This window comes from Nonomuraea sp. NPDC050153 (assembly GCF_044460125.1).
Classification (GTDB): domain Bacteria; phylum Actinomycetota; class Actinomycetes; order Streptosporangiales; family Streptosporangiaceae; genus Nonomuraea.
This window is the reverse complement of sequence record NZ_JBITJQ010000029.1, coordinates 1-57,671: the sequence shown is the minus strand read 5'-3', so window position 1 is coordinate 57,671 and position 57,671 is coordinate 1. Positions and strand designations below refer to the sequence as shown.

Genomic DNA, 57,671 nt, shown 5'->3' with positions numbered 1-57,671 from the left:
AAGGGGCAGGACATCGCATATAGGCAGACGGTTCTGCCTTCGTCGAACCGGGCTCGGGTCGCGGTCGAGGCCGGCATCGCGCTCGGCTGGCACGAGTTCGTCGGCGAATGCGGCGAAGTGGTCGGTCTCGAACACTTCGGTGCCTCCGCCCCGTACAAGACTTTGTACGAGTTGTTCGGGCTGACGGCCGAACGCGTCGCGGCGGCGGCACATGCGAGCCTGGCCAAGCTTGGTCAGGAAAAGGGCGAGACGACGGGAAACTGAAGAAAAGATGAGCGAGATCCTCAAGAAGCTGTCCGGCCAGGGCGTTGCCATCTGGCTCGACGACATCAGCCGTGAGCGCCTGCGCACCGGCAACCTGGAGCAGCTGATCCGCGAGAAGAACGTCGTCGGGGTGACCTCCAACCCGACGATCTTCGCCAACGCGCTCAGCAAGGGCGACGCGTACGCCGCCCAGCTCCACGACCTCGCCGTACGCGGCGTGGACGTGGGCGAGGCCGTGCGCGCCATCACCACGTACGACATCCGCTGGGCCGCCGACGTGCTGCGTCCCGTCTTCGACGCCTCGGACGGCGTGGACGGCCGCGTGTCGCTCGAGGTGGACCCGCGCCTGGCCCGCGAGACCGAGAAGACGGTCGCCGAGGCCCGTGCGCTGTGGTGGATGGTCGACAGGCCCAACCTGTTCATCAAGATCCCGGCCACGGTCGAGGGGCTGCCCGCGATCACGCAGGCGATCTCGGAGGGCATCAGCGTCAACGTCACGCTGATCTTCTCCCTGGAGCGTTACCGCGCGGTCATGGACGCCTGGCTCGCCGGCCTCGAGGCGGCGCAGGCCAAGGGCCTCAACCTGGCCTCGATCGAGTCGGTGGCCTCGTTCTTCGTCAGCCGCGTCGACACCGAGATCGACAAGCGGCTCGACAAGCTGGGCAAGCCGGAGCTGAAGGGCAAGGCGGGCATCGCCAACGCGCGCCTGGCCTACGCGGCGTACGAGGAAGTGATGAACTCCGAGCGCTGGCAGCGCCTGCGCGCGGCGGGCGCCCGTCCGCAGCGGCCGCTGTGGGCCTCGACCGGCGTCAAGAACCCCGAGTACTCCGACACCATGTACGTCGACCAGCTCGTCGCCCCCGGCACCGTCAACACGATGCCGGAGAAGACGCTCGACGCCACGGCCGACCACGCCAACGTCACCGGCGACACGGTGCGCCCCTTCTACGAGCAGGCCTGGAACACCATGGCCGCGCTCAAGGAGGCCGGCATCGACTACGACGACGTGGTGAAGGTGCTGGAGGACGAGGGCGTCGAGAAGTTCGAGGCGTCCTGGAACGAGCTGCTCGAGAGCGTCACCAAGAACCTGGTTCCGTGATGGAGGTGTCCTACCGCGAGGAGGGGGTGGCCTCGGCCGCTTCCTCCGTCGCGGGGCGCCTCGTCGCCGACGGCGTGCCCGCGCGGCTCGCCGCCGGCGACCCCACGCTGTGGGGTGAGGACGCCGAGGCGGAGGCGGCGGTCAGGCTCGGCTGGCTGACCCTGCCCCGCTACTCTCCCGAGCTGCTGCCCGTGCTGGGCGGGCTCGTGGAGCGGGCCCGCGCCGCGGGCCTGACGAACGTGGTGCTGGCCGGGATGGGCGGCTCGTCGCTGGCGGCGGAGGTCATCTGCGCCACCGCCGACGTGCCGCTCACCGTGCTGGACACGACCGACCCGGGGCAGGTGCGGCGCGCGCTGACCGAGCAGCTCGACGCCACGGTGGTGGTCGTGTCCGGCAAGAGCGGCTCGACCGTGGAGACCGACTCCCTGCTGCGGATCTACGAGCGGCTGTTCGCGGACGCCGGCCTGGCGCCCGCCGGCCGCGTCGTGGTCGTCACCGACCCGGGCTCGCCGCTGGAGAAGCGGGCGGTGGCGGCCGGTTACGACCTCGTGCTCGCCCAGCCGGACGTCGGCGGCCGCTTCTCGGCGCTGTCGGCGTTCGGGCTGGTGCCCAGCGCGCTGGCGGGCGCCGACGTGGCGCGGCTGCTGGACGAGGCCGCGGAGGTGCTGCCGCTGCTGTCACGCGACACCGGCAACCCCGGGCTCGACCTGGGGGCCGCGCTCGGCGGCGCGGCGCTGGCCGGGCGCGACAAGCTGCTGCTGGAGGACCAGCTCTCGGCCATCACCGGGCTGCCCGACTGGATCGAGCAGCTCGTGGCCGAGTCCACCGGCAAGGCGGGCAGGGGGATCCTGCCCGTCGTGGGGGCCGACCCGCACAGGAGCGGCGACGAGCTGGTCGTCGCCATCGAGAGCGACGTCGGGGACGTGCGCGTGGACGGGCCGCTGGGCGCGCAGTTCCTGGTCTGGGAGTACGCCACCGCCGTCGCGGGGCTGCTCCTGGAGATCAACCCGTTCGACCAGCCGAACGTGGCCGAGTCGAAGGAGAACACCGCGGCGCTGCTGGCCCTGCCGGACCTGCCGGCCGGGGCGCCCGCGTTCGTGGACGGGCCCGTCGAGGTGTACGGCGCGGTCAGGGCCAAGGACCTGCCCGGGGTGTTCGCCGAACTGCTGCACGTGATCCCGGCGGGCGGCTATCTGTCGATCACGGCCTTTCTGGACCGGATGGCGGCGTTCGACGCCCCGGTGCCCGACGGGGCCGACTTCGAGCAGATGACCGACGCCTGGATGATGGCCGATCCGGCGACGCTGCGGGCGCTGCTCGCGCTGCGTACCGACCGGCCGGTGACGTTCGGGTGGGGGCCGCGCTTCCTGCACTCGACGGGGCAATACCACAAGGGCGGGCCGCAGAACGGGGTGTTCCTGCAGATCACCGGGGCGGTGGCCGAGGACGTGCCGGTCCCCGGCCGGCCGTACACGCTGGGGCGGCTCCAGCTGGCCCAGGCGCTCGGCGACCTGGGGGCGCTGGAGACCCGCGGACGGCCCGCCGTACGCCTGCATTTGACCGATCGCGCGGCGGGTGTCGCGCGTTTGCTCGCAGCAGCACAGGAGGCTTGAGATGACTGACCCGGCAGCACCCGTGGAGGAGGCCGCCGCTGTCGACAACCCGATGGCGGCCACTGTGGCCACCACAGCCGCGGGCACCGCCACCACCGAGGAGGTGGCCGCCGCCAACCCGCTGCGCGATCCGCGCGACAAGCGGCTGCCGCGGGTTGCGGGACCGTGCGTGATGGTGTTGTTCGGCGTGACGGGTGACCTGGCCAAGCGCAAGCTGTTGCCGGCGATCTACGACCTGGGCAACCGGGGGCTGCTGCCGCCCGGCTTCTCGCTGGTCGGCTTCGCCCGGCGCGATTGGAAGGACCAGGATTTCGCCCAGCTGACGCACGAAGCCGTCAAGGCGCACGCCAGGACGCCCTTCCGCGAGGAGGTCTGGAAGCAGATCCGCGAGGGCATCCATTTCGTGCCAGGTGAGTTCTCCGACGACGGGGCGTTCGACGCGCTGGCCATGGCGCTGGCGGAGATCGACGAGACCCGGGGCACGGGCGGAAACTACGCGTTCTACCTGTCGGTGCCGCCGAAGTTCTTCCCCGTGGTGGTGGAGCAGCTCAAGCGCACCGGGCTGGCCGACGCCCCCGAGGGGTCGTGGCGCCGCGTGGTCATCGAGAAGCCGTTCGGGCACGACCTCAAGTCGGCCCACGAGCTGAACGAGATCACCAACTCGGCCTTCCCGGAGAGCTCGATCTTCCGGATCGACCACTACCTGGGCAAGGAGACCGTCCAGAACATCATGGCGCTGCGGTTCGCCAACAACCTCTACGAGCCCATCTGGAACCGCGGCTTCGTCGACCACGTGCAGATCACGATGGCCGAGGACATCGGCATCGGCGGGCGGGCCGGCTACTACGACGGCATCGGCGCGGCCCGCGACGTGATCCAGAACCACCTGCTCCAGCTCCTCGCGCTGGTCGCCATGGAGGACCCGACCTCGTTCGACGCCTCGGCGCTGCGGCGGGAGAAGGAGAAGGTGCTCAAGGCCGTGCGGCTGCCGGCCAACCTGGCGCTGAACACGGCGCGCGGCCAGTACTCCGCCGGCTGGCAGGGCGGCGAGAAGGTGGTCGGCTACCTGCAGGAGGACGGCATCTCGCCCGAGTCCACGACCGAGACGTACGCGGCCGTCAAGCTGGAGATCGCCAACCGGCGGTGGGCGGGCGTGCCGTTCTACCTGCGCACCGGCAAGCGGCTGGGCCGCCGGGTGACGGAGGTGGCCGTGGTGTTCCAGCGGGCGCCGCACCTGCCGTTCAGCAAGGACGACACCGAGATCCTGGGCCAGAACGCGCTGGTGGTGCGGGTCCAGCCGGACGAGGGCATCACCGTGCGGTTCGGCTCGAAGGTGCCGGGGACCGCCATGGAGGTGCGCGACGTCTCCATGGACTTCGCCTACGGCGAGTCGTTCCTGGAGTCGTCGCCGGAGGCGTACGAGCGGCTGCTGCTCGACGTGATGATCGGCGACCCGCCGCTCTTCCCGCACCAGCGGGAGGTCGAGCTGTCGTGGAAGATCCTCGACCCGATCGAGGAGTTCTGGGCCACGCAGGGCCAGCCCGAGCCTTACGAGTCCGGCTCGTGGGGCCCGCCGTCGGCCGACGCGATGATGGCCCGCGACGGCCGCGTCTGGAGGAGACTCTAGTGATCGAGCGTAGCGAGAGAACAATCGGACACGGCACGACAGTCGTCGCGAGTCCGACGAAGGAGGGCTCGTGACGACCTTCATGCTGTCGGACACGACGGCGGGGAAGATCTCGGCGCAGTTCACGCATCTGCGCCACCAGATGGGCGCGCCCGCCATCGGCATGGTGCTGACGCTCGTGGTGGTCTGCGAGGAGCGCCACCAGTACGACGCGCTGCGCGCGGCCACCGACGCCGCCCGCGAGCACCCGTCGCGCATCATCGTCGTGATCAACCGCGAGCCCGACGAGCCGATCAGGCTGGACGCCGAGCTGCGCATCGGCGAGTCCACGCCGGGCGAGGTCGTGGTCCTGCGCCTGTACGGCGAGCTGACCCAGCACGCCGACTCCGTGGTCAGCCCGCTGCTGCTGCCCGACACCCCGGTCGTGGTGTGGTGGCCGGGCGCGGCGCCCGACGCCCCGTCCAAGGACGCGGTCGGCGCCCTCGCGCAGCGCCGGATCACCGACGCCAGGGGCTTCGACGACGGCGGCGTCAAGTCGCTGGTGACCAGGGCCAAGGGGTACGCCCGCGGCGACACCGACCTGGCCTGGGCCCGGCTGACGCCGTGGCGCAGCCTGCTGGCGGCCGCGTTCGACCAGCCGGTGGGCAGGGTCCGCAAGGGCGTGGTGGAGGCCTCCCCCGGCAACCCGAGCGCGCCGCTGCTGGCCGCCTGGCTGTCGGAGCGGCTCGGAGCCCCGATCAAGGTCGCCGACTCCGCCGGCCCCGGGCTGACGGCCGTGCGCCTGCAGCTCAACGAGGGCGAGCTGACCGTGGCGAGGCACGACGCCCGCCTGGCCACGCTCTCGCGGCCGGGTCAGCCCGACAGGAACGTGGCCCTGGCCCGGCGCCAGACCGCGGAGCTGATGGCGGAGGAGCTGCGCAGGCTCGACCCCGACGAGACCTACGAGGCCGCGGTCAAGCGGTTCGCACGCACGTACAAGGGATGACTTGGACCGCAGTGGCTGAGAAACTGGTATCTGTGAGCGTTCCCAGCGTGGTCGTCCACCGCGACGCCGACGTCCTGGCCAAGGCCGTGGCGGCGCGGATCATCACCCGGTTGGTCGACGTGCAGTCGGCCAAGGGGTCGGCCTCGATCGTGCTCACGGGCGGCACGGTCGGCATCGCCACGCTGGCGGCGATCGCCGCGACCCCCGCCCGCGACGCCGTCGACTGGCGCCGGCTGGACATCTGGTGGGGTGACGAGCGCTTCCTGCCCACCGGCGACAAGGAGCGCAACGAGACCGGCGCCCGGCAGGCGCTGCTCGACCACGTCGACGTCAGCCCGGAGCGGGTCCACGTCATGCTCGGCCCCGACGCGGGGCTGACGGCCGAGGAGTCGGCCGAGTCCTACGCGGCCGAGCTGCGCAGGGCGGCCAGGCCGGAGGATCACGGCCCCGTGCCCGGCTTCGACGTGATGCTGCTCGGCATGGGCCCGGACTCGCACGTGGCGTCGCTGTTCCCGGGCATGCCCGCGCTGTACGACACGCGCCCGGTGGTGGCCGTCCACGGCGCGCCGAAACCGCCGCCGACCCGCATCTCGCTGACGCTGCCCGCCATCCAGTCCTCGCGCGAGGTCTGGGTGGTGGCGGCCGGTGAGGAGAAGTCCGGGGCCGTGCGGCTGGCGCTGTCGGAGTCGGGGCACGTCCAGGTGCCCGCCTCGGGCGCCAGAGGGCGGGCGCGGACGCTGTTCCTGCTGGACCGGGCGGCGGCCGGCAAGATCCCGCCGGAGCTGGGGCGCATCTCGTCCCCCTGATTCCAGGGCACCCTGATTCCGAGACACGGGGCGGGGACCGCGTGGTCCCCGCCCTGTGGCGTTCCTACCGGGCGAGCTCGTCGATCTCCTCGATCAGCGCCCGCTTGCGCTCCTCGCTCAGGTACGACGCCCGGACGCCGTTCCTGGCCAGCTGGGCCAGCTCCGCCTTGCCGAAGCCGAAGGCCCGTGCGGCGGCCCGGTACTCCTCGGCCAGCGTCGTGGCGAACATGGGCGGGTCGTCGCTGTTCAGCGTCACGTACAGGCCCTCCTCCAGCATCCTCGGCAGCGGGTGCCCGGCGAGGTCGGCGACCTGGCCGGTGCAGACGTTCGAGGTCGGGCAGACGTCCAGCGGGAGCTGGGTGTCGCGCAGGTAGGCGACCAGGCGCGGGTCGGCGAGGCAGTTGATGCCGTGGCCGATGCGTTCGGCGCCGTAGCCCTCGATGACCTCCCATATCGTCTCGGGGCCGGACATCTCGCCGCCGTGCGGGACGCTGTGCAGGCCGGCCGCGCGGGCGGCCGAGAACGCGGATCTGTACGCGTCACGATATTTCGGACGCTCCTGCTCGATGCCGCCGATCCCGAAACCTACCAGCGCGGCGGGAGGTTCCTGGAGCGCGTGCTCCACCGTCACCTTGGCGGCCTCCTCGCCGTACTCGCCGGGGATGTCGAAGATGTAGGCCATCTCCACCCCGTGATCCGCCAGCGAACGGGCCGCGGCCAGGTCAAGGGCCTCCGTCACCTCGCGCATGGGCATGCCGACCAGGTGGTGGGCGTACGGGGTCACCTGGAGTTCCACGTAGCGGGCGCCCTGCGGGGCCAGGTCGCGCGCCAGGCCGAGGACGAGGGTCGCCACGTCCTCCGGCTCCCTGACGAGCGCGTTGACGGCCCGGTACACCTGGGCGAAGTGCGGGAAGTCGCGGAAGGTGTAGAAGCGGCGCAACTCCTCCTCGCTGGTGGGGACCGTGCTGCCGGGGTGGCGGCGGGCGAGTTCGAGCACGGTGGGGACCGAGGCCGAGCCGATCAGGTGCACGTGGAGCTCGACCTTGGGGAGCGCGTCGATGAAGCCGTCGATGGTCATGGCGACGACCATACGAGCCATATTTCCCGAAAAAATAGCCTTCATCGGGAAATCTCACACAAGAATGTCAGGTTTGAGGGCCGGGATAGGGTGGGGTTCGTGACCAACGCCGAAGCGTACGATCGCGGCTTCGCCCAGCTGAGCTCCCACACCGTCGGCCCCCTCCTCGACCGGGCGTGCGCGCCCCGCCTGCTTGACGTCGGCTGCGGCACCGGCGTGGTCACCTCGGCGGCGCTCGCGTTGGGCGCCCAGGTCACGGCCGTGGACGCCGATCCCGGCATGTTGCGGCTGACCGCCCGCCGCCACCCGTACGCGACGATCCGCCGAGCCGCGCTTCCCGATCTGCCTTTCGATGACGAGGAATTTGACGCCATAGCCGGAAATTTCGTCATCAATCATGTGCCTGACACGGCCGGGGCGCTCAAGGAGCTCCACCGCGTGCTGCGCCCGGGCGGCACCATCGCCCTGACCTGGTGGAAATCCGATGAGATGACCGCCACGAACGTCTTCGCCGACGCCATCGCCGACGCCGGGGTCCCCTACGAGCCTCCGGCCCGGCCGTTCACCGGCAACGACACGCCGCGGCGCTTCACCGAGCTGCTGGAGGCGGCGGGCTTCGAGGCGGCGGCCGTCGAGCCGGTGCGCTGGCGCCATCGGGTCGACCCCGCCGTCTGGTGGGACGACATCGTGCAGGCGGGCGGGCCCCGCTTCGCGATGATCGCGAAGCAGCCGCGGGAGACCGTCGAGCGGATCAGGGCCTGCTACACCCGGCTGGCGGCCCCGTACGAGCGGGAGGGCTTCCCCGTGTGCGCCTACCTGGCGCACGCCGCCAGGTCAGCCCTTTGACCAGGCGGTCACCAGCGGCACCAGCACCCCGTCGACCGACTCGGCCACGAACTCCGGCCCGAACGGCGGCCCTGCGAAGATCATCCGATGCCAGACCAGCGCCTCGGCGAGCGTGAAGAGCCGCCCTGCGTCGACGGGCCCGGCCAGCTCCCCGCGCTCGGCGGCCCGCTCCAGCAGGGCCCGCACGTCGTCGAGGTCCTTCGTCGGCATGTGCGCGCGCAGCGTGCGCGCCAGCTCCTGGTTGGACACCAGCGTCGAGGACAGGCCGATGACGAGCGTGTGCTTGCGCTCCACCGTCTGGCACAGCCCGCGGAAGATGGAGACCAGGTCGCCGCGGAGCGACCCGGTGTCCTCGCCCGCGGGCGCGTCCATGTCGAATCGCCGGCAGATGACGTCGACCACCAGCTCGGGCTTGCCCGCCCAGCGCCGGTAGATGGTGGCCTTGCTCGCCCTGGCCCGCTTGGCGATCTGGTCGACCGACATCCGGTCGTAGCCGACCTCCGACAGCAGCTCCATCGTGGCGTCGAGAATGGCCCTGTCACGGTCAGGGTCGAGTGGAGCCACGCACACGTCCTTCAGCTGTAGGCGATTTCATCGAATCGTACGCCCGTCAGCTCCATGGACACGTCCCAGAGCCGTATGGCGTCGGCTTCCGACCGGGCCCTCTCCGACGGCGTGAGGCGCTTGAGCTTGGGGCCGATGAACTCGCCGCCGCGGACGTCTGGCGAGGTCGCGGCGTAGAGCGAGGGCACCGCCCCGGCCGCCGCCGACTTGAAGAACACGCCCATGAGGGGCTGTAGCGGCCCGAGCTTGACGATGTTCGTGGCCGTGGTGCCAGGGTGGGTGGCGACGCTGATGAGGCCCGCACCGGCCCTCTCAGCGCGTCGCTGGAGCTCCAGGGTGAAGAGCAGGTTGGCGAGCTTGGAGCGCCCGTACGCGCCGAAGCGGCTGTATCCGCGCTCCAGCCCGAGATTGTCGAAGTCGATCCTGCCCATGGCGTGCGCGTCGCTCGCGACGTTCACCACGCGGGCGGCGGGGGCGGCCAGCAGGAGCGGCAGCAGCAGGCCCGTGAGCGCGAAATGGCCCAGGTGGTTGGTGCCGAACTGCATCTCGAAGCCGTCCTTGGTCTCCTGCCGGGGGATCAGGCCGATGCCCGCGTTGTTGACCAGCAGGTCGAGCTGGTCGACGCCCTCGGCGAAGCGCCTGACCGAGGCCAGGTCCGCGAGATCGAGCCGGCCGTACTCGACCTGGCCGCCGGGCACCGCCCGCAGGATGTCCTCGACGGTCGCCCTGCCCTTCTCGGGCGAGCGCGCGGCGACGACGACGCGGGCGCCGTGCCTGGCCAGCTCCAGGGCGGTGGGCCGGCCGATGCCGCTGTTGGCGCCGGTCACGATGGCGGTCCTGCCGGTCAGGTCAGGGATGGAGTCGGGGGTCCAGGCGCTCATCGCCACTCCTCAGGTCGGCTCACGGTGGGTTCAGGTGTGCAAAGCGCTAGTGTACGGAACCGTTTCGTACACCACCTTAGCCCAGTCTCCGGCGCGCGTGGCGCTCCTCGCGCCGGGCGACCTCCAGCCGCTGCTCGCTCTCGGTGAGCCTCTTGCGGGCCTTGGCCAGCCTCCGCTCCAGCTCCGCCACCCGCCCGGCGCGCTCGTCGCGCTCCCGCACGGCGGATTCCAGCGCCGCCTGCCACTCCTCGTGCGCGGCCTCGGCCTCCTGGCGTTCCTCGGCCCTCCTGGCCTCCGCCTCCGCGCGCTTCCTCGCCTCGTCCTCGGGGGGCGCCCGCCTGACGGGCCGCCCGCGCGGGACGGGGGCGGGGGCGAAGCCGCTGTAGCTGAGCGGCTTGACCAGGCGGCCGCCGCGCACCTGCCCGGCGGCGTCGGCGTCCACGATGGCGGACTCCAGCGTCTGGTCCACCTCGGCCGCCGCCGCGGGCGACAGGCCGCCGGCCTGCCTGACGAGCCTGCCCACCCTGCCCATGACGCCGGCCCGGCGCCTGGTCAGCTCGGCCAGCGCGTCGGCGTCCTGCTCCTGCCAGGCCGCGCGCAGCCGCTCGCCCACGTCGAGCAGCTCGGCCAGCTCGTCGGGGTGCTCGCGGGCCACCCGGTTCACGGCCCAGGCGGACACCGTGGGCTTGCGGAGTCCGGTTATCTCGCGGGCGAGCCCCGCCTCGCCCGCGTCCTTGGCCGCGCGGGCCTCGGCCGTGCGCGCGGCGGTGAACTCGGACGGCGGCAGCGCATAAAGCCGGCCGGCGACCTCGTCAAGATCCACACAGGACAAATACCCCACATCCGCTGGTTTGTAGCGCATAGTGGAGGCAGTGGCAGTCGAACGGAGGCCCCCGTGTTCGAACGCTTCACCGACCGCGCGCGACGGGTCGTCGTCCTCGCCCAGGAGGAGGCGCGGATGATGAGCCACAACTACATCGGCACGGAACACATCCTGCTCGGGCTGATCCACGAGGGCGAGGGGCTGGCTTCGCTGGTGCTCGACGGCTGCGGCGTGGAGCTCGACCACGTACGCGCCTTCGTCGAGCGCGAGGTGGGCCACGGCGGCAAGTCGCCCAGCGGGCACATCCCCTTCACGCCGCGCGCCAAGAAGGTCCTGGAGCTGTCGCTGCGCGAGGCCCTGCAGCTGCGCCACAACTACATCGGCACCGAGCACATCCTGCTCGGGCTGATCAGGGAGGGCGAGGGGCTGGCCGCCCAGGCGCTCGTGGACGCTGGCGCGGACCTGGCGGACGTACGGCAGCGCCTGCTCGACCGCGTGGGCCGCGCCTCCAAGGAGCGGCCTGCCGAGATGTACTTCGCCGGCGGCTCAGTGCTGGGCGAGCGGCTCACCCGCATCGAGGAGAGCCTGGAGCGCATCGAACGCCACCTGGGCATCCGGCCGCAGGCCGACAAGCAGGCCGACCAGCAGGCCGGCAAGCCGCAGGAAGAGGAGCCGCCGAGCGAGGAGGGCCTAGGCTGAGACCATCGTGCCGACCGGCAGCCTGCCCTCCATGACCCCGGGGTCCTCGGTGTAGCCGAGCGTGGCGCCCAGGGAGATCAGCAGCCTGCGCATCCTGGCGTTGTCGGACAGCAGGGTGGCCTTGACCTCGGCGTAGCCCAGGTCGCGGGCGCTGCGCACGAGCATCTTCGCCATCGCCGCGCCCAGACCGAGCCCCTGCCAGCGGTCCTCGACCAGGAAGGCCATCTCCGCGATGCCCGGGTCAGGGGTGAACATGAGGTTGGCCATCGCCACGACCTGCCCGTCGTGCCCGGCCACCAGCGAATGCCCCTTGCTCCTGTCACACAACCGGTCGAACGTGCGCGCCGGCAGCGCGGGCATCGAGGTGAAGTAGCGGAACCTGCGCGACTCGGGCGAGCACCTGTCGTGCAGGTCGCGCACGGCCTCGCGGTAGATCGAGGTGAGCGGCCGGACCGTGACCTCCACGCCGTCGGACAGCTTGATCGCGCGCTCGGCGGCGCTCGCCTCCTCGGCGGGCTGGGCGAGCCTGGCGAAGGAGGCCGCCCTGGCCGCCTCGGTCAGCGTGAACGGCAGCTCCGAGCGGCGCAGCCGCACCGCCCGCCTGGGGGCCACGGGGACGACGAGCTGGGTCGGGTCGGGAAGATCACTCACCGCTTCACCATAGATCCACCTGGCGTCGTCGGCGCGCAGCAGCTCGGCCAGGAGCTCGGGCAGCCGCCACGGCATCGAACGCAGCCTGGAGGCCAGCAGCAGCGCCCTGGTGGGCTCGTCGGTCAGCTCATGGGCGGTGGCGGGGACCACCTGGACGCGGCGGCCGCCGGCCGCCTCCAGCGCCTCGCGCACCGTCTCGGGGCCTGCGGGGATGTCGGCGACGAACTCGTCGACCGTGCCGTCCGCGTCGGACTGCACGCTGAGGCCGAGGATGTTGCCGCCCCTGTCCGCCAGGGCCGCGGCCAGTGAGGCCAGCCGGCCGGGTCGCTCGTCCACCGTGGTACGGATGCGCAAGAATCCCATGGCTTTGAGGATGCCTGGCAGCTGTTACGCAACCGCTAACGATGTGTTTCATCGCGTACTTCATCACGAGATGAGGCGATTTTTCACCATATGGGGGGTACCCACCCCCGCTTGTCGCAGGTCACCGGGCCGGGCGGGAAGATGTACGGCGGGCTCGGTGCGCGCGAGCCGGATCCACCACAGAAAGGAAGCCCATGAACATCCTCTTCCGAGGAGGCCGCGTCTTCACCCCGGGCGGCGTGCGAGGCGAGGCCGTGCTGGTGCGCGACGGCGTGATCGCGGCGGTGGGGCCGGAGGGCGAGCTCGCCCGCCGGGCGCCGTCCCACGAGACGGTGGATCTGGATGGCGGCCTGCTGGTGCCAGGCTTCACGGACGCGCACATGCACCCGGTCCAGGCGGGCCTCGAACGCGCAAAGTGCGACTTGTCAGAAGATTTCGGCCTTGACGCGTACATAGCCCTGATAGCCGACTATGCGGCGAAAAATCCGTCTAAAGAGTGGATCGATGGCGGCGGGTGGGACATGTCGGCGTTCCCCGGCGGCCTCCCCCACCGCGACCAGCTCGACTTCCTCGACCGCCCCGCGTACCTCATCCAGCGCGACCACCACGCCGCCTGGGTCAACACGCGGGCCCTCCGGCTGGCCGGCATCACGAAGGACACGCCGGACCCCGCCGACGGCCGCATTGAGCGCGACGCCGCGGGCGAGCCCACCGGGGTGCTGCACGAGGGCGCGATGGACCTCGTCGGCCTGCTCACCCCGCGCCCGACCGCCCAGGACCTGGACGACGCGCTGGAGGACGCGCAGAAGCACCTGTTCTCGCTGGGCATCACCGGCTGGCAGGACGCCATCGTGGGCTCCTACGCCGGCTCCCAGGACCAACTGCCCACCTACCTGGCCGCGGCCCGCTCAGGCAGGCTCAGGGCGCGCGTGGTGGGCGCCCTGTGGTGGGACAGGACGCGCGGCCTCGACCAGATCGAGGAGCTGGTCGAACGCCGTGCCTCCGCCGAGGGCCTCGACCGCTTCACGGCCACCTCGATCAAGATCATGCAGGACGGCATCACGGAGAACTTCACGGCCGCCACCCTGGAGCCGTACTGCCTGTGCGGGGGCACGGGACTGTCGTACGTGGACCCGTACAAACTCAAGGAGTACGTCGCCGAGCTGGACCGGCTCGGCTTCCAGGTGCACTTCCACGCCATCGGCGAGCGGGCCGTGCGCGAGGCCCTGGACAGCTTCGAGGGCACGGACCCCGGCAACCGCCACCACATCGCCCACCTGCAGATCATCGAGCCGTCGGACGTGCCGCGCTTCGCCGCCCTCGGCGTCACGGCCAACCTGCAGCCGCTGTGGGCCACGCACCACGCCCAGATGGACGAGCTGACGCTGCCGTACCTCGGGGAGCCGCGCTCGTCGTGGCAGTATCCGTTCGCGGACCTGCTGGCGCACGGTACCCGCTTCTGCGCGGGCAGCGACTGGCCGGTCTCGAACGCCGACCCGCTGCAGGGCATGCACGTCGCGGTGAACCGCACGGAGCCCGGCGGCTCGGTCCACGCCGGCTACCCGACCGCGCAGACCCCGTTCCTGCCCGGCCAGCGCATCGACCTGGCCACCGCCATGACCGCCTACACGGCGGGCTCGGCCTGGATCAACCGCTCCCCCGCCGGGGCCGTCGAGCCGGGCCGCCCGGCCGACCTGGTGGTCCTGGACCGCGACCCGTTCGAGCTCCCGCCGGGCGAGATCTGGACGGCGCGGGCGCGCCTGACGTTCGTGGACGGCGACCCCGTTCACGGAAGCTGAGTCCACGGAAGCTGAGTCCACGAGCTCCGCCGAGCGGTCGCGGAAACGGCGAAAGGGCCTCGGCGACCCGAGACCCTTTCGCCGAACCCAGCCACTACCAGGGGGACTTGTTGTTCCTCAGGCGCTCCAGTGCCTCCTCGAGGATCGCCTTGCCGTCCTTGTCGCTCCTGCGCTCCTTCACATAGGCAAGATGCGTCTTGTACGGCTCGTTCTTCGGTGGGGCAGGCGGGGCCGACTCGTCCTGTCCGGCAGGGAGGCCGCAACGGGGGCAGTCCCAATGCTCCGGGACCGCCGCGTCACTGGCGAAACTGGGGCGCGTCTCGTGCATGTTGGCGCACCAGAACGAGACCCGCACTCTCGGAGCTGCCTCGCCGCGCTCGGCCTCCCCCATAGGGCCGGCGCCGACTCGGCTGCCACGGATCGCGTTGCCACTACCCACGGATGAACTCCTCGCTCGATCGCCCCGCGCGCAGGCACGGGGGGAGAATCACTGTCACGCGTTAACTTGTTTGCTCAGGGCTTCATGAGAAGGCCGAGAGCGATGATGCAGACGAACCAGATCGTGCCGGTGATGATCGTCAGCCGATCGAGGTTGCGCTCCACCACCGAGGAACCACCGAAGTTCGACGAGAAACCGCCGCCGAACATGTCAGACAGGCCGCCACCCTTGCCCTTGTGGAGCAGCACGAGCAGGATCATGAGACCGCTCGCCAGGATGAGTGCGATAGAGATTCCGAGTTCCACGGTATGCCTGTTCCTTCAATGCTTTGTTACGCGTGACGATTCAGACTTGCCTTCTGAGGGTACGGCCTGTTGTCAAGTCGCACCCCCAGAACGGCTCAGTTAGCCTGGCATTTCGGAGAAACGGCAGATCTTCGCGAACTCCCCGGCGTCGATGCTGGCACCGCCCACGAGCGCGCCGTCGACATCGGGTTGAGCCATGATCCCCGCGATATTGCCTGACTTGACCGAGCCTCCGTAAAGGATACGGATCCCAGAGGCCACTTCGGTGTCGTAGAGCTCCGCAAGTCTGACTCGCAGCGCGCCACAGACCTCCTGGGCGTCCTCCGGGGTGGCCACCTCGCCGGTGCCGATCGCCCACACCGGCTCGTAGGCCACCACTATCGATTTTGCCTGCTCGGCGGTGATTTTGCGCAGCGCGCCGTCGAGTTGTCCAAGACTGTGCGCGATGTGGCCACCCTCTTGACGCACCGACAGGCCCTCCCCGACGCACAGGATCGGGGTGAGCGAGTGCCGGTAGGCGGCCTGCACCTTGGCGTTGACCAGGTCGTCGTCCTCGCGGTGGTACTGCCGCCGCTCCGAGTGGCCGATGGCCACGTAGGTGCAGCCGAGCTTGGCCAGCATGGCGCCCGAGATCTCGCCGGTGTAGGCGCCGGCTTCGTGCTGCGACACGTCCTGGGCGCCGTACACGATCCTGAGCTTGTCGCCGTCGACCAGCGTCTGCACGCTGCGCAGGTCGGTGAACGGCGGCAGGACGGCGACCTCGGCCTTGTCGAAGTCCTTGTCGTTGAGTGCGAAGGCCAGCTTCTGGACCAGTGCGATGGCCTCGAGGTGGTTGAGGTTCATCTTCCAGTTGCCGGCGATGAGCGGCTTGCGCGTGCTCATGAGTGCTCAGTCCTCCAGGGCCGCGAGTCCGGGGAGGGTCTTGCCCTCAAGATATTCGAGGCTGGCCCCGCCACCGGTGGAGATGTGGGAGAAACCGTCCTCGGGGAGTTCCAGCTTCCGTACGGCCGCCGCCGAGTCGCCGCCGCCCACCACGGTGAGGGCGCCCTCGTCGCCGGTACGGGTGACCAGCGCCTCGGCCACCGCCCTGGTGCCGCCGGAGAACGCGTCGAACTCGAACACGCCCATGGGCCCGTTCCAGAAGACGGTCCTGGCGTCGGCCAGCTTCGAGGCGAACAGCTCGCGCGTCCTGGGCCCGATGTCGAGCCCCTCCCGGTCGGCCGGGATCGCGGTGGCCTCGACCACGTCGTGCTCCGCGTCCGGCCCGAACGTGACCGCCGCCAGCACGTCGACGGGCAGCACGAGCTCGACGCCGCGCTCGGCGGCCGTGACGAGGAAGCCGCGCACCTGGTCGAGCTGGTCCTCCTGGAGCAGCGACTTGCCGACCTCGTAGCCCTGGGCCTTGAGGAACGTGTACGCCATGCCGCCGCCGATCAGCAGCCGGTCGACCTTGGCCAGCAGGTTGGCGATGACGCCGAGCTTGTCGGAGACCTTGGCGCCGCCCAGCACCACCACATAGGGCCGCTCGGGGCTCTCGGTCAGCTTCTTCAGCACCTCGACCTCGGCCACGACCAGCCCGCCCGCCGCGTGCGGCAGCAGCTTGGGCACGTCGTAGACGCTGGCGTGCTTGCGGTGCACCGCGCCGAACCCGTCGCCCACGTAGAGCTCGGCCAGCCCCGCCAGCTTCTCGGCGAACGCGGCCCGCTCGGCGTCGTCCTTGGACTCCTCGCCCGGCTCGTAGCGCAGGTTCTCCAGCAGCGCGACCTCGCCGCCCTGGAGCGTTTCAACCGTGCCATGGGCGCTGTCGCCGACCACGTCGGTCGCGAACGCCACCTCCTGGCCCAGCAGCTCGCCCAGCCGCCTCGCCACCGGCCTGAGCGAGTATTTCGGGTCGGCCTTGCCCTTGGGCCTGCCCAGGTGGGCGCAGACGACGACCTTGGCGCCCCGTTCCACCAGCGTCCTGATCGTCGGCACCGACGCCCGGATGCGGCCGTCGTCGGTGATCGTCTCCCCGTCGAGGGGGACGTTGAGGTCGGCGCGCACGAGCACGCGCCGCCCCTTCACGTCGAGATCCTCGAGCGTGCGCATGCTCATGCTCCCTATTCGTGGCCTCCACTCCGTGGAGGCGGGCTCGGTCGCCTTCGTGCCGCCACTCCCGTGGAGGCGGCTCGGCCGCCTTCGTGCCGCCGCGCGTTCACGGCCGCCACTCCGTGGAGATGGCTCGGCCGCCTTCCTGCCGCCGCGCGGTCACGGCCCCGTTCCATCGGAGGCACGCGCGGTCACTCCGGGTCGTCGCCTCCCTGGCGGGGCCGGGCGAACGGCGCTCCCCCAGGGGTGCGGCGGCTCAGTGACTCGGCGGCTCAGAGGTCGCGGCCGACCAGCTCGATCAGGTCGGCGAGGCGGTTGGAGTAGCCCCACTCGTTGTCGTACCAGCCGACGACCTTGACCTGGTTGCCGATGACCTTGGTCAGACCGGCGTCGAAGATGCAGGAAGCCGGGTCGGTGACGATGTCGGAGGAGACGATCTCGTCCTCGGTGTAGCTGAGGATGCCCTTGAGCGGGCCCTCGGCGGCGGCCTTGACCGCGGCGTTGACCTCATCGACGGTGACCTCGCGGCTGACGTCGACGGTGAGGTCGGTGGCCGAGCCGGTGGGGATCGGCACGCGCATGGCGAAGCCGTCGAGCTTGCCCTTGAGCTCGGGCAGCACCAGGCCGATGGCCTTGGCGGCGCCGGTGGAGGTGGGCACCACGTTGAGCGCGGCGGCGCGGGCGCGGCGCAGGTCGCTGTGCGGGCCGTCCTGGAGGTTCTGGTCCTGCGTGTAGGCGTGGATGGTGGTCATCAGACCCTTCTCGATGGTGAAGGTGTCGTGGAGGACCTTGGCCATCGGCGCCAGGCAGTTGGTCGTGCAGGAGGCGTTGGAGATGATCGTGTGGCTGGACGGGTCGTAGCTCTTGTCGTTGACGCCCATCACGATCGTGACGTCCTCGTTCTTCGCCGGAGCGGAGATGATGACCTTCTTCGCGCCGTTCTCGGCGTGCACCTTGGCCTTCGTGGCATCGGTGAACAGCCCCGTCGACTCCACGACCACGTCCACACCGAGGTCGCCCCAGGGCAGCTTGCCCGGGTCGCGCTCCGCGAAGACCTTGATCGCCTTGCCGTCGACCGTGATCTCGTCGCTCGTGGCCTTCACCTCGTAAGGCAGGCGGCCCAGGATGCTGTCGTACTTCAGCAGGTGGGCGAGCGTCGCGGTGGCGGTCAGGTCGTTGACCGCGACGATCTCGATGTCCTTGCCGCTGGCGGCGACAGCGCGCCAGAAGTTGCGACCGATGCGGCCGAAGCCGTTGACGCCTACGCGGATGCTCACGGGAACCGATCTCCTCGAAACCAGATGGCGGGCTGAAACCTCAACCACGAACACTATCGGACCTAAATTGGTTTAGACCACTGCAGGTCCCCGCCTGTGAATCAGCGTTCCGGAGGCACGTTTTGTGAGGTTCGAGTAAAGTGCCCGACTCATCGATGTAAATTCGTGCATTCTCTGGGGGCTGAGATGTCACACAAGCGGTCCGGCCTGCTGCCCGGACTCATTGTAGGCCTGCTATCGGCGCTGGTCAGCGCAGCAGTGCTGGGGGCGGCCGTGCTGTTCCAGACCCGCCTGCCGGCCGCCGTGATCGGCTTCGGCAACGGCCATCCGCTGTCGCTGGCGTCGTCTCTCGTGGTCGCTCTGATCGTCGCCCTCGCGATGGGCGCCGTACGACCCCGCAGCATCCTCCTGATCCCCACGGCGGCCCTGTACGCGGGCGGCGCCATGGCCGCGGGCCAGATCGTCGGCTCGTCGATCATGATCGGCTCCACCCTGCGCACCCCGCCCGCCGAGCGCGGCCCCGCCGACCTGTCGGACGTCACGCTCGACAACTTCACCGCCGGCCTCCCCTACGCGCCCTCGCTCTACCGGGATCCGCTCTCGGTGTCGTGGGCGGCCTGGCTCTACATCGCCGTGGCCGCCCTCGCCGCGCTGTTCCTGCTGACCCTGCGCGTGGTCCGGGTCCGCCGCGCCCAGCGCGCCCAGGCCGCCGAGGCGGAGGCGGAGTCGCCGGAACCGGAGTACCGCGCCCCCTTCGAACCCGCCCAGGCCCCCACCCCGAAGCCGACCACAGACCTGTTCACCCCCCGCAACCCCACCAAGGACTGACAGACCCATCCTCAGGAGCAGCACCCCATCCCGCACCCCGCGTCAGCACCGGCACCCACTCCCCACGCCGCCCACGGGGCACCCCTCCAACACCACCCCAACGGCCGGCACCCGTGCCATGGTGACGCCCGCGCACCCCTCAAGCCCGCGCGCCTCTCACGCCTGTGCACCCCGCAGGCTCGTGCACCCCGCAGGCCCGTACGCACCTCGGACTCGTGCGCACCTCAGACCCATGCACCCCGCAGGCTCGTGTACCCCCTGACGCATGTGCGCCTCTGGCACCTGCGCACCCTGACACCCGTCCGCCCCTGACGCCCATCCGCCCCAGGTGCCCGTGCAACCCTGACCGCCCGTGCGGCCCGACCGCCCAGCGAACCGACGAGCGCACCCCGGTCAAGCCGGCCCTGGAGCCCGCCCAGAACGCGCGTCGTCACGGCGAGCGGCCCGTGAGCCTTCACGACCGGCCATGACAGACGGCCACCCACGTCGGCGCGTGCGGCCCACCGTGCGCAGCCGTAAAAGATGGGCTTTCAGACCAGCACAACCGCAGGGCCAAGCCATCGACACGAGCGCGCGGCCCATCACGCGCAGCCGCAGCGACCCGTCACGGGGCGAGCATGTCGACGGTGAGGTTGGCCTCCGTGTTCGGGATGCCCAGGTCGGAGGCGCGCTTGTCGGCCATGGCCAGCAGCCGCCGGATGCGCCCCGCGATGGCGTCCTTGGTCAGCGGCGGGTCGGCGATCTGCCCCAGCTCCTCCAGAGACGCCTGCTTGTGCTCCACCCGCAGCCGCCCCGCCACCACCAGGTGGTCGGGCGCCTCGTCCCCGAGGATCTCCAACGCGCGCTGCACCCGCGCCCCCGCCGCCACCGCGGCCCGCGCCGACCGCCGCAGGTTGGCGTCGTCGAAGTTGGCCAGCCGGTTGGCGGTGGCCCGGACCTCGCGGCGCATCCGGCGCTCCTCCCAGGCCAGCACGCTGTCGTGCGCCCCCAGCCGGGTGAGCAGCGCGCTGATGGCGTCGCCGTCGCGCACCACCACGCGGTCCACCCCGCGCACCTCACGCGCCTTGGCGTGGATCTTGAGCCGCCGCGCCGAGCCCACCAGGGCGAGCGCCGCCTCCGGCCCCGGGCAGGTGACCTCGAGCGACATCGACCGCCCCGGCTCGGTGAGGGAGCCGTGCGCCAGGAACGCGCCGCGCCAGGCGGCCTCGGCGTCGCAGGCGGCCCCCGCCACCACCTGGCGGGGCAGCCCGCGCACCGGACGACCGTGGTTGTCGATGAGGCCCGTCTGACGGGCAAGCGCCTCGCCGTCGCGATAGACCCGCACGACGTAGCGCGACCCCTTGCGCAGGCCGGCGGGCGCGAGCACGAGCACCTCGGCCTTGTGCCCGAACACCTCACCGATGTCCTTGATCAGTCGCCGTGCGGTGGCGTTCGTGTCGAGCTCGGCCTCGATCACGATCCGCCCGCCCACCAGGTGCAGACCGCTGGCGAACCGCAGCAGCGTGGAAACCTCCGCCTTGCGGCAGCACGGCTTCAGCACCGGCAGGCGGCTCAGTTCGTCTTTCACCACACCTGTCATGGCCATGCGTTAGTCCTCTCCCCCATTCAGACCGGCTCCAAGCAGTCTCTCGCACCTTGGCGCCACGCCGACCAGGATCAACGCTTCTGGAGGAAAATCTCGTCCAGGACGGAGGCAAGACGTCGTGGGTCATGCCTCGGCGAGCCGTCCGCGGTGGCCACACCGGCCATCACGAGCCGTGCGCCGAGCGCCGCCGCGGCCTTCTCCAGCGCGCCGGGATCGTCCACCACCCCGGTGTCGGCGAGCACGACGTCGATCGACAGGTCGGGGGCGTGCTGCCTGAGCACCTCCAGGTGTTGCTGGGGGGAGAAGTCGTCCGTCTCACCAGGCTGTGGCGCCAGGTTGAGCGTGACGAGCCGTCTGGCCTTGGTCGCGTGCAGGGCCCTGGCCAGCTCGGGCACCTTGAGATGCGGCAGCACGCTGGTGAACCACGACCCCGGCCCGAACACCAGCCAGTCGGCCTCCAGCACTGCCTCGACCGCCTCGGGGCGAGCGGGCGGGTCCTCGGGCACGAGGGAGATCGCCTGCACCCGTCCGGGCGTCAGCGCGCACGCCACCTGCCCGCGCACGGTCGACCTGACGCCGTCGAGCTCCACCTCGGCCACGATGTCGAGCGGCACCGACGCCATCGGCAGCACCCGGCCGTGCGCGCCCAGCAGCCGCCCGACCCAGTCGAGCCCGGCCACGGGGTCGCCGAGCAGCTCCCACAGGGCCACGATGAGCAGGTTGCCCACCGCGTGACCGTGCAGCTCGCCCTCACTGCGGAAGCGGTGCTGCACGACCTCGCTCCAGGTGCTGCCCCACTCGTCGTCGCCGCACAGCGCGGCCAGCGCCATCCGCAGGTCGCCGGGGGGCAACACGCCGAGCTCACGCCGCAGCCGCCCGCTGGACCCGCCGTCGTCAGCGACGGTCACCACAGCGGTCAACCGGTCGGTCACCATCCGTAATGCCGACAGGGAAGCATAAAGCCCGTGCCCGCCGCCCAGGGCCACGACGTGCGGCCCGAACCCCGAGAACGTCCTCGAGTACGTCGCACGCTCCGGCACGGGGTTCCCTTCGGCCGGCCGCGCGAGCCGCACCGGGCACACGTCGCCCGCACCGTCACCGGCACCGTCCTCCACGACCTCAGCACGCACGCCGGACCCTTCGGACCCTGGACCCTCAGCACGCCCCACGCCGGACCCTTCGGACCCTGGACCCTCACCACCGCCGACACCGGGCCCCTCGGCACGCTCCACACCGAGCCCCTCAGAACCAGGCCCCTCAGAACCTGGACCCTCACCACGCCTCACGCCAGATCCCTCAGACCCCTGACCGGCCGAAGTCGGGCCGGGCACGTCACTCACACCGGCCCCCGCAGAACCCGAACCCACCGAAGACGGCCCAGGCGGGACATCCGATTCGAACCGGGTCACAGGGCCAGGAAGCTCACCCTCCGCCGGGCGCGGCGAACCTGCTGCTCCGAAGCCTTCATCGGTCACTCCCGCCCCACATCCCGATGGCTCACCTGGACCTCCATCCCGCGGTCGCGCAGGCGGGCGCCGACCTGTTCGGCCATGGCCACGCTGCGGTGCTTGCCGCCCGTGCACCCCACCGCGAGCGTCGCGTAGCTCTTGCCCTCACGCGCGTACCCGGCCGCGACCACCTGCAGGACCTCCTCGTACGCGTCGAGGAACTCCTTGGCCCCGGGCTGCCCGAGGACGTAGTCGCGCACGGGCGCGTCGAGCCCGTTCATGGGCCGCAGGTCCGGCACCCAGTGCGGGTTGGGCAGGAACCGGCAGTCGACCACCAGATCGGCGTCCACCGGCAGCCCGTACTTGAACCCGAAGGACACGATGTTGAGCCGCAGCCCCGGCCGGTCCTCGCCGCCGAAGTAGGCGACGATCTTGTTGCGCAGGTCGTGGACGTTGTGCGACGAGGTGTCGATCACCAGGTCGGCGTTGGCCCTGACCTCCCGCAGGATCCCCCGCTCCCGGGTGATCCCGTCGACCAGGCGCCCCTCGCCCTGGAGAGGATGCGGCCTGCGGACGTTCTCGAACCTGCGCACCAGCTCCTCGTCGCTGGCCTCCAGGAACACCACCCGCACCCGCACGCCGCGCCCCTCGAGCTCCTCGATGGCCGCGTTGAGGTCGGTGGTGAAGGCCAGGCTGCGCACGTCGACGACGGCCGCCACCTTGTCGGCGGCCAGCTTGACCTTGCCCGCCTCCTCCGCCATCGCGAACAGCAGCCCGGGCGGCAGGTTGTCGATGACGAACCAGCCCAGGTCCTCGAGCGCTTTGGCGGCTGTGCTGCGCCCCGCCCCGGACATGCCGGTGACGATGACGAACGCCGGCTCGGTGCTCATTGCCTCTCTCCGTCCCGCACGCCCTGCCTGGGCGCACCACCATAGCGGAGGCACCCGGACACGCCGTGACATGCTGGCGAGATCATGGTGACTCTCCCTTCAGTGTCGACACGATGACCTCGGCGATGGACTGGCCGATGCCGGGAACCTCGCAGATCTCCGCGGCAGTGGCCTCGCGTAGCTTTTTCACGGAGCCGAAGTGTTTGAGCAGCGCCTGCCTGCGCGCCGGCCCGAGGCCGGGCACGCTGTCGAGCGCGCTCTCCTTCACCGTCTTGGACCTCTTGGAACGATGGTAGGTGATGGCGAACCTGTGTGCCTCGTCCCGCACGCGTTGCAGCAGGTAGAGACCCTCACTTGAACGAGGCATGATCACCGGCTGGTCATCGCCGGGCAGCCACACCTCCTCCAGCCGCTTGGCCAGCCCGCACACGGACACGTCGTCGATGCCGAGCTCGTCGAGCGCCCGCTGCGCGGCGGCCGCCTGAGGACCCGCGCCGTCGACGACCACCAGGTTGGGCGGGTAGGCGAACTTGCGCGGTTTGCCGGTCTCGGGGTCGATGGGGCCGTGGCCGCTGTCGTCGTCGGCGGCCAGTTCGCCGGTGGCCGAGCGCTCCTCCAGGTAGCGGCGGAAGCGACGCGTGATCACCTCGTAGATCGAGGCGACGTCGCCCTCCTTGCTCTTGACGGCGAACCGCCGGTATTCGCTCTTGCGCGCCAATCCGTCCTCGAAGACGACCATGGACGCCACGACGTTCTCGCCCTGCAGGTGGGAGACGTCGTAGCACTCGACGCGCAGCGGCGCCTGGTCGAGGTCGAGCGCGTCGGCGATCTCCTGCAGCGCCTTGCTGCGGGTGGTCAGATCGCTGGCGCGGCGGATCTTGTGCTGCGCCAGCGACTCCTTGGCGTTGCGCTCGACGGTCTCCATCAGCGACTTCTTGTCGCCGCGCTGCGGCACGCGCACCTCGACGCGAGCGCGGCGCTGCTCGGTCAGCAGCTCGGCGACCGCGTCGCTGTCGGGCGGCAGCGCGGGCACGAGCACCTCGCGCGGCATCGAGTCGGGGCTCGCCTCGGCGTACATCTGCAGCAGGAACTGCTCGACCAGCTCGCCCGGGGAGGTCTCCTCGACCTTGTCGACCACCCAGCCGCGCTGGCCGCGGATGCGGCCGGCACGCACGTAGAAGACCTGTACGGCGGCTTCGAGCGGATCCTCGGCCAGCGCGATCACGTCGGCGTCGGTACTCTCGCCGAGCACGACGGCCTGCTTCTCCAGCGCCCGCTGCAACGCCTGGATGTCGTCGCGCAGCCGCGCGGCGCGCTCGTACTCCTGCTCGGAGGCGGCCTCGCGCATCTCCTTCTCAAGGCGCTTGATGAAGCGGCCGGTGTTGCCCGCCATGAAGTCGCAGAAGTCCTCGGCCAGCTCGCGGTGCTCCTCCGGGGTGACCCGGCCGACGCACGGCGCCGAGCACTTGTCGATGTAGCCGAGCAGGCACGGGCGGCCGATCTGGCCGGCCCGCTTGAACACCCCCGCGCTGCACGTGCGCACCGGGAAGACCCGCAGCAGCAGGTCGACGGTCTCGCGGATGGCCCACGCGTGCGAATAGGGGCCGAAGTAACGCGTGCCCTTGCGCTTGGCCCCGCGCATGACCTGCACGCGCGGGAAGTCCTCGCCCATGGTGACCGCGAGGTACGGGTACGACTTGTCGTCGCGGTATTTCACGTTGAAGCGCGGGTCGAACTCCTTGATCCAGGAGTATTCGAGCTGCAGCGCCTCGACCTCGGTGCCGACGACGGTCCAGTCGACGTCGGCGGCCGTGGTCAGCATCGTCTGGGTCCGCGGATGCAGCGCCGAGAAGTCGGCGAAGTACGAATTGAGCCGCTGGCGAAGGCTCTTGGCCTTGCCGACGTAGATCACCCGGCCGTGCGCGTCCCTGAACCGGTAGACCCCGGGGGAATCGGGGATGGAACCCGGCTTGGGCCGGAAACTCAAGGGGCTGCCCGCTGATCTCGCCACGTTCAAAGACTAGTAGTCCCCACCGACAAGGTTGCCCGCCGCGCCTTTCCCCCAGGCGCGGCGGGCCTCCCTCAAAGGGGCCCGCCTACGCGAGCGTGATCTGGTCGCCCTCGACCTTGATCTGCTGCGCGGGCAGCGGCTTGTCGGCCGGTCCGTTCGCGACCGAGCCGTCCGCGATGGCGAACTTGCTGTTGTGACACGGACAGACGATCACCCCGTCCGAGACGCTGCCGACCGTGCACCCGCTGTGCGTGCACACGGCGCTGAACGCCTTGAACTCGCCCGAAGTGGGCTGTGTCACCACGATCTTCTGGTCTTTGAAGATCGCCCCACCGCCGACGGGGATGTCGGCGGTCTTGGCCAGCGCACCACCGGCCTGGGGCGCGCTGGACTGCGGGGCACTCGACTCGGAGCCGGTGCCGGCGGACTGTGCGGTATCGGTGCCGCCGCCGCATGCGGTGAGCGCGAGGGCCAGACCGCCCGCTCCCACGCTCGCGAACACTGCACGGCGACTCTGAATTTCCTCTCCCATGCGCTCACCCAACCGCACCTAGGTGAGAAATTCATGAGACGTGATCTACGCGAGCTTGATCTTGTCACCATCCACGGTGATCTTCTTCTCCTCAAGCGGCTCGCCCGCGGGCCCGTCCTTGACGGAGCCGTCGCTGATGCTGAACTTGCTGCCGTGACACGGGCAGTTGATCGTCTTGTTCGAGACAGTGGCGACCGTGCAGCCCGCATGGGTGCACACCGCCGTGAACGCCTTGAACTCCCCGGCCGTCGGCTGGGTGACCACGATCTTCTCGTTCTCGAAGACCTTCCCACCGCCCTCGGGGATGTCAGCGGTGTCGGCCAGCGCCTTGCCTCCGCCGCTCGCGGCCTTCTTCTTCTTCGGGGACGACTCCTCCGTGGGCTCCTCGGCAGCATCCCCCGCCGGCTCCTCGGTCGCCTCGATCGTCGGCGAACCATAGCTCGCACACGCCGTCAGAACCGCCGCGAGCCCGGCGCCGCCGGCGCCGAGCACCATCGCCCGGCGAGTCGTTTCCGTCATGGTGTGTTCCTCCCAGATTGGCTTTCACTTCAGGTACGGCCAGCGCCCTCGCGCCGGTTCAGCCTGCCCGAGCCAAATCCGGTTCTCTACGCATAAGTACGTGTTCGGACCGCCACTTCAGGCGACCACGATGCCGTCGCCCTCGGCCCTGACCTTGTACGAGGTCAGCGGTGCGGTCGCGGGCCCCTTGGTGGCCTTGCCGCTGTCGGCGGCGAACTCGCTGCCGTGGCAGGCGCACCTGATGACGTTGTCCTTGGGGGTGCTGACCGCGCAGCCCTTGTGCGTGCAGATCGAACTGAACGCCATGTAGACGCCCTGCGTGGGCTGGGTCACCACGACCTGCAGGTCCTCGATCAACTTGCCCCCGCCCACGGGCACGTCGGCGGTCTTGGCGATGACCTTGCCCTTGAGGCTCGGCTGGGCCTTGGCACCTGCTCCACCACACCCCGCCAACGCCAGCGCGCACGCCGCGACCCCGGCCGCCCCCAGCATCTCGCGCCGCCCGAACCCCGTCTCAGGCCCCGTTTCAGGCATGGCTGCGCCCCGCTCCGTAACCGTCATGAATTGCCGACCCTCCGCGTCGCCGCTGACCCCCTGCAGGTCAGGCCGCTACCATCACTCAACCTTATTGGCGACCCCCCTCGGTCCAGTCTCCGGGTAGCGCCCCCACGACCCCCTCTACCGGACGCGCAAGCCCGCCCAGTCCCCGGCACGCTGCGCGGATGCCGGGCACACACCCGGCCGGCACACGGGGCAGCTGCCCGGACGGACACCCCCCGGCCATCAGTACGCGGACGAGCGCCGACAACACACTCCGCCCACCAGCACGCTGGGCGGGCAGGTCGAACATTTCGACCACCGACACTCCGGCCAGGCGACTCGCCACCCTCCGACCACCGACACCTCGGTCGCGCAACTCGACACCCTCCGACCACCGACATTCCGGTCAGGCGAGTCGGCGTACTCCGGCCCCTGGCGAGCGAGCGGGTGTCGACAGCGCACTCCCGCTGCCAGCACGCCGGACGTATGCCAGCACCTCTGCATCCGCACCCCTCCTCACCCGCCCCTGGACGCCCACACTCCTGAACGCCCGCACCCCTTTGGACGCCCGCACCCCTGGACACCCACACCCCTGGGCACCGGAGAGCAACTCGACCATCCCGAGCCATCAGCACCGGCAAGCGCCTCAGCAGTTCCCTAACCACCGGCGCCGACAGGCAGTTCGGCGCCCCCAGCCCCCAGGCCCCAGCCCCCGGCCAGCCCCCGGCCAGCGACAGGACGGTAGCCGAGCCGAGACTCGCAGGCGACCGGCGCGACCATCGATCAGCAGCTGCGACCGGCGGTCAGGAGACAGCCCGTGCGACCAGCGGTAAGCAGGCAAACGATAGGCAGACGGCCGAGTGCGATCGGCGGTCAGCGGGTGGTAGGCCGACGGTCAGCGCGGGGACCCACCCTGCCCCTATGACTCTCACGACAGAACGCCCGACCGCACCCCCTGCCAAGCCACGCTGGTGGCGGCGTCCGTGGGTGGCCCCTCTGGCCGTGGTGACGATCGCGTTCGTCGCGTTCTCCCTGCCGCCGTACCTGTCCATGAACCCGGCCCGATCCCGCGTGCCCGCCCCCGACTACTTCCCACCGCACTTCGCGGTGCTCTCCCTGCACGTGATCTTCGGCTCGATCGCGATGATCACGTGCTGCCTGCAGATCTGGCCCTGGTTCCGCCAGCGTTATCCGCGCGCGCACCGCCGGATCGGCCGCGTGTACGTCTTCGCCGGTTGCCTGCCCAGCGGCGTGCTGGGCTTGATCGTCTCCGTGACCACGCCGTACTTCGGCCCGGTCACGGCCGCCAGCGGCGTCGTGCTCGCGTTCCTCTGGGTGGCCTGCACGCTGGCGGGGTGGCGGATGGCCAGGCAGCGCAGGTTCGTCGACCACCGCCGGTGGATGGTCCGCAGCTTCGCCCTGACCCTGTCCATCATCACGAACCGCCTCTGGGGCGTCGTGTTCACCATCGCCCTGATGCCCGAGCTGGAGACGACCTTCCACGGCGACGAGACCCTGCTGGCGAGCACGGTGAGCGCGATGAGCGCGTGGCTGGGCTGGGTGCTGCCGCTGCTGTTCGCCGAGTGGTGGCTGGAACGCGGCGACGCCGCCAAACGCCGCGCCCGAGCCGCCCGCGCAGGTCAGCACCAAGCGGCCTGAAAACGCGCACGCCGCTCGGCACCACCCCCCACCCGCGGAAGTAGCAGCCGCAGAGACGCCCGCTCCGCACGAGGACAACCACCCCGCAGAAGAAGCCACCCCCGCACGAGGACAACCCCCGTGCGGGGCAAAGGCTCAGGAGCTCAGCGGCCCAGCGGCTCAGAAGGCGAGGATCTTCCGCAGGAAGCGGCCCGTGTGGCTCTCGTCCACCAGCGCCACCTCCTCAGGCGTCCCGCTGGCGACCAGCGTGCCGCCGCGGGACCCGCCCTCGGGCCCCATGTCGATGATCCAGTCAGCGGTCTTGATCACATCGAGGTTGTGCTCGATCACGATCACCGTGTTGCCGCCGTCGACCAGCCGCCCGAGCACTCCCAGCAGCCGCCGGATGTCCTCGAAGTGCAGCCCGGTCGTCGGCTCGTCCAGCACGTAGATCGTCCGCCCCGTCTGCCGGCGCTGCAGCTCCGAGGCGAGCTTGACCCGCTGCGCCTCACCGCCGGACAGCGTGGTCGCCGGCTGTCCGAGCCGCACGTAGCCCAGGCCCACGTCGTTGAGCGTCTGCAGGTGGCGCTTGATCGCCGGGATCGCGTCGAAGAAGCCCAGGGCCTCCTCGATCGGCATGTCGAGCACCTCGGAGATCGTCTTGCCCTTGTAGTGAACCTCCAGCGTCTCCCTGTTGTAGCGGGCGCCGTGGCAGACCTCGCAGGGGACGTAGACGTCCGGCAGGAAGTTCATCTCGATCTTGATGGTGCCGTCACCCGCGCACGCCTCGCAGCGCCCACCCTTGACGTTGAAGCTGAAGCGCCCGGGCTGGTAGCCGCGCACCTTGGCCTCGGTGGTGGCCGCGAACAGCTTGCGGATGTGGTCGAACACGCCCGTGTACGTGGCCGGGTTGGAGCGCGGCGTGCGCCCGATCGGCGACTGGTCGACGTGGACGACCTTGTCGACGTGGTCCATGCCGTTGATCCGGGAGTGCCGCCCCGGCACCGTGCGCGCGCCGTTGAGCTCCTTGGCCAGCGCGTTGTAGAGGATGTCGTTGACCAGCGTCGACTTCCCGGACCCCGACACGCCCGTGACCGCCGTGAACACGCCCAGCGGGAAGTCGATGTCGACGCCCTTGAGGTTGTGCTCGCGCGCCCCCTTGACCGTGATCTGCCGCTTCCTGTCGCGCTTGCGGCGCTTGGCGGGGATCGCGATGCTCTTGCGCCCGGACAGGTACTGGCCGGTCAGCGACTCCTCGCTGCTCAGGAGGTCCTGGACGGTGCCGGACACGACGACCTGGCCGCCGTGCTCGCCCGCGCCGGGGCCGATGTCGACCACCCAGTCGGCCGCCGCGATCGTGTCCTCGTCGTGCTCGACCACGATCAGCGTGTTGCCCATGTCGCGCAGCCTGATGAGCGTGTCGAGCAGCCGCATGTTGTCGCGCTGGTGGAGCCCGATGGACGGTTCGTCGAGCACGTACAGGACGCCGACCAGGCCGGAGCCGATCTGCGTGGCCAGCCTGATGCGCTGGGCCTCGCCGCCCGCCAGGGTGGCGGCGGCGCGGTCCATGGTCAGGTAGTCGAGGCCGACGTCGAGCAGGAAGCCCATGCGGGCGTTGATCTCCTTGACCACCCGCTCGGCGATCTGCATGTCGCGGTCGGACAGCTTGAGCGCGGCCAGGAACTTCGCGCACTCGCCGATCGACATGGCCGCGACCTCGGCGATCGACTTGTCGGCGACGGTGACGGCCAGAGTGACCGGCTTGAGCCTGGCGCCCTTGCAGGCCGGGCACGGGATCTCGCGCATGTAGCCCTCGAACCGCTCGCGGGTCGAGTCGCTCTCCGCCTCGGCGTGCCGCCGCTGCACCCACGGGATGACACCGTCGTAGGCGGTGTAGTAGGAGCGCTGGCGGCCGTAGCGGTTGCTGTAGCGTACGTGGACCTGCTCGTCGTGGCCGTACAGCAGCGACTTCTGCGCCTTCTTCGGCAGCTTCTCCCACGGCGTGTCGAGCGTGAACCCGACAGTGTGGCCGAGCGCCTCGATCAGCCTGACGAAGTATTCGCTCGTGTGACCGCCGGACCAGGGGTGAAGCGCGCCGTCGCCGAGCGTGCGCTCGGGGTCGGGCACCACCAGATCGGGGTCGACCTCCATCTTCGTGCCCAGGCCCGTGCACTCGGGGCAGGCGCCGAACGGGGAGTTGAACGAGAACGAGCGCGGCTCCAGCTCCTCGAACGACAGGTCGTCGTAGGGGCAGTAGAGGTGCTCGGAGTAGAAGCGCTCCCGGTTGGGGTCGTCCTCGGGCAGATCGACGAACTCGAGCGTGATCGTGCCGCCGGACAGCTGCAGCGCGGTCTCGACCGAGTCGTTGAGCCTGCGCCGCGCGGACTCCTTGACCGAGAGGCGGTCGACGATGACCTCGATGTCGTGCTTCTCGTACTTCTTCAGCGTCGGCGGCTCCTCCAGCCGCACGACCGTGCCGTCGACCCTCGCCCTGGCGAAACCCTTGGTCTGCAGCTCGCGGAACAGCTCGGCGTATTCGCCCTTACGGCCCCTGATGACGGGGGCGAGCACCTGGAAGCGGGTGCCCTCCTCCAGGTCCATCACCCGGTCGACGATCTGCTCGGGCGTCTGCCTGGCGATCGGCCGCGCGCACACCGGGCAGTGCGGCTTGCCGATGCGCGCCCACAGCAGCCTCAGATAGTCGTAGACCTCGGTGATCGTGCCGACGGTCGAGCGCGGGTTCTTGCTGGTGGCCTTCTGGTCGATCGACACCGCGGGCGACAGGCCCTCGATGAAGTCCACGTCGGGCTTGTCCATCTGGCCGAGGAACTGGCGGGCGTACGCCGACAGCGACTCGACGTAGCGCCGCTGCCCCTCAGCGAAGATCGTGTCGAAGGCCAGGCTCGACTTCCCAGAGCCGGACAGGCCGGTGAAGACGATCAGTGAGTCTCGCGGCAGGTCGAGCGAGACGTCCTTGAGGTTGTGTTCTCGTGCACCACGCACGATCAGGCGGTCTGCCACGGCGATCCCGGAGGTCAAAAGGCGGATAGGTCCACGGGGGATGGTAGACGGGGGCTCCGACAATTTCGGCGGACCGTTGCCCGGCCCCCGAAAATCCGTCCCTCACAGGTTACGGCCATCTCCCACCCTCGCAGGAGCCCTTCCGCATTCAACCAGCTGACCTGCACCTTTATGCCGAGCTCCAGCCCAGGCCCCCAACTCATGAAATATCCAGACACAACCGCCCTACTCGCGCCCCAGGCGGAACCGACCTCGGCCACCAGCCTCCTGCCGACCACCAGCCTCCTGCTGGGCACGAGCCGGCGCCGGCCACGAGCTGTCCTCTGCCGTGCCGCAGTCCGACGCCGCTCTCGCCGCACCCTCCCTCCTGCCCGACCGGCGCAGAGGACACGTGCTCGCCCCACCACCGCCCGCTTCACCTCTCCACCGCCACCCGCCCCGCCACTCCGTCACACCAGTCCCACCACCCCGCCATCCCCCGCCCTCATCGCCCGCCCCGCCGCCACCCGGTACGCCGCCACCCGTCCCACCACTCCGCCGCCACCCGCTCCATCACCGCCTGCTCCACCGCTCCGTCTCCACCTGCCCCACGAGGTCCACCGCCGCCCGCTCTACCGCCGCCCATCCCGCCACTCCGCCGTCGCCCGCTCCACCACCCCGCACAGCCGCTCCACCGCCCGTCCCACCGTCCCGCACCTGGCCGATCTCGCGGAAAGCGCCGCCCGCCTGGCCACCCCCCACCGCACAAGCGCTGGTCGGCCCTGGTAGAGGGCATGCGCCCGCCCTGGAACCCCGCCCAATACCTCGCTTCTTCCGCGAAATCAGCCCCCACCACGTGGACCTGTGCCACCGAGCACGGCCATGGCCCGACCGGAGCCGTTCGTCCTACGCGAACTCCGCGCCTGCCGACCGCACGATGAGCAAGATCGTGCTCAAACACCCATGGCCCGCCCCCGCGGCCGACATGCCGGCCTGGCTGACCGGCCGGTCGAGCGGTGAGGGGGTTAGGCTGTTGCCAGTGGGGCAGCCGTTCACGCCCGAGGGCGCAGGCCTTCCGGAGGCACCGCCGTGGCTGACGATGCCGGCCCCTCCGCTGATCTGCCCACGACACCCCCGAAGGACCACCCATGACCTACACAGGTGACGTCCAGGTCGGCGGCCCCGCCGACGTGCGCGAACTGCCCGGGCTCACGATCTTCAAGCTCGCCGTCGGCCCGTTCGACAACAACGCGTACCTGCTGCGTTGCGCGGAGACCGGCGACGGGCTGCTGATCGACGCGGCCGCCGACGCCGATCGGCTGCTGGCCCTGATCTCCGACCGGCCCGTCGGCTCGATCGTCACGACCCACCAGCACGGCGACCACTGGCAGGCGCTGGAGCAGGTGGCCAAGGTGACCGGGGCCCAGGTGGTCGCCCACCCGCTCGACGCGCCCGCTCTCCCCGTGCCCGCGGGCCGCACGGTCGAGCACGGCGACACCATCACCGTCGGCGCCGTCACTCTGGAGATCATCCACCTGCGCGGCCACACGCCGGGCTCGATCGCCCTGCTGTACGACGGCGGCGAGGCGGGGCAGCACCTGTTCACGGGCGACTCGCTGTTCCCGGGCGGCGTCGGCAACACGCAGAAGGACCCGCAGCGCTTCACCCAGCTCTACAACGACGTGGTGGAGCGCGTCTTCGACCGTCTCCCCGACGGGACCTGGGTCTACCCGGGCCACGGCAAGGACACCACTCTCGGCACCGAGCGTCCCGCCCTCCCGGAGTGGAAGGCCCGCGGCTGGTGATCCCCTGCGGCTGGTCACGGCCGCGCGCCACCTGAAAACCCATTCTTTACGGCTGCGCACGGTGGGCCGCACGCGCCGACGTGGGTGGCCGCCCGTCATGGCCGGTCGTGAAGGCTCACGGGCTGCTCGCCGTGACGACGCGCATCCTGGGCCGGCTCCGTGGTCAGCCCGGCCATGGCCGCGTCAAGAGAACGCATCAAGAGAACACAGCCCCGACCCGACCCGCCCGCCGAAAATGCGCTCCCCGCGCATGGACGACCGCCCCGGCAAGATGGAGCTACTGCCGGGCGCCCAGGACGTGGACGATGCGGTCGGCCGCGAGGGCGGGATCGTCGACCAGCCCGACGAGCTCGCCCCACGACCACCGATAGAACCATCCCTCGGACATCGGCACGCAGTCGACGGTCTCCGCCAGCAGCGCCGTGTCGGGATCGCTGATCCGCAACGCGGGCGGGTAGGGCCGGAGCGTGGCCGTCAGCCCGCGCTGCTCCAGCTCTGTGGCCAGCTTGCCGAGGAAGTACGTGCGCGTGTGCTCGCGCGGCGTAGCCGACATGGCTCCATCAAAGCCGAAGTAAGACGAAAAATCCCTGTCAGTTGTTAATACGTTCGGCTTCGCGGCGCTGCTCGCGCTTGTAGACCAGCACGCGCAGGGGGATCGCCGCCACGAGCGCGATCTGCATGCTCGCGCCGATCTTGATCGGCATGTCGCCGCCCTCGGGCCAGGCCACCCAGAAGGTCAGGAACGCCACGTTCACCATGATCCACCCCAGGACGCCCGCCAGGAGCTGCCCCTTCGGCTTGGGGTATTCGATCCGGCTGACCATCAGCCACGCCACGGCGAGCACGGCCAGCAGGGACCAGACGCTCGGCTGGAACAGCAGCACGATGGAGATCACGGTCATGGCGCCCATAGGGATGGGCAGGCCCATGAAATCGCCGCTCTTGGTCTTGACGCAGGCGAACCTGGCCAGGCGTACGACCCCGGCCACCAGCACGGCCGCCGCCGCCGCGACCACCATCGGGAACGGCACCTGGTCGGTGAACCCGCCCCAGATCACGACCATGAACGCGGGCGCGAACCCGAAGCTGATGACGTCGGCCAGGTTGTCGAGCTCGGCCCCCATCGCGGAGGCGCGGAAGCGCCGGGCGACGAGGCCGTCGAACAGGTCGCACGTCGCGCCGATGAGCAGCAGCACGATGGCGGTGGCGAAGTAGCTCGGAACGGGCGTGAAATGACCGCCGGCGACCTTGAGCTGCTGGATCGCGGAATATGCCAGGACGCAGACCGCGAGGAATCCGCAGACAGCGTTGCCCAGCGAGAGGGAGTCCGCGGCGGACAGGCGGAACGCCTTGCCGACGGGACCACGAGGTTCTTCCTCATCCGCCTGCCAGCTGCCGGCGTCAGCCGCGGTCAATTCTGGTCACCCCCGCAACCATCTTCTCACCCACGGACACCGCGGGAGAAATCCCTTCGGGAAGGTAGATGTCGACGCGCGAACCGAACCTGATGAGCCCGATCCGCTCGGCCTGCGCGACCTTCGCGCCGGTGCTCAGGTACGGCACGATCCTGCGCGCCACCGCACCTGCGATCTGCACCATCTCGATGTCACCCAGCGTGGTCTCGAAATGCCACACCACGCGCTCGTTCTGATCGCTGTCCTTGTTGAACGCCGGCAGGAACCCACCTGCCACATGCTGCACGGAGGTGACATTTCCCGCAAGAGGGGCCCGATTGACGTGGACGTTCAGCGGGCTCATGAAGATCGCGACCCTGGTGCGGCCGTCCGGCCACGGGTCGATGCTCTGCACCACGCCGTCGGCGGGCGACAGGACGCGTCCCGCGCCAGGAGTGCGGTCAGGGTCGCGGAAGAACCAGAGCATGCCGCCGGTGAGCGCGCCGAGCGGCACTGCCGCGAGCGCCCAGCGCCTGTCTCGGCGCGTCAGCAGCGCGGTGGCGGCCGCCGCGGCCACCGTCGGGAGGAGCCACGGGGAGACCCCGCGTGCGAGCCTGACGCGGCTCGACTTGGCAGAATCGTCTGACACGTACAACCTTTGATGGTGACTGGATTGGGCGCTTTGCCGTGATGTTACAGAACTAGCAACTATTACACGGCACAACTACACAAGCAAAGCGCCTCGAAGCCCTTTTCGCTAGACCTGCTCCGGGTGCGTTTCCTCGCCCTCGCGCGCGTCGATGCGGGCTTTGACCAGGCTCGCCACGGTGGTGATGACCATGGTGGCTCCGATGACCGAGAGCGACACCCAGATGGGAATTTCTGGCGCCCAGGAGACATGGCTGGCGTGCAACGCCTCCAATATCAGCTTAACCCCGATGAACCCCAGGATGAACGCCAAACCGTAGCTGATGTAGACCAGTCGCTGCAGCAGCCCGCCCAGCAGGAAGTAGAGCTGGCGCAGCCCCATCAGGGCGAAGGCGTTGGCCGTGAAGACGATGAAGGGGTCCTTGGTGAGCCCGAAGATCGCCGGAATCGAGTCGAGCGCGAACAGCAGGTCGGTGCTCCCGATCGCGACCATCACGATGAGCATCGGGGTCACCATGCGCCTGCCGTCGATCTTGACGGTGACCTTGGAGCCGACGTACCCGTCGGTGGTGGGGAAGGCCCTGCGCACCCACCTCAGCACGACGTTCTCGTTGAACTCCTCTTCCTCGCCCTTGAGGTGCTGCCGGACGAGGTTGATCGCGGTGTAGACGAGGAAGGCGCCGAACACGTAGAAGAGCCAGCTGAAGCGCTCCAGCGCCGCGGCCCCGAGCGCGATGAAGACGCCGCGCATCACCAGCGCGAGCAGGATGCCCACGAGCAGCACCTTGTGCTGGTACTCCCGGGGGACGGCGAACCTGCTCATGATGATGAAGAAGATGAACAGATTATCGACACTCAAGCTGTATTCAGTGATATAGCCGGCGAAGAACTCACCGGCCCTGTCTCCTCCGACCGAGGCCCACAGAAGCACCCCGAACACAACGGCGAGGGCGACATAGAACGTCACCCAGTAGCCGGCCTGCCGCATGGAGAACTCGCGGGCTTCCCCACGGTCGACGATCCACAAGTCGATGGCGAGGACGACAAGGAGACCGCCGATCACGGCGATCCAGGCCCACACGGGTACAGTCACTTCAAGACCTTCCGGCATGCACGACTCATTGCCGGAGGTCTCTCCCGCCCGCTCACAACCGCGGACCGGCAGCCCCGGGGGCCCCGTGGAGCGGGGCTGCACCGTGATGACGAGGCTGTCGCGAAGGGATACTCCCCTCCCTAACCCAGGCAGTATATGAGAACCGTTCGGCGCGGCCTAATCATCCTTTGGATCTCGACCTTCGTAAACTGCCAGCACGCTCTCGACGGCGTCGTCGTCCCCGGGCATCTCCCGCCCCCTCCGCGCGGCCACCGCGGAGAGCGTTTCCGCAGCTCCCGGCGCTACAAGCGCCTGTACGGCCCCGCGAAACCCATCGACGTCCCCGGCCCGGACCAAGATCCCAGCATCTCCCAAAATTTCTGGAATCCCACCCACATCTGAGGCGATTGCCGGAGTCCCCGACATGAGTGCTTCGCGCAGGGTCAGCGGCTGGCCCTCCCACCGGCTCGGCATCACCAGCGCGACGGCGGCGCCGAGCAGGTCGGGCACGTCGTCCCGGTTCCCCAGCAGCACCACGGGCAGCCGCTCGGCCTCGATCCTGCTCTGCAGCTCCCCGCGCAGCGGCCCCTCCCCCGCGACCACGAACAGCGGCTGCTCGGACGGCCACGGCCCGGCGGCGACGTCGAGCAACGTCTCAAGCCCCTTCTGCTGGGCCAGCCGGGCGATCGTCAGCAGCACCGGCCGGTCTCCCGCGTCCAGTTCGTCCCTGACCTCCCTCGGGGTTCGCCCCGCCGGCCGGAGCCTGGGCGCGGGCACCACGGCGGCCCGTACGTCACGCGCGCCGAGCCGGGCCATGCCCGCGCCGAGGTCCGGCGAGACGACGAGCACGTGATCGGCCCGACGCGCCACGATGCGCTCCAGCACCCCGTAGACGAGCCCGACGAATCCTCCGGCGGTCAGCGCGTTGTGGAGGGTGACCACCAGCCGCGGCCCGCCCGTCTTCCCGAGGGCGGCCAGCGCCCCGGCCCGCAGTCCGTGGGCGTGCACGATGTCGGCGTCCCGGGTCAGCCGCCTGATGGCCAGCGCCGTGCGCAGGTCGTTCGCGGGGTGCGGCCGGTCCGAGACGGCCACCGCCGAGAACCGCGCCCCGGCGCGGGCGTAGGAGAACTGCTCCTCGACGCTGGGCGGCCCGATGACGACCACCCGGTGCCCGCGCCGCACCAGCCCCTCGACCAGCATCCGGACATACCGCCCGGTGCCGCCGGACGTGGTGCCCAGCACGAAAGCCACCCGCACGACCCGCTCCTTTCTCGCCGCTCCCGGCCGCCGGGCCGTGGAGCGGCACGCTCAGCCCGATCCGCCCCGGCGCAGCAGCCCGGCCACGGCGTCGGCGTCGGCCCGATCGACCAGGGCCACGACCACGGCCCCCACCACCAGCGCGACGACGGCGGCCAGGACGGTGGCCCACACGTTGGGCCAGATGCCGCTCGCCCCGACCAGCTCCACCGCGCCGGCCCCCGCCAGGTAACCCAGGAAACCACCTGCGGCCGCCGCGGCCACGGCCCGGGCCAGGCCCGCCACCGCGGCGCTCCCGCGGGCGCGGACCACGGACCCGAGCAGCAGCGCGCCGCCCACGCTCATGCCCACGCTCACGCCGAGCGCCAGGCCGCCGATCTTCCAGGGTCCGGGCAGCACCAGCGCGAAACCCGTCTGCGCGACCGTCGCCACCACCCACGCCGTCACGGTCCCGGTGGCGACCGCCCGGCCGCGGCCGGCCGCGTAGAGGACCCGGCTCAGGTGCGCCATGAGCCCGTATCCCACCAGGCCCGGCGCGAACAGCGCGATGGCGTGGGCCAGCTCGGGCGGGAGCACGTCGGTCTTGAACCCGAGGAACACCACGGCGCCCGGCCACGAGGCGGCGGCCAGCACCCCGGCCGCCAGCCCGGACACCAGCACCACCGCCCGCGTGGTGCGCGCCGCCAGCTCGGCGAACGCCGCCGGCTCGCCGGCCTGCGCGGACAGCCGGGGGAACGCGCTCGTGGCGATGGGCACGGCCAGCACCGCGTACGGCACCAGGTAGATCGCCCACGCGTAGTTGTAGACGGCGATGGCCCCGCTGCCGATCGCGTTGTTCGCCAGCAGCACCACCACGATCATGGCGACCTGCTGGGCGAGGAGCGCGGCGATCCCGGCGAGGGCGAGCCGGCGCACCTGCCCGGCCACCCCGTCGGGGAACCGCAACGTGGGCCGCCACCTCAGCCCCAGCCGGGCCGTGGGCCCGATCACGGCCAGCACCAGGGACAGCACCCCCAGGCTGGTCCCCAGCGACAGCGCCAGCTCGGCCGGGCCCGGCAGCGTCCCGGGATCGCTGTCGCCGCCGCTGAGCGGCACGAACAGCAGATAGGCCACGATGACCACGATGCTGGACACCAGGGGCGCGACCGCGGGCCCGGCGAAACGCCTGTGCGCCTGCAGCACGCCGTAGAGCACGACGGCGACACCGTAAAGGGGGATCTGGGGCGCGAAGACGACCAGCATCCGGGTGGCGACCGCCGTGACCGCTCCGATGTCGCACCCTTCGAGGCCAGCGCCGAAGAACAGCCCGATGACCGGCCCGGCGAACAGCGCGGTGAGCACGGCCGGCGGGATGAGCACGACGACCACCCACGTCAGCAGCGCCGAGCTGATCCGCGCCACCCGCTCGTCATCCGGGGCCCGGGCGGCCGCGCCCGCCAGCACCGGGACGACCATCCCGGCCAGCGCCCCGCCGACGACGACCTCGAACACGATGTTGGGGATCTGGTTGGCGGTCATGTAGGCGGTCGCGAGGCAGTTGGTGCCCACCGTCTGCGCGAAGGCGTACTGCTTGGCGAACCCGGCGACGCGGGCCAGCACCGTGATGGCCCCGATGAGCATGGCGCCGCCCGCGACCCCTCGCGCCGTCACCACTGCCACCCGGCCTCCCCAGCCCCGCGTCCGATCGCGCCGACGCAGAACATCCTGGCAGGTCGTACCGACAAACGAGCGGTCACACAGGGTCGACCGGACGGCGGCCGAGCATGTCGAGGCGGTTGAGCACGGGGTTACCGGCGATGACCTTGGTGAAGCTGACCTTCTCCGCGGCGGCGGTCAGCGCCACCACGGTGCCCAGCAGGACGTAACGGCCCGGACGGCCCAGCTTGGTGACGGCGGCGAGCCCGAGCAGCGCGCCCAGGGAGTTGGCCCCGGCGTCGCCGAGCATGGCGCGCTCGCCCAGATCCTCCGGCAGCAGCGCCGCGGCGGCCCCCAGCGGCACGGCGGCCAGTGCCGCCGCGGCGGGCGAGTCGCGGAAGAGGGAGGCGGCCAGCAGCGGCCCGCCGGTCAGCAGGCCCACCTTGACGGCCCGGCCGGGGCGCAGGTCGAAGAGGTTGGCGAGGTTCGCTGCGCCGGCGATGGCGGCGCCGTTGACCAGGGTGTCGACCGGCCCCTGCGAGACGAGGGCGGCGGCGCCGAGCCCGGTCGCGCCGATGCCGAGGATCTTGACGGCGCCGCTGGTGACCTCGCCCCGGGCGAGCGCCGTCAGGTGGCCTTTGAAGCCCTTGGACGACGTGGTGCCGTACAGGTCGTCGTAGGCGCCGAGCGCGCCGCTGCCCGCGCCCGCGACGAGCGCGGCCAGGCGCAGGCGGCCCGGCAGTCCCGGCGTGAGCGCGGCCGCCGTGCTCGCCCCCGCCACGAACGCGGGGCCCTCCAGCAGCGTGATGGGCTCGCCGCGATGGTTCTTGCGCGTCCAGCGGCCGCTCAGGTCGGCCGGCCGGCCGCGGGTGAACGCGGCGTACGCGACGCGCGCCGCCACGGCGCCGATCGCGGCACCGGCGATCGCGTAGAGGAGGCCACGGCCCCGGGTGGCAGGCATGTCAGCTCCCTGACTGGGTGGAGGGGGACGGAGTGGCGGTCGTCACCGTGGGCAGCATCGCGGAGGCGCCCTTGCCGATGCCGTACTGGCCGGCGCGGCCGTTCAGCTGCTCCCGCAGAGAGTAGACGATCGCGACCCGGCCCGCGGGCATGTCGGCGGTATCGACCGAGCTGACCCGCTTGGAGACGTCGCTGTCGTCGCGCAGGGCGCCGATCGGGTCGCCGGGCGCGGCGGGGGTCGCGACGGCCCCGGCCAGCACCATGCCCTTGCCCGCCAGGTCGAGCCCGCCCGCCACGGAGACGAGCGCGCCCGCCTGGACCTCGGCGCTCTCGCCCTCGTACGGCTTCTCCGGCGCGATCATGACGGCGAGCGTGGCCCGCTTGACCGGGTCGCCGTCGATGCTGAGCAGCCCGCCGGTCTCGAAGGAGCTGACGACGTCGGCGGTGGCGGGGTTGGGGGTGTTGGCCTGGGCCTGGTCGGGGGTGACGAAGGCGGCCGACAGCAGCATCGCGGCCCGGTCCCAGGACGTGGCCGTGGCCGGGAAGATCATGTTGGCCGGTTTGAGCTGGTTGACCAGGCCGTCCAGGACGCCGGTGCCCTTCGGGTCGAGAAGCTTCTCCGTCAGCGTGACCCGCCCGGTGATCTCCGCGCCCGCCTGCGTGAGCACCTGCTGCGCGGCCTCGCGGACAGTGGTGCTGGAGCCGGGCGTCTCGACGAGGAGCACCCGCTGGCCCGTCAGGTCGCCGGCCACGAGGTCCGGCGTCAGGGCGGTGATGAGCGCGTCGTTGCCGGACTCGCGGCCCTGGAGCGTGTCGAGCTGCGTCCGCAGCTCCTCCTTCGACTTGGTGAGCTGGGCGGCCACCTCCTGCGCCGACTTGACCGCGGGCTCCTGCAGCAGCGTGGTGCCCAGCACGATCCCCACCGCGAGCGCCAGGAAGATCGCGACGATGGAGACGAGGTGATAGCGAAAATCGATCACGAGAAGAGTCCGACCAGCCAGAAGATGAACGCGTTCCAGGCATCTTGCAGACCGTTCAGCCAGGTCTGGCCGATCGGCGAGAGGAAGAGTGCGACGCTCATCGTGATCAACGCCGTGATCACGAGGAGGAGCAGCTGCGGGGTGGAGATGCGGCTGCGGTAGAGCCTGCTCACGCCCTTGGCGTCGATGAGCTTGCTGCCGATGATCAGCCGCGTGAGGAAGGTGCTGGCCATGCCGGGGCGCCCCTTGTCGAGGAACTCCTCCAGCGTGCCATGGGTGCCCACGGCGACGATCAGCTCGGCGCCCTTGTCGTCGGCCAGGAGCATCGCGATGTCCTCGCTGGTGCCGGTGGCGGGGAAGATCACCGCCTCGCGGCCGAGCTGGTGCACGCGCTCCAGGCCGGGCGCCCTGCCGTCGCGGTAGGCGTGTACGACGAGCTCGGCGCCGCAGGTCAGGGCCTTGGTGGAGACGGAGTCGAAGTCGCCCACGATCACGTCGGGCAGATAGCCGGCGTCCATGAGCGCGTCGGCCCCGCCGTCGACGCCGACGAGGACGGGACGGTATTCGCGGATGTAGGGGCGGAGGGTGGCGATGTCTTCCTTGTAGTGATATCCGCGCACCACGATGAGGACATGCCTGCCCTCCATGGGGGTGCGGATCTCAGGCACGCCGACTCCGTCGATGAGAAGCTTGCCCTCACCGCGAACGTACTCCATGGTGTTGACGGCGAAAGCCTCGATCTGCACGGCCATACCGGCGCGGGCCTCCGCCATGGCCGACTCGACGGCCTCGACGGTCTGCTCCTCGCCCTTGCCGACGATGTCGTCGTCGAGGTAGACCACGCCGTCGTTGACGCGTACGACGTCGCCGTCCTTGACGCGCTCGAACAGCTCCTGATTGACGTTGTCGACGAACGGCACGCCCGCTTCGAGCAAAATCTGTGGCCCCAGGTTGGGGTAGCGACCGCTGATGCCGCAGGCGACGTTCACCACCGCCGCGGCACCGCACGCAACGAGCGCCTCCGCGCTGACCCGGTCAACGTCAACGTGGTCGATAATCGCAATTTCCCCGGGCTGGAGGCGCTTTGTCAGCCTCTTGGTACGCCGGTCGATTCTCGCCACTGCCGTTACACCGGGAAGGTCTCCAACCTTCCGGCCGCGGAGGCCCGGCATCCTGCTTCCCGGAACCTTCATCAAGACCATCCTGCCAGAGCGAAACAGCGCAGAGGCCACGCATTACGCGGCGTGTCCGCTATGTCACCCAGGATCACCTGTCTGCCGCGGCCAGACCGAGGAGTTCTTCGGCGTGGGCCCGGCCCAGTTCGGAGTCCTCCAGGCCCGCCAGCATGCGGGAAAGCTCGCGTACCCGGCCCTCGTGGTCGAGCGTGACCACGCCGCTGCGCACGACGCTGCCGTCGCTCGCCTTCTCGACCACCAGATGCTGGTCGGCGAACGCGGCGACCTGCGGCAGGTGGGTGACCACGATGACCTGCGCGGTGCGGGCCAGCCTGGCCAGCCGGCGCCCGATCTCGACCGCGGCCTTGCCGCCGACACCCGCGTCCACCTCGTCGAACACGAACGTCGGCACCGGGTCCGCCCCCGCGAACACCACCTCGATCGAGAGCATGACCCGGCTCAGCTCGCCGCCGGAGGCGCCCTTGCCGAGCGGCAGCGGCGGCGCGGCGGGATGGGCGGCCATCCGGAGCTCCACCTCGTCGCGCCCCTCGGGGCCGAACTCCTCGCTCTGGCTGAGCTGCACCACGACCCTGGCGTGGGGCATGGCCAGCGCCGTCAGCTCCTCGGTCACGGCCCCGCCGAACCGCTCGGCGGCGGATTGGCGCACCCTGGTGAGCTCGGCGGCCAGGTCGGTGAGCCGTGCGGTCAGCTCCTCGTGCTCGCGGCTCAGCTCCTCGATGCGCTCGTCGTCGCCCTCCAGCTCGGCCAGCCGCGTGGCGGCCTGCTGCGCCCAGGCCAGGACACCGGCGCTGTCTTCAGCGTATTTCCGGATCAGCCCGGACAGCACGGACCGGCGCTCCTGCACCGCGGCCAGCCGCGCCGGATCGGAATCGATCGACTCCGCGTAGGCCGCCAGGTCGGTGGCCACGTCGGAGATCAGGTATCCGGCCTCGGCCAGCCGGTCGGCCACGGAGGCGAGCTGCGGGTCGAAGTCGCGTACGGCCTCCACGGCCGTACGGGCCTCGCCGAGCAGCGAGACCACGTCGTGCGGGCCTCCCGCCGCCTCCATGGGGTCGCCGAGCAGCGCGGTGTGCGCGGTGGTGGCGGCGCTGCGCAGCGCGTCGGCGTGCGAGAGCCGCTCCTCCTCGCCGCGCAGGTCGGTGTCCTCGCCCGGCTTGGGGTCGACCTTCTCGATCTCCTCCAGGCCGAAGCGCAGCCGGTCGGCCTCCTGCTCCCGCTCCCTGGCCCTGGTGGTCAGCTCCTCGAGCAGCGCACCGACCTGCTTGTGCCGTTTGTACGCCTGCGAGTAGGCCCGCAGCGGCTTGACCAGATCGTTGCCGGCATAGCGGTCGAGCGCCGCGCGCTGCCTGGCCGGCTGGAGCAGCCGCTGCTGGTCCATCTGCCCGTGCACGGCCACCAGGTCGTCGGCGAGATAGGTCAGCGTGCCGACGGGCACCGTGCGGCCGCCGAGCCAGGCCCTGGACCGGCCCTCGGCCGAGACGGTGCGCGAGATGATCAGCTCGCCGTCCTCGACCTCGCCGCCGATGTCCTCGACCTGCTGGGAGACCCGGCCGCCCGACTGGATGACCAGCGTGCCCTCGACGCTCGCCCGGTCGGCCCCCGGGCGGATGCGCGAGGGGTCGGCCCGGCCGCCGAACAGCAGCCCGAGCCCGGTCACGACCATCGTCTTGCCCGCCCCGGTCTCACCGGTGACCACGTTGAAACCTGGCGAAAGCTCGAGGACGGCCTCGTCGATGACGCCGAGCCCCTGGATGCGGACCTCCTCGACCCTTGGTCGCACTGCCCACTCCCGTTCACTGCCGTGTCTGATGGTCACCCGCGTAGTCTCCGAACACGTGTGCCAACGTGTGCCCAGGCGATCCTACGCGGTCCCGCCTCCATTGACTCAGGGTCGCACCCTTCCGCGCCAGCCCTGAACAGGTAGCTCGAACTTGGCGACCAACCTGTCGGTGAAGGGCGCGCCGCTGTTCTCCACGCCGTGCAGCCGCGCCAGGCGTACGGGCTCGGCGCCTCTGCGCACCTCGACCCGCGAGCCCGACGGCAACTCGAAGCGGCGCCGCCCGTCGCACCACAGGACCCCGCCCGGCGTGTCGGGCAGGATCTCGACGGCCAGCGTGGAACGCGGCGAGACCACCAGCGGCCTGGCGAACAGCGCGTGCGCGCTGATGGGCACCATGAGCAGCGCCTCCACCTCCGGCCAGACGACGGGTCCGCCCGCCGAGAAAGCATAGGCGGTCGAGCCCGTCGGCGTGGCGCAGATCACACCGTCGCACCCCCACCGCGACAGAGGGCGGCCGTCGATCTCGGCGACCACTTCGAGCATGCGCTCCTGCTTCTCGACGGTCACCTCGTTGAGCGCCCACGTGTCGGCGATCACCCGCCCGTTCTGCCGGGCGAGAACATCGATCGTCATGCGCTCCTCGACGTCGTAGCGGCCCGCCACGACGCTGTCGACGGCCTCGGCCAGGTCGGCCACCTCCGCCTCAGCCAGGAACCCGACATGTCCGAGATTGACCCCCAGCAGCGGCGTGCCTGCCGGCTTGGTCAGCTCGGCCGCACGCAGCAGCGTGCCGTCACCGCCGAGCACGATCATGACCTCGGCGTCCTTGACCGCGCCCGGGTCTCCGGGCACCGCCTCCACTCCGCCGCAACCGATCTCGGCGTACTCGGACTCCAGAACCCTGACGTTGATACCGGCATCCACCAGCCGGTTGATGACCAGGCGAGCGCTCTCCACTGCGGCGTCACGCCCGGTGTGTACGGCGACCAGCACGGTCCGTTTCATTGCGGCCCTTCCGCGACGGCACGCTGGATCTCGGCTTCGAGGTCGGCGACAGCCGGCTCGCCCTCCCCTTTGCCCAGCCAGAGCAGATATTCGACATTTCCCGATGGTCCCGGCAGCGGGCTGGCGGTCACACCGCGCACCGTCAGCCCCAGCTCCTGGGCCTTGGCGGCGGCATCGCTCACCGAACGCCTGCGCAACTCGGGATCGCGCACGACGCCACCCGCCCCGACGAGGTCCTTGCCCACCTCGAACTGCGGTTTTACCAGCATCACGAAATCGGCCCGCGGCGCGGCGACCGAGGCCAGAGCGGGCAGCACCAGCCGCAGCGAGATGAACGACAGGTCGCCCACGACCAGCGTGGGCGGCTCGCCGACCATCTCGGGGGTCAGGTCGCGTACGTTGACGCGCTCCATCACCGTCACCCGCTCGTCGGTACGCAGCGACCAGGCCAGCTGGCCGTAGCCCACGTCCACGGCGAGCACGTGGGCGGCGCCGCGGCGCAGCAGCACGTCGGTGAACCCGCCGGTGGAGGCGCCCGCGTCGAGGCAGCGCCGGCCCTCCACCCTCAGGCTCTCGAACGCCTCCAGCGCCCCGAGCAGTTTGTGCGCTCCTCGCGAAACATAGTCGGGCCCGTCCTCCGACTCGGCGACCACGATCGCGGAGGCGGTCTCGACCTGGGTGGCGGGCTTGCGCGCCGCCTGGCCCCCGACGCTGACCCGGCCGGCCTCGATGAGCTGGGCCGCCTGCTCGCGCGACCTGGCCAGGCCGCGGCGCACCAGCTCGCTGTCCAGGCGGAGGCGTCGGCTCACTGCTCTTCCACTGCGGTGGCCAGCGTGGACTCGAGCCCGGAGAACGCCTCGTCGAAGACCTGCACGTGCTCACTCACCGGCAGCTCGCCAAGGTGGCCCAGACCGGCCACGATGGCATCGACCCGCTCGTCGCCGGTCTCCTCCGGCAGCTCACTCATGACTCGACGGTAACGCCTCCCGCGAGCGCCCGGGACCTTGGCAGGCGTGTCACGCGTTGAAGCTCATACGGGGGTGCTACTGATGTGGAACGCTACCGTCCGCAAAGGGAAATGAAAGGATGCGCATCATGGCAAGCGTCGAGGAGTGCCGGGCGGCACTGGCCAAGCTCGTCGCCCAGTTCGACGAGATCGACGAGCAGGATCGTGCCAAACACGTGGTCGAGCGGACGGTCAGCTGCCGGGTTCCCGACCTCGACGTGACCTTCTACGGCCGACTGCACTACGGGGGGCTCGACCCGTTCACCGAACGTCCACCGGCGGGCGGCAAGCCGGCGGACGTCAAGCTCACGATCGCGAGCGACGACCTGATCGCCCTGGTGGACGGCGAACTGGACCTCGGCCGCGCACTGCTCGGAGGCCGGGTGAAGATCGACGCCAGCTTCGGCGACCTCCTACGCCTCCGCAGACTCCTCTAACGAACCCACCCCACCCACCTGACCCCTTCAAGGCCAAACCCACCGAACCTGTTCACGGCCAGACCCACCCAACCCGTTCACGGCCAGACCCACCGAACAGCTCCGAGGCCATACCCACCCCCCGACCACCATCCCCCGAACCCACAAACACCAGCCGCCCTTCAAGGACGGCTCACCACCCACCGCCCCGCCCCCGCACCCAACCCAACCAGCCGACGATCACCGACCACGACCAGCAGGCGATCCTCCCTGACGGAGAAACAAGGCAAGATCGACGATCACGGCCCTCCAACAAGAACCCCAACCATCACGCCAACCCGCCCCCAACAAACCCACCATCCCCCACCCAGACCAGCCCGCAACGTTCCACGAGACCGACACGTAACGCTCGGCAGGGTTCCCGTGCATCTCCCATGGAGACCGGCGAGGACCCCCTCCACGAGACCGACGCACAACACTCAGCGCGACCGACGCACAGCGCTCAGCGCGACCGACGCCCACACCCACCACAAGGCCAGCCCACAACGCCCACGAAGGCCGACAAGCACCCCGTCCACGAGACCGACGCGTCGAACTCAACGCGACCGACGCGGCCGCAACGGGGACCTAGCCGCGGCGAACCTCAACCCAACCGATCCAGCACGGGCTTCACGGCATCCTCCTCGACCCGCCCCTCGCCGGCCCCTGCCCAGGCCGCGTCGCAGGCGGCCCGCAGCCCATCGATCCGGTTCCCCTCACCATCGAGCCGCAGCACGCCGTCCTGCCACCGTGCCCGCCAGCCCCCGCAAGCCCCATCCCGCACCTCGGGATACGCCTCCAGCAACGAACGCAGATCCTCACCCACATAGGTGGGCCGATGACGCGGCTCCGCCGTCAGCACATCGACAGCCGCCGCCACCCCGGTCAGAACCAGCAGGCTCTCAACCCCCGCATTGGAAGCTCCCTCGATATCGGTGTCCAACCGATCCCCCACGACCAGCGGCCGCCGCGCCCCCGTACGGATCATGGACTCCCGATGCAACGGCGGATCAGGCTTACCCGCATAAACCGGCTCAACCCCGGTAGCCGCTGCGATCACCCGAACCATCGCCCCGTTCCCCGGCAACTCCCCCCGCCCCGTGGGCATCGTGCTGTCCCCGTTGGACGCCACGAACAACGCCCCCTGCCGTACCGCCAACGCCCCTTCCGACAGCAGCCCGTACGACAGACCGGGCGCGATCCCCTGCACCACGGCGACAGGCGACTCGGCGGCGGTCGAAACCGGCCGAAGCCCCCGAGCCCGTACGGCCAGCCGCAACCCGGACCCACCGACGACGAGCACGTTCGACCCAGGCGGCACCCGTTCAGCGACCAGCCGGGCAGCGGCCTGAGCAGAGGTCACCACGTCGTCGGCCGAGGCCGGCGCCCCGAGCTCACGCAGGTGAGCGGCGATGGCAGCAGGCGTACGAGAAGCGTTGTTGGTCACATAGGCCAACCGCACGCCACGCCGCTGAGCCTCCTCCAACGCCTCCGGTGCCCCCGGCACCGCATGACTGCCCAGGTAGACCACACCGTCGAGGTCGAGCAGCAAGGTGTCATAGCCGTCGATCAGCACAGCGCCTCTCCCTTTTGTCTCTCACGCCGCGTGCGACTTTAGCGCTGCCCCCACACTCACCCTCACAAGGCCAACCATTTCCGCGCCCCATCTCCCCGACCCGACCCGACAACCCCTCACCCACCCAACCCTTCAACGGCACCCACTCCCACAACGCACCAAGGGCCTTCCGCCACCGACACAACCCGGAGCCCCGATCACCCTCACCGCATCAGAGCCCGGCACAACCAACACCCCCGACTCCCCACCACACCCACATCTCACCGCGTCAATCCCTGACACCACCAACACGCCCAGCTTCCCCCAAACTCACACCCTCACCACACCCAGCCCCAAGCCACACCAGCCCCACGCCACACCCACAGCCCCTCACCACACCCAGCCCCTCAACGCCCAGCCCCCGCCACACCCACACCCACACCCACACCCACACCCACACCCACACCCACACCCACACCCACACCCACACCCACACCTGGATCATCACGACACCCAGACCGTCATCACATCCAGATCCTCACCAAGCAAGCCCTCACGCCACCAGCAGTCCTGACCCCCAACACGCCCACACGCTCACCGCATCACCCCTCCACGGCCAGCAGCGCCCGCAACTCCCCATCACATCCGCCCTTCACCCCGCCGAAGCTCCCCACCGCCACTGCTCTGGTTGTCATCAACACCGACACCCCCTGGACGCCAGCGGTCCGCATCCCGAGTCAGGTGTTCCACAACCACGAACCCCACCCATGAAGCCGAAGCAGCCTTCACCCGTGCCCTCGCACGAGACCACTCAACGCCACCCCTCGCAGCGCCATAACCTTGCCCGACCACCCAATGCCGCATGAGACCACGAGCACGACAAAAGCGCCGCCCAACCATGCATTAGCAGGCCGAACCGCGCGTAAGGCTCCGGTCGGTCAACACCCAACCTCAAACGGAACGACGCAAGACGTGGCTCAACGGACGCACCCACGCCACAACGACACACGTTCAGAGATCCAAAGAGGAAGACTGCCGGAGACCGGAGCGGCCGCCACCACCCCACGCTCTCCGATTACATTTCGCGACGAGCCCGCAAGGTAGCGCGAACACTCTTCAAAGCCGACACATAATGCCGCTCATCCGGCCGCATGGCCACCGCTATGGCCAGGGGCTCCTGCGCCCCCTCCACATCCCCGGTCCGCCACAACGACAGCCCCAACCCAAAGTAGGCATAATCCTCTGCCGGATTAGCATTCACGATCTGCCGAAAACTAGCGGCAGCCTCCGCGTACTGCCGCGAATTGAACTGCGCCCGAGCCAACGCCTCCAGAATGCTGCGCGATTCAGGCTCAACCGCGGCGGCACGCTCCAGCAACGCGGCAGCGGCAGCCGGACTGCCCTCTTTGAGCAACCTCACCCCACGCTGATACCAGTCGTAAACACCGCCCCCGGGAGCACCTGAATTCTCGTTCTGAACGTTTCCGTCGTGGGCCATGCGTGAGGACTCCTTCATCGCTGAACGACGGCCCGCTTCGCCCTGCTGCGGAACGGGCACGGGCTGCAACCATGGGGCGACTTCCGGAAGGCACAAGCATTTATGGGAGCATGCCCGGTATGGGGATTCCTGAACTGCCGATGCCGGACGGGCTGGTGCTGCGACCCTTCCGAGGGGTACGTTTCGCCGTCGAAGATCCCGCCAAGGTGACCTCCCCACCATACGACCTGATCTCCGACGCCGACGTGGACGCCCTCCTGGACTCCCATCCGAACAACGTCGTCCGCCTCATCCTTCCCCGCTCCCCTCGCGGCGATTCCTCGGAGCAACCACCAAACCCCCATCGGCAACAGGAATCAGACCATGCACCCCGCGCCCGCACCGCGGCCCACCATCCCCCGGCCGACGGCGAACCGGCCACCGCCCAACAGCAAGCGCCCCCTCCTGCCACCCCGTCCGACGCCGGGCTCACAACCCGCTACGCCGGGGCACGGGACACGCTGAGGGCCTGGCTGGACGCGGGTGTCCTGGTGCCGGACGAGGTTCCGGCGCTCTATGTGTACGAGCAGAGCGGACCGAACATCCTGCAACGCGGCTTGATCGGCGACGTGGGCCTGGTCGATCCGGGACAGCGCATCATCCTCCCCCACGAGGACGTCATGCCAGGCCCCATCGCCGACCGGCTCGCCCTCATGAGCACGACCAAGGCCAACCTCGAACCCATCTTCCTCCTCTACAACGGCGACAACGGCGCGGCCACACGCCTGGTGGACGAGGTGGCCTCAACGCGACATCCCCTCGTGACCGCCCACACCGAGGACGGCCTCACACACCGCCTGTGGGCCATCACGGACACGTCAGAGATCGACGCGATAAACGCCGATCTCCACGACCGCCAGGCCCTGATCGCCGACGGCCACCACCGGTACGCGACGTACCGCGTGCTCCAACGCCAGGAGCACGCCACCCACCGCTCCCGCCAACCCGAGCCGTCATTCCCCGCTATCTCCCCTCGACCTGAGCCGTCAGCCCCCACTACCTCCCCTCGACCCGGACCGTCAGCCCCCGCCATCTCCCCTCAGCCCGAGCCGTCGACTCCCACCACCTCACCGCAGCCCGAGCCGTCAGCCCCCACCACCTCCCCTCGACCCGAGCCGTCAGCCCCCACCACCGCGCGACCAGTCATCGCCCCAGAAGCCCAGCAACCCACCACCGCACCGGGGCAACTCCACATCCCGTCCGAAGCCCCGTCATCTCCCTCTCCCGTCGAGTCAGCGGCTCAGCCACCTCATCCCGTCATCCCTTCAGCGGCACAGTCATCCCCTTCCGCCAAGCACATTGATGTTGAGGAGAAACCGCCGGCTCCCGGTGTCCACCGTGTCTCCGACACCGTCGGCGCCCCCGATGTCTCCAGCGAGCCCGGATCTGAGCGCTCCAGCGGCAGACCTTCAATGCCAGAACCCTTGGTCGGGCCATGGGACTTCGGGCTGGCCCTGCTCGTCGACTCCACCGCATATCCGCCCAATCTGCAGGCCATCCACCGCGTCATCCCCGGCCTCCCCCTCGCCGAGGCGGCCGCCAAGGCCAGGGCCGCGTGGCAAGTGCATGACTTCGACGACTTGGCGCAGGGTCTGGCCGCGCTGGAGAAGGCTCCAGAGCCGGCCTTCCTGCTTGCCGGTGAGGCTGGCATACACCTGCTCACCGACCCCGACCCGGTACAGCTCGCCCGCGCCATGCCACCCGACCACTCCGACCGCTGGAACTCCCTCAACACCTCCGTCCTGTCGGAGTTCGTCCTGCCCAAGGTGTGGGGCATGCGCGACGACGAGCAGGCCGTACGAATCGTCCACCACAACACGGACGCCGCAGTGCGACTGGCCATCCGCACCGGCGGCACTGCGGTGCTCCTCAAGCCGCTCGCGGTCGGTGACGTCCTGGCTGTCGCGGCAGGCGGCGAACGAGTCCCCCGCAAGTCCACCTCCTTCGGCCCGAAACCCAGGACCGGCCTGGTCCTCCGTACGTTCGCCATCGACTGACGCAACCGTCTCCTCCCAATTGCGACCCGCCAGCACGGCCATCCACCAACCGGATAACTCCTGGGTCGAACGACTCCACTCAATGGCTGCCGGCACTACCGCTGGCCACGCGAGGCGTACGCCGCACCCGGCCAAGGAAACCTACGTCTGCGGCGGCCGACCCGCCGCTCCAGCACGGGGACGCCGTCCATGGCCGGGCAGACCTCAGGGGAACGCGCCCACGGCGGCCGGCCCACCGCCCGGCATGAGGAGGGCCATCCGCAGCCAGGCAGACCTCACGGAACACGCCCGCGCCAGCCAACCCACCGCCCCAACACGACGACACCGTCCACGGGCCAGCAGACCTCAAGGAACCTACGCCCGTGGCAGTGAGCCCGCCGCCCCGCGCCGGGACGTAGTTTGCGGCCGGGCGAGGCTCGTTGGATTTCGGCATCGCGCTCGGTTCTCGGTGGCCGTGGCGTGGCGGGTGGGTCAGCTTGCTGGGGCGAGGTAGACCACTTGGCGGGGGATCAGGGCGGCGAGGCTTCCGTTGGGGCTGTGGGTGGGGTCGTCCGGGAGGTCGTTGGGGAGGGGAATGTCGGCTTCGTACGGTCTGGCGGAGCTGACCTCCACCTCGTACCGCCAGATCTTGGCCGCGGACGGGCCGAAGACCCGACAGCGGAAGGACCCTGTCACCTCCATGTAGTCGCGGGGTTTGAGGCCGCGGACTACTGTTGCCGTCTCCGGGTCGAAGGTGACGCACGGGATGCTGTCCGTCAGGGCGGCTCCGCGTCGATTACGGCGGCGGCGCACGATGATGCGCCACTTCGCCACGGTGTCGCCGCTGGGCAAGGAGTGCTCCTCGACCCCCGCCGACAGCCGGCCTACCAGCAAGACTTCGTTGCGATCCACTGTCGTCCTCCTATCGGTGCTCTGGTGGAGATCACTATCTACGATGAGAGGGAGGCCGGATCGGCTGGAATGCCGTTCTGGGGACAGTGGCTGGAGGCTCGGGAGTTCCTGTGGAAAACATCACCGCGTTGGGCGGCGACGTCTACGAAATCGACACCAAAATGGCTGGATACACGGGTATCACGGCCGGCTATCTGATTCTGGGAGATCGGCCGTGTCTCGTGGAGACCGGCACTTCGACCTCGGCTCCTGTGGTGCGCGACGCGCTCGCTTCACTCGGTGTCGGCCCAGAGGACCTGGCCACCGTCGTGGTAACGCACATTCACCTGGACCACGCGGGTGGCGTGGGGGACATCGCCAAGTTCTTCCCGTCCGCGCAGATTGTCGTACACGAGAAGGGCGCCCACCATCTGGCTGATCCGTCGCGGTTGATGGCCAGTGCGCGGATGGTGTGGGGTGACAAACTCGACACGCTTTTCGGCGAACTGTCTCCCACCGAGGCCGAACGCATCGTGGCCCTCGGCGACACCGGAGCCATCGACCTGGGCAACGGACGCACGCTGAACAGCCACTACTCACCCGGCCACGCGAAACACCACGTGGGCCTGATCGACTCCGCCACCGGCGACCTGTACGTCGGCGACGCGGCGGGCGTCTACCTTCCCGAGACGGGTGATCTCCGTCCGGCCACGCCGCCGCCGGACTTCGACCTGCAGACGGCGCTCGACTCGATCGCGTTGTTCGGGGCGCTTGGGCCGCAGCGGTTGCTGTTCAGCCACTATGGGCCGGTCGATGCGGTACAGGAGACCTTGGAGCGGTCTGCGGACGAGCTCCGCGTCTGGGTTGATCTGACACGACAGGCTCACTCTGAGGGGTTGGATCTAGACCATGCTGTCGCCATGGTGAGGGATCGCACCAAGGATCGCTATCGCGCGTTGGAGGCTGGTGACGGGGACGATGGGACGGCTGAGCAGTTCGAGCTGTTGAGTGGTGCTCCGTCGAATGTGGCGGGCATCCTCCACTGGCTCAACCGCGTCTCACCGTAATCGCCTGCTCCGGGAGGTCCGGGGTGACGGGGGCGGGCGGATGCCTCCGTCGCCTGATCGTCAAGCACGCCCCGAAGTCGTACGGGTGCCGGGCTTCTCGGCCCCATGCGCGTGCGGGTACTCCGCGCTGCTGTACACGCGCTGGACTCAATCGCTGTACATGCGCGTGACTCAGCCGCTGTGGGTGCGCGGGACTCGTCGGCGTCAAGTCCCTGCAATCCCGCGTGCACATGGCTCCTCGCTCATCAACAAGTGCAGGATTCCTCACGGCTGGACGGGCGCGGAACTTCGGGTGTTCCGCTGCGTCCCTAAACGTGGGCTTGGCCCTCCGTTCCGTACGCGAGCTGAGGGGCTCGCCATCAGACGCGTGCGGCACTTCTTGCTATCGGAGATGTTCAGGATTCTCGCCGCCACACGATTGCGCGGCTTCACGCGGTCAAACGCGTGCGGACGCCGGGTCGACAGATGTGAGCCGGTTCCAACATGGCATACGCGTGCTCGGCCTGCTTGCCGTAAATCGGGTGAGAGATCCTCACGATCATCCGTGCGGGATCCTCGGCGATCAGCAGGCACGGGTGTTCGCCGGCGGCCACCTGCGCGTCCCCGCCGTATCGGACCGTTTGACCGTCTTGTGGTGACGGTAGCGGTCCGGGTACAGCGGGGACGCGTGGTGTCAGTCGTCGGACTTGCGCTTGGAGTCCGAGGCGGGTTCGTCGGACTCGTCGATGAGCGTGTCGCCGAAATTGGGCTCGATGAACGCCGGGGTGATGCCCGGCGCCTCTGCCTGCTTCGCCGCCTCCGGAGCGGTCCGCTGCTCGTCAGTGCCTTCCGGAGTGTCGGCGGGACCGGGCTGCTCGGGCGCTTCGGCCGGGGCTGCTTGCGGTCCACGGTCCGACGCGTCCGCCGTCGGGGCCGCCTCTCGCGACTCCTGACCCTGTACGTCCGCCGAGGCCGGGAGCGCTTCTCCCGACTCCCGATCTGATGCGTCCGCCGAGGCCGGGGCGGCCTCTTCTCGCGGCTCCTGATCCGATGCGTCCGCTGAGGTCACGCCCTGCGGCTCCGCGTCCAGAACGTCCCCGAAGGTCGCGCCCTGCGGCTGATCCTCCAGAACGTCGGCCGGGACCGCCTCCTGCGGCTTCTCCTCGACTGGAGCCGTTTCCGGTACGTCGTCGGCGTCGGTCCGCGCCTCGTCCGCTACGTTCTCCGGGGAGTCCAGGAGGTCACCCGCTTCCGCCAGGGCGGTCGCGTCGTCCACGTCCTCGGCCGCCTCAGCTGCTTCGGCCGCGCCAGCGTCGTCGAAGTCGTCCTCGTAGTCGAATTCTTCCTCGACGTCCTCGATGACGGACCCGGTCAGCTCGGCGTAGCGTTCGGCGGCGTCGGTCTCCCCGTCCTCGTCGAACGCCAGCGCTCGCCCGAACCAGTCCGTGGCCGCCTCCTGGTGCCCGGAATCGGCCAGAGCGTCCGCGTATGCGAACGCCAGCCGCGCCGACCACGGCCTGGGCTGCGGGTCTCGCAGCTCGGGGAGGCGCTGCAGGGTGATCACGGCGGCGTCGTGCTGGCCCAGGTCGCGTCGAGCGCCGGACTCGACGATGGTCAGCTCGATGCGTCCGGCTCGGTCGAGGCGTTCGGCCTCCGGCGAACGTACGAGGTCGAGCGCGCGCTCCGGACGGCCGAGACCGCGCTCGCAGTCGGCCATGACCGGCAGGTACGCGTCAGATCCCGTCATCCTCCTGGCAGCGCGCAGATCGCTCAGCGCCTCGGAGAAGTGTCCCGCGCGGTAGGCGACGATGCCGGCCGCCTCCCGTACGACGCCGATCCTGGCCGCGAACCGCCGTGCCACCTTCGTGTGCTCGTGCGCCCGGTCGGGGTCGTCGTCCTCGAGCGCCCGCTCGGCGGCGACCAGGTGCCGGCCCACCAACTCGGCGAGATCACCGGGAAGGGAGCGCAGCTCCTCACGGACTTCCTTGTCGAGCTCGTCCGCGGTGATGTCGGGCGCGATCTCGGGCAGCTTCTCGCGCGGGGCCTCGGCCTCGCGGTCGGACCTGCCGTACCTGGCGCGAGTGCCCGAAGACCCGGGACGCTCGTCGCGGTCGTCCCGCGAGAACGGGCGCGAACCTTCGCGGCGGGGACCATAGCCCCCTTCACGACGGTCACCACCGCCACGTGGGCCACGGTCGCCCTCGCGCCTGCCACCGAATCCGCCCTCACGACGCGGGCCCCGGTCCTCACGGAACCCGCCCTCACGGCGGTCGCCGAACCCGCCCTCGCGGCGCGGACCCCGATCCTCACGGAAACCACCCTCACGGCGGTCGCCGAACCCGCCCTCGCGGCGCGGAGCGCGATCGTCCCGCGAGAACGGACGCGAACCTTCGCGGCGGGGACCGTAGCCACCCTCACGCCGATCGCCGTAGCCGCCCTCACGGCGGGGACCACGATCATCCCGATCCCGGAACGGACGACGCTCGTCACCCTCACGACGCGGACCGCGATCGTCGCGGAAACCGCCCTCACGGCGCGGGCCCCGATCCTCACGGAAACCACCCTCACGGCGGTCGCCGGACCGGGCCCCGCCGAAGCCGCCTTCCCGGCGCGGGCCGCGGTCCTCACGGAACCCGCCCTCACGACGAGGTCCTCGGTCGTCACGGAAACCGCCCTCACGGCGCGGACCCCGATCCTCACGGAAACCACTCTCACGGCGGTCGCCGTACCTGCCTTCGCGCCGATCGCCGTAGCCGCCCTCACGGCGGGGACCACGATCATCCCGGTCCCGGAACGGACGACGCTCGTCACCCTCGCGACGCGGACCGCGATCGTCCCGGTCCCGGTAAGTACGACGATCGTCACCACGGGGTCCACGATCGTCACCTTCACGCCGGGGGCCGCGGCTGTCCCGGAAGCCACCGTCACGGCGTGGACCGCGATCGTCCCGATATCCGCCGCCTTCGCGGCGCGGACCCCGATCGTCACCGAAACCGCCCTCACGACGCGGCCCCCGGTCCTCACGGAAGCCACCCTCGCGGCGTGGGCCGCGGTCGTCACGGAAGCCGCCTTCCCGGCGCGGGCCGCGGTCCTCACGGAATCCACCCTCGCGACGAGGCCCTCGGTCGTCGCGGAAACCGCCCTCACGCCGATCGCCGTAGCCGCCCTCACGGCGGGGACCACGATCATCCCGGTCCCGGAACGGACGACGCTCGTCACCCTCGCGACGCGGACCGCGATCATCCCGGTAGCCGCCGTCGCGTCGCGGCGTTCTGTCTCCACGATCGTAGGAGCGCGACCTGTCCTCGGAACGGAACGGACGGTCGCCGCCGGAGTCTCGTCCGCGAGAGCCGTATCCGCCGCTCCCTCTGTCTCCGCTGGAGCGCCTGTCCCCGGAGTCGCCGCGCCCGCGCTGTCCGCCGTCCGATCCGTTTTCTCTGTTCACTTCTGGTCCATTTCGTTGGCTCACCCAGCGGACTCACAACGACGGTCCACCGTGGCTGGTCGCCGCCCTCGGGCCTTACGCGACGAAGGCCACCCGTGGGGGTGGCCCGGTTCCTCCCAGCCTAGCAAGCCGCAGTACGTCCATGAGCCCGGACGCAAGCCACATATTGACGGGACCACAAACGCTCGGTCAGCGAGAGTGCTCGCTATGTCACCACGCTTCCACAAAATGATCCGAGTCCCGCTCCTCTTGACGGACGACAAGCTCGATTCGCCGGCTGCTCTGCCCGCCTCACTCCGGGAGCTCGCCTGCTGGACCTTGCCCTCAGCGCGTATCCGGGGTGGTCGGCGTAGACGCCATCAAGGTCATTCTGAACGCCGCCAGAGATCGGCTCGACGGGCTCGGAGTCAATTGAAATCAAACCCTGTCGCCGCCTTGCCGGAGCAGTCGATGTCTGCCTCTTATCCAAGGCGAAGATGCTCGAATTGCGGAACGATGCACAGCCACAAGGATGAGCGGAACAGCACACTTACAAATGCGCAGCACCCAGACGTCGACGTAGGTGGCAGGTGCCGATACAAGGTACGCGGGTGCCGTCGGCTGACCGCGCTGGACAGCACCGCACAGCGCAACCCAGGCCTGCCGACACAACAAAAAGGGGGCCCGACGCACACGGCGTCGAACCCCCTCACAAAACAAGAAAGGCCCCACGCCCAAGCGTGAGGCCCTTCTCCAAAGATTGTCCGGCGGCGACCTACTCTCCCACACCCTCCCGAGTGCAGTACCATCGGCGCAGAGAAGCTTAACTT

50 protein-coding genes and 1 pseudogene (1 of these 51 running past the window's edge) are annotated in these 57,671 nt (G+C 70.1%); 15 read left to right on the top strand and 36 right to left on the bottom strand.

The window, feature by feature from the left end; genetic code table 11:
* From tkt to pgl, 6 genes are all read left to right on the top strand, one after another.
* A protein-coding gene (tkt, locus tag ACIBQ1_RS45625; protein ID WP_397287355.1) for a transketolase crosses the window boundary here: on the top strand, positions 1–264 show its end. Its footprint begins 1,845 nt before the window's first position; 264 of the gene's 2,109 nt are visible here — the last part of the coding sequence; the start codon falls outside the window, past its left edge; its stop codon occupies positions 262–264.
* Between the two features lie 7 nt (positions 265–271).
* A complete protein-coding gene (gene tal / locus ACIBQ1_RS45620; protein ID WP_397287353.1) occupies positions 272–1,363 on the top strand; it encodes a transaldolase in 1,092 nt (363 codons plus the stop codon).
* Positions 1,363–2,976 (top strand): glucose-6-phosphate isomerase, encoded by a 1,614-nt coding sequence (locus ACIBQ1_RS45615; RefSeq protein WP_397287538.1) that lies wholly within the window; start codon positions 1,363–1,365, stop codon positions 2,974–2,976. Before tal ends, ACIBQ1_RS45615 begins: the two co-directional genes overlap by 1 nt.
* A gap of 52 nt (positions 2,977–3,028) precedes the next feature.
* Positions 3,029–4,603, top strand: a complete 1,575-nt coding sequence (gene zwf / locus ACIBQ1_RS45610) for a glucose-6-phosphate dehydrogenase (protein ID WP_397287536.1) — start codon at positions 3,029–3,031, stop codon at positions 4,601–4,603.
* A gap of 70 nt (positions 4,604–4,673) precedes the next feature.
* Positions 4,674–5,588, top strand: coding sequence for a glucose-6-phosphate dehydrogenase assembly protein OpcA (locus tag ACIBQ1_RS45605; protein ID WP_397287351.1), 915 nt, complete (start codon positions 4,674–4,676; stop codon positions 5,586–5,588).
* 32 nt (positions 5,589–5,620) lie between these two features.
* Entirely contained in the window at positions 5,621–6,394 is a 774-nt protein-coding gene (gene pgl / locus ACIBQ1_RS45600) for a 6-phosphogluconolactonase (protein ID WP_397287349.1), read from the top strand.
* Between the two features lie 64 nt (positions 6,395–6,458).
* On the opposite strand, the gene add is transcribed toward pgl, so the two are convergent.
* Positions 6,459–7,472 (bottom strand): adenosine deaminase, encoded by a 1,014-nt coding sequence (add, locus tag ACIBQ1_RS45595; RefSeq protein ID WP_397287347.1) that lies wholly within the window; start codon positions 7,470–7,472, stop codon positions 6,459–6,461.
* Between the two features lie 99 nt (positions 7,473–7,571).
* Here add and ACIBQ1_RS45590 point away from each other — a divergent pair, with 99 nt between their 5' ends.
* A complete protein-coding gene (locus ACIBQ1_RS45590) occupies positions 7,572–8,318 on the top strand; it encodes a class I SAM-dependent methyltransferase (RefSeq protein WP_397287345.1) in 747 nt (248 codons plus the stop codon).
* Here ACIBQ1_RS45590 and ACIBQ1_RS45585 read toward each other — a convergent pair.
* From ACIBQ1_RS45585 to ACIBQ1_RS45575, 3 genes are all read right to left on the bottom strand, one after another.
* Complete coding sequence (locus ACIBQ1_RS45585; RefSeq protein WP_397287343.1) at positions 8,307–8,882, bottom strand: TetR/AcrR family transcriptional regulator; 576 nt, start codon at positions 8,880–8,882, stop codon at positions 8,307–8,309. The two genes, ACIBQ1_RS45590 and ACIBQ1_RS45585, sit on opposite strands and share 12 nt — an antisense overlap.
* Positions 8,883–8,893: 11 nt before the next feature.
* A complete protein-coding gene (locus ACIBQ1_RS45580) occupies positions 8,894–9,763 on the bottom strand; it encodes an oxidoreductase (protein WP_397287341.1) in 870 nt (289 codons plus the stop codon).
* A 76-nt stretch (positions 9,764–9,839) separates the two neighbouring features.
* Positions 9,840–10,586 carry a hypothetical protein gene (locus ACIBQ1_RS45575; RefSeq protein ID WP_397287339.1) on the bottom strand — a complete coding sequence of 249 codons (747 nt, stop codon included), beginning with the start codon at positions 10,584–10,586 and terminating at the stop codon, positions 9,840–9,842.
* A gap of 72 nt (positions 10,587–10,658) precedes the next feature.
* Between ACIBQ1_RS45575 and ACIBQ1_RS45570 the strand changes: the two are divergent.
* Positions 10,659–11,111: pseudogene (locus tag ACIBQ1_RS45570) on the top strand (Clp protease N-terminal domain-containing protein); the annotation flags it as partial.
* A 165-nt stretch (positions 11,112–11,276) separates the two neighbouring features.
* Here the strand turns inward: ACIBQ1_RS45570 and ACIBQ1_RS45565 are convergent.
* Entirely contained in the window at positions 11,277–12,299 is a 1,023-nt protein-coding gene (locus ACIBQ1_RS45565; protein WP_397287337.1) for a GNAT family N-acetyltransferase, read from the bottom strand.
* Between the two features lie 194 nt (positions 12,300–12,493).
* Between ACIBQ1_RS45565 and ACIBQ1_RS45560 the strand changes: the two genes are divergently transcribed.
* Positions 12,494–14,098 carry an amidohydrolase gene (locus tag ACIBQ1_RS45560; protein WP_397287335.1) on the top strand — a complete coding sequence of 535 codons (1,605 nt, stop codon included), beginning with the start codon at positions 12,494–12,496 and terminating at the stop codon, positions 14,096–14,098.
* A 94-nt stretch (positions 14,099–14,192) separates the two neighbouring features.
* On the opposite strand, the gene ACIBQ1_RS45555 is transcribed toward ACIBQ1_RS45560, so the two are convergent.
* From ACIBQ1_RS45555 to gap, 5 genes are all read right to left on the bottom strand, one after another.
* Positions 14,193–14,537 carry an RNA polymerase-binding protein RbpA gene (locus ACIBQ1_RS45555; RefSeq protein WP_350739960.1) on the bottom strand — a complete coding sequence of 115 codons (345 nt, stop codon included), beginning with the start codon at positions 14,535–14,537 and terminating at the stop codon, positions 14,193–14,195.
* 74 nt (positions 14,538–14,611) lie between these two features.
* Positions 14,612–14,842, bottom strand: a complete 231-nt coding sequence (gene secG / locus ACIBQ1_RS45550) for a preprotein translocase subunit SecG (RefSeq protein ID WP_397287333.1) — start codon at positions 14,840–14,842, stop codon at positions 14,612–14,614.
* 99 nt (positions 14,843–14,941) lie between these two features.
* Positions 14,942–15,724, bottom strand: coding sequence for a triose-phosphate isomerase (tpiA, locus tag ACIBQ1_RS45545; protein ID WP_397287331.1), 783 nt, complete (start codon positions 15,722–15,724; stop codon positions 14,942–14,944).
* Between the two features lie 6 nt (positions 15,725–15,730).
* Positions 15,731–16,930 carry a phosphoglycerate kinase gene (locus ACIBQ1_RS45540; RefSeq protein WP_397287329.1) on the bottom strand — a complete coding sequence of 400 codons (1,200 nt, stop codon included), beginning with the start codon at positions 16,928–16,930 and terminating at the stop codon, positions 15,731–15,733.
* 272 nt (positions 16,931–17,202) lie between these two features.
* Positions 17,203–18,207 (bottom strand): type I glyceraldehyde-3-phosphate dehydrogenase, encoded by a 1,005-nt coding sequence (gap, locus tag ACIBQ1_RS45535; RefSeq protein ID WP_397287327.1) that lies wholly within the window; start codon positions 18,205–18,207, stop codon positions 17,203–17,205.
* A 186-nt stretch (positions 18,208–18,393) separates the two neighbouring features.
* On the opposite strand from gap, the gene ACIBQ1_RS45530 reads away from it, so the two are divergent.
* Positions 18,394–19,035: a hypothetical protein gene (locus ACIBQ1_RS45530; RefSeq protein ID WP_397287325.1), complete on the top strand. Its 642-nt coding sequence runs from the start codon at positions 18,394–18,396 to the stop codon at positions 19,033–19,035.
* Between the two features lie 604 nt (positions 19,036–19,639).
* On the opposite strand, the gene whiA is transcribed toward ACIBQ1_RS45530, so the two are convergent.
* The 7 genes from whiA to ACIBQ1_RS45495 form a co-directional block, all read right to left on the bottom strand.
* Complete coding sequence (gene whiA, locus ACIBQ1_RS45525; protein WP_138670245.1) at positions 19,640–20,620, bottom strand: DNA-binding protein WhiA; 981 nt, start codon at positions 20,618–20,620, stop codon at positions 19,640–19,642.
* 71 nt (positions 20,621–20,691) lie between these two features.
* Entirely contained in the window at positions 20,692–21,660 is a 969-nt protein-coding gene (gene yvcK, locus ACIBQ1_RS45520) for a uridine diphosphate-N-acetylglucosamine-binding protein YvcK (RefSeq protein ID WP_397287534.1), read from the bottom strand.
* 431 nt (positions 21,661–22,091) lie between these two features.
* The gene (rapZ, locus tag ACIBQ1_RS45515; protein WP_397287323.1) at positions 22,092–22,958 is read right to left on the bottom strand and encodes an RNase adapter RapZ; all 867 of its coding nucleotides are present in this window, start codon (positions 22,956–22,958) and stop codon (positions 22,092–22,094) included.
* 82 nt (positions 22,959–23,040) lie between these two features.
* On the bottom strand, positions 23,041–24,945 hold the full coding sequence (gene uvrC / locus ACIBQ1_RS45510) for an excinuclease ABC subunit UvrC (RefSeq protein ID WP_397287532.1): 1,905 nt from the start codon (positions 24,943–24,945) through the stop codon (positions 23,041–23,043).
* A 109-nt stretch (positions 24,946–25,054) separates the two neighbouring features.
* The gene (locus ACIBQ1_RS45505; RefSeq protein ID WP_397287321.1) at positions 25,055–25,459 is read right to left on the bottom strand and encodes a Rieske (2Fe-2S) protein; all 405 of its coding nucleotides are present in this window, start codon (positions 25,457–25,459) and stop codon (positions 25,055–25,057) included.
* A gap of 87 nt (positions 25,460–25,546) precedes the next feature.
* Positions 25,547–26,020 carry a Rieske (2Fe-2S) protein gene (locus tag ACIBQ1_RS45500; RefSeq protein WP_397287319.1) on the bottom strand — a complete coding sequence of 158 codons (474 nt, stop codon included), beginning with the start codon at positions 26,018–26,020 and terminating at the stop codon, positions 25,547–25,549.
* Between the two features lie 117 nt (positions 26,021–26,137).
* Positions 26,138–26,554, bottom strand: a complete 417-nt coding sequence (locus ACIBQ1_RS45495) for a Rieske (2Fe-2S) protein (RefSeq protein ID WP_397287317.1) — start codon at positions 26,552–26,554, stop codon at positions 26,138–26,140.
* 927 nt (positions 26,555–27,481) lie between these two features.
* Between ACIBQ1_RS45495 and ACIBQ1_RS45490 the strand changes: the two genes are divergently transcribed.
* Positions 27,482–28,219, top strand: a complete 738-nt coding sequence (locus tag ACIBQ1_RS45490; RefSeq protein WP_397287315.1) for a DUF2306 domain-containing protein — start codon at positions 27,482–27,484, stop codon at positions 28,217–28,219.
* A gap of 159 nt (positions 28,220–28,378) precedes the next feature.
* Here the strand turns inward: ACIBQ1_RS45490 and uvrA are convergent, their stop codons facing one another.
* The gene (uvrA, locus tag ACIBQ1_RS45485; RefSeq protein ID WP_397287313.1) at positions 28,379–31,219 is read right to left on the bottom strand and encodes an excinuclease ABC subunit UvrA; all 2,841 of its coding nucleotides are present in this window, start codon (positions 31,217–31,219) and stop codon (positions 28,379–28,381) included.
* A gap of 1,127 nt (positions 31,220–32,346) precedes the next feature.
* Here uvrA and ACIBQ1_RS45480 point away from each other — a divergent pair.
* Positions 32,347–33,003, top strand: coding sequence for an MBL fold metallo-hydrolase (locus ACIBQ1_RS45480; protein ID WP_397287311.1), 657 nt, complete (start codon positions 32,347–32,349; stop codon positions 33,001–33,003).
* Between the two features lie 277 nt (positions 33,004–33,280).
* Here the strand turns inward: ACIBQ1_RS45480 and ACIBQ1_RS45475 are convergent, their stop codons facing one another.
* The 13 genes from ACIBQ1_RS45475 to ACIBQ1_RS45415 all read right to left on the bottom strand — a co-directional run bounded on the left by ACIBQ1_RS45475 (position 33,281) and on the right by ACIBQ1_RS45415 (position 45,918).
* On the bottom strand, positions 33,281–33,556 hold the full coding sequence (locus ACIBQ1_RS45475; RefSeq protein WP_397287309.1) for a hypothetical protein: 276 nt from the start codon (positions 33,554–33,556) through the stop codon (positions 33,281–33,283).
* A gap of 37 nt (positions 33,557–33,593) precedes the next feature.
* Positions 33,594–34,418: a CDP-diacylglycerol--serine O-phosphatidyltransferase gene (gene pssA, locus ACIBQ1_RS45470; RefSeq protein WP_397287307.1), complete on the bottom strand. Its 825-nt coding sequence runs from the start codon at positions 34,416–34,418 to the stop codon at positions 33,594–33,596.
* The gene (locus ACIBQ1_RS45465; RefSeq protein ID WP_397287305.1) at positions 34,405–35,046 is read right to left on the bottom strand and encodes a phosphatidylserine decarboxylase; all 642 of its coding nucleotides are present in this window, start codon (positions 35,044–35,046) and stop codon (positions 34,405–34,407) included. Before ACIBQ1_RS45465 ends, pssA begins: the two co-directional genes overlap by 14 nt.
* A gap of 108 nt (positions 35,047–35,154) precedes the next feature.
* Positions 35,155–36,138, bottom strand: coding sequence for a TerC family protein (locus ACIBQ1_RS45460; RefSeq protein ID WP_397287303.1), 984 nt, complete (start codon positions 36,136–36,138; stop codon positions 35,155–35,157).
* A gap of 177 nt (positions 36,139–36,315) precedes the next feature.
* Positions 36,316–37,395 carry a glycosyltransferase family 4 protein gene (locus tag ACIBQ1_RS45455; protein ID WP_397287301.1) on the bottom strand — a complete coding sequence of 360 codons (1,080 nt, stop codon included), beginning with the start codon at positions 37,393–37,395 and terminating at the stop codon, positions 36,316–36,318.
* 51 nt (positions 37,396–37,446) lie between these two features.
* Positions 37,447–39,054, bottom strand: a complete 1,608-nt coding sequence (murJ, locus tag ACIBQ1_RS45450) for a murein biosynthesis integral membrane protein MurJ (protein ID WP_397287299.1) — start codon at positions 39,052–39,054, stop codon at positions 37,447–37,449.
* Between the two features lie 73 nt (positions 39,055–39,127).
* Positions 39,128–39,991 carry a hypothetical protein gene (locus ACIBQ1_RS45445; protein WP_397287297.1) on the bottom strand — a complete coding sequence of 288 codons (864 nt, stop codon included), beginning with the start codon at positions 39,989–39,991 and terminating at the stop codon, positions 39,128–39,130.
* Position 39,992: 1 nt separating this feature from the next.
* Entirely contained in the window at positions 39,993–40,970 is a 978-nt protein-coding gene (locus ACIBQ1_RS45440) for a copper transporter (protein WP_397287295.1), read from the bottom strand.
* Positions 40,967–42,163: a putative cytokinetic ring protein SteA gene (steA, locus tag ACIBQ1_RS45435; protein WP_397287293.1), complete on the bottom strand. Its 1,197-nt coding sequence runs from the start codon at positions 42,161–42,163 to the stop codon at positions 40,967–40,969. The genes ACIBQ1_RS45440 and steA overlap by 4 nt, the downstream gene beginning before the upstream one ends.
* A 73-nt stretch (positions 42,164–42,236) precedes the next feature.
* Positions 42,237–43,946 (bottom strand): DNA repair protein RecN, encoded by a 1,710-nt coding sequence (gene recN, locus ACIBQ1_RS45430; protein ID WP_397287291.1) that lies wholly within the window; start codon positions 43,944–43,946, stop codon positions 42,237–42,239.
* A gap of 105 nt (positions 43,947–44,051) precedes the next feature.
* A complete protein-coding gene (locus ACIBQ1_RS45425) occupies positions 44,052–44,951 on the bottom strand; it encodes an NAD kinase (RefSeq protein ID WP_397287289.1) in 900 nt (299 codons plus the stop codon).
* The gene (locus tag ACIBQ1_RS45420) at positions 44,948–45,760 is read right to left on the bottom strand and encodes a TlyA family RNA methyltransferase (protein ID WP_397287287.1); all 813 of its coding nucleotides are present in this window, start codon (positions 45,758–45,760) and stop codon (positions 44,948–44,950) included. Before ACIBQ1_RS45420 ends, ACIBQ1_RS45425 begins: the two co-directional genes overlap by 4 nt.
* On the bottom strand, positions 45,757–45,918 hold the full coding sequence (locus tag ACIBQ1_RS45415; protein WP_397287285.1) for a hypothetical protein: 162 nt from the start codon (positions 45,916–45,918) through the stop codon (positions 45,757–45,759). Before ACIBQ1_RS45415 ends, ACIBQ1_RS45420 begins: the two co-directional genes overlap by 4 nt.
* 128 nt (positions 45,919–46,046) lie before the next feature.
* Here ACIBQ1_RS45415 and ACIBQ1_RS45410 point away from each other — a divergent pair, with 128 nt between their 5' ends.
* Positions 46,047–46,394, top strand: coding sequence for an SCP2 sterol-binding domain-containing protein (locus ACIBQ1_RS45410; RefSeq protein ID WP_397287283.1), 348 nt, complete (start codon positions 46,047–46,049; stop codon positions 46,392–46,394).
* A 622-nt stretch (positions 46,395–47,016) separates the two neighbouring features.
* Here ACIBQ1_RS45410 and ACIBQ1_RS45405 read toward each other — a convergent pair.
* Positions 47,017–47,988, bottom strand: coding sequence for an HAD-IIA family hydrolase (locus tag ACIBQ1_RS45405; RefSeq protein ID WP_397287281.1), 972 nt, complete (start codon positions 47,986–47,988; stop codon positions 47,017–47,019).
* Between the two features lie 1,054 nt (positions 47,989–49,042).
* The gene (locus ACIBQ1_RS45400; RefSeq protein ID WP_397287279.1) at positions 49,043–49,525 is read right to left on the bottom strand and encodes a tetratricopeptide repeat protein; all 483 of its coding nucleotides are present in this window, start codon (positions 49,523–49,525) and stop codon (positions 49,043–49,045) included.
* A gap of 59 nt (positions 49,526–49,584) precedes the next feature.
* Here ACIBQ1_RS45400 and ACIBQ1_RS45395 point away from each other — a divergent pair, with 59 nt between their 5' ends.
* Positions 49,585–51,501, top strand: a complete 1,917-nt coding sequence (locus tag ACIBQ1_RS45395) for a DUF1015 family protein (RefSeq protein ID WP_397287277.1) — start codon at positions 49,585–49,587, stop codon at positions 51,499–51,501.
* 471 nt (positions 51,502–51,972) lie between these two features.
* Here the strand turns inward: ACIBQ1_RS45395 and ACIBQ1_RS45390 are convergent, their stop codons facing one another.
* On the bottom strand, positions 51,973–52,392 hold the full coding sequence (locus ACIBQ1_RS45390) for a single-stranded DNA-binding protein (RefSeq protein WP_397287275.1): 420 nt from the start codon (positions 52,390–52,392) through the stop codon (positions 51,973–51,975).
* 110 nt (positions 52,393–52,502) lie between these two features.
* On the opposite strand from ACIBQ1_RS45390, the gene ACIBQ1_RS45385 reads away from it, so the two are divergent.
* Positions 52,503–53,438 (top strand): MBL fold metallo-hydrolase, encoded by a 936-nt coding sequence (locus ACIBQ1_RS45385; protein ID WP_397287273.1) that lies wholly within the window; start codon positions 52,503–52,505, stop codon positions 53,436–53,438.
* A 673-nt stretch (positions 53,439–54,111) separates the two neighbouring features.
* Here the strand turns inward: ACIBQ1_RS45385 and ACIBQ1_RS45380 are convergent.
* The gene (locus ACIBQ1_RS45380) at positions 54,112–55,278 is read right to left on the bottom strand and encodes a hypothetical protein (RefSeq protein ID WP_397287271.1); all 1,167 of its coding nucleotides are present in this window, start codon (positions 55,276–55,278) and stop codon (positions 54,112–54,114) included.
* On the bottom strand, positions 55,188–56,699 hold the full coding sequence (locus ACIBQ1_RS45375) for a hypothetical protein (RefSeq protein ID WP_397287269.1): 1,512 nt from the start codon (positions 56,697–56,699) through the stop codon (positions 55,188–55,190). The genes ACIBQ1_RS45380 and ACIBQ1_RS45375 overlap by 91 nt, the downstream gene beginning before the upstream one ends.
* Positions 56,700–57,671: the final 972 nt, after the last annotated feature.

Bases quoted from the DNA above. Each gene is read 5' to 3' on its own strand.
- tal (WP_397287353.1), top strand. From the start codon at position 272: ATGAGCGAGATCCTCAAGAAGCTGTCCGGCCAGGGCGTTGCCATCTGG.
- ACIBQ1_RS45615 (WP_397287538.1), top strand. From the start codon at position 1,363: ATGGAGGTGTCCTACCGCGAGGAGGGGGTGGCCTCGGCCGCTTCCTCC.
- zwf (WP_397287536.1), top strand. From the start codon at position 3,029: ATGGCGGCCACTGTGGCCACCACAGCCGCGGGCACCGCCACCACCGAG.
- add (WP_397287347.1), bottom strand. From the start codon at position 7,472: ATGACCATCGACGGCTTCATCGACGCGCTCCCCAAGGTCGAGCTCCAC.
- ACIBQ1_RS45580 (WP_397287341.1), bottom strand. From the start codon at position 9,763: ATGAGCGCCTGGACCCCCGACTCCATCCCTGACCTGACCGGCAGGACC.
- ACIBQ1_RS45565 (WP_397287337.1), bottom strand. From the start codon at position 12,299: ATGGGATTCTTGCGCATCCGTACCACGGTGGACGAGCGACCCGGCCGG.
- ACIBQ1_RS45560 (WP_397287335.1), top strand. From the start codon at position 12,494: ATGAACATCCTCTTCCGAGGAGGCCGCGTCTTCACCCCGGGCGGCGTG.
- tpiA (WP_397287331.1), bottom strand. From the start codon at position 15,724: ATGAGCACGCGCAAGCCGCTCATCGCCGGCAACTGGAAGATGAACCTC.
- ACIBQ1_RS45540 (WP_397287329.1), bottom strand. From the start codon at position 16,930: ATGCGCACGCTCGAGGATCTCGACGTGAAGGGGCGGCGCGTGCTCGTG.
- ACIBQ1_RS45530 (WP_397287325.1), top strand. From the start codon at position 18,394: ATGTCACACAAGCGGTCCGGCCTGCTGCCCGGACTCATTGTAGGCCTG.
- whiA (WP_138670245.1), bottom strand. From the start codon at position 20,620: ATGGCCATGACAGGTGTGGTGAAAGACGAACTGAGCCGCCTGCCGGTG.
- rapZ (WP_397287323.1), bottom strand. From the start codon at position 22,958: ATGAGCACCGAGCCGGCGTTCGTCATCGTCACCGGCATGTCCGGGGCG.
- ACIBQ1_RS45500 (WP_397287319.1), bottom strand. From the start codon at position 26,020: ATGACGGAAACGACTCGCCGGGCGATGGTGCTCGGCGCCGGCGGCGCC.
- ACIBQ1_RS45495 (WP_397287317.1), bottom strand. From the start codon at position 26,554: ATGCCTGAAACGGGGCCTGAGACGGGGTTCGGGCGGCGCGAGATGCTG.
- ACIBQ1_RS45490 (WP_397287315.1), top strand. From the start codon at position 27,482: ATGACTCTCACGACAGAACGCCCGACCGCACCCCCTGCCAAGCCACGC.
- ACIBQ1_RS45480 (WP_397287311.1), top strand. From the start codon at position 32,347: ATGACCTACACAGGTGACGTCCAGGTCGGCGGCCCCGCCGACGTGCGC.
- ACIBQ1_RS45475 (WP_397287309.1), bottom strand. From the start codon at position 33,556: ATGTCGGCTACGCCGCGCGAGCACACGCGCACGTACTTCCTCGGCAAG.
- ACIBQ1_RS45445 (WP_397287297.1), bottom strand. From the start codon at position 39,991: ATGCCTGCCACCCGGGGCCGTGGCCTCCTCTACGCGATCGCCGGTGCC.
- steA (WP_397287293.1), bottom strand. From the start codon at position 42,163: ATGAAGGTTCCGGGAAGCAGGATGCCGGGCCTCCGCGGCCGGAAGGTT.
- ACIBQ1_RS45425 (WP_397287289.1), bottom strand. From the start codon at position 44,951: ATGAAACGGACCGTGCTGGTCGCCGTACACACCGGGCGTGACGCCGCA.
- ACIBQ1_RS45415 (WP_397287285.1), bottom strand. From the start codon at position 45,918: ATGAGTGAGCTGCCGGAGGAGACCGGCGACGAGCGGGTCGATGCCATC.
- ACIBQ1_RS45410 (WP_397287283.1), top strand. From the start codon at position 46,047: ATGGCAAGCGTCGAGGAGTGCCGGGCGGCACTGGCCAAGCTCGTCGCC.
- ACIBQ1_RS45395 (WP_397287277.1), top strand. From the start codon at position 49,585: ATGGGGATTCCTGAACTGCCGATGCCGGACGGGCTGGTGCTGCGACCC.